Source organism: Asticcacaulis sp. AC402 (assembly GCF_000495835.1).
Classification (GTDB): Bacteria; Pseudomonadota; Alphaproteobacteria; order Caulobacterales; family Caulobacteraceae; genus Asticcacaulis.
This window is the reverse complement of the sequence record NZ_AWGC01000045.1, coordinates 1-47658: the sequence shown is the minus strand read 5'-3', so window position 1 is coordinate 47658 and position 47658 is coordinate 1. Positions and strand designations below refer to the sequence as shown.

Annotated in this window: 37 protein-coding genes and 1 pseudogene; 14 read left to right on the top strand and 24 right to left on the bottom strand. The window is 60.4% G+C overall.

Translation table 11 applies throughout. The features are described 5' to 3' along the window. Positions 1-41 precede the first annotated feature (41 nt). Genes ABAC402_RS38015 through ABAC402_RS38005 form a run of 3 tightly spaced genes read left to right on the top strand, consistent with a single transcriptional unit; the run spans position 42 to position 3306 of the window. Entirely contained in the window at positions 42-1361 is a 1320-nt protein-coding gene (locus ABAC402_RS38015) for a DUF58 domain-containing protein (RefSeq protein ID WP_023451181.1), read from the top strand. Positions 1362-1376: 15 nt separating this feature from the next. Further along, positions 1377-2396, top strand: a complete 1020-nt coding sequence (locus tag ABAC402_RS38010; protein WP_023451180.1) for a stage II sporulation protein M — start codon at positions 1377-1379, stop codon at positions 2394-2396. Continuing rightward, positions 2389-3306, top strand: a complete 918-nt coding sequence (locus ABAC402_RS38005) for an RDD family protein (RefSeq protein ID WP_023451179.1) — start codon at positions 2389-2391, stop codon at positions 3304-3306. Before ABAC402_RS38010 ends, ABAC402_RS38005 begins: the two co-directional genes overlap by 8 nt. A gap of 355 nt (positions 3307-3661) precedes the next feature. Here ABAC402_RS38005 and ABAC402_RS38000 read toward each other — a convergent pair whose 3' ends face one another. From ABAC402_RS38000 to ABAC402_RS40390, 3 genes are read right to left on the bottom strand one after another with little or no spacing between them, the layout of a single operon-like run. Continuing rightward, positions 3662-4417 carry a hypothetical protein gene (locus ABAC402_RS38000; protein ID WP_023451178.1) on the bottom strand — a complete coding sequence of 252 codons (756 nt, stop codon included), beginning with the start codon at positions 4415-4417 and terminating at the stop codon, positions 3662-3664. A gap of 3 nt (positions 4418-4420) precedes the next feature. Further along, positions 4421-5215: a hypothetical protein gene (locus ABAC402_RS39555; protein WP_023451177.1), complete on the bottom strand. Its 795-nt coding sequence runs from the start codon at positions 5213-5215 to the stop codon at positions 4421-4423. Then, the gene (locus ABAC402_RS40390) at positions 5205-5375 is read right to left on the bottom strand and encodes a hypothetical protein (RefSeq protein ID WP_155847492.1); all 171 of its coding nucleotides are present in this window, start codon (positions 5373-5375) and stop codon (positions 5205-5207) included. The genes ABAC402_RS39555 and ABAC402_RS40390 overlap by 11 nt, the downstream gene beginning before the upstream one ends. 11 nt (positions 5376-5386) lie before the next feature. Between ABAC402_RS40390 and ABAC402_RS37990 the strand changes: the two genes are divergently transcribed. Beyond that, a complete protein-coding gene (locus ABAC402_RS37990) occupies positions 5387-6709 on the top strand; it encodes a UDP-glucose/GDP-mannose dehydrogenase family protein (RefSeq protein WP_023451175.1) in 1323 nt (440 codons plus the stop codon). A gap of 181 nt (positions 6710-6890) precedes the next feature. Continuing rightward, positions 6891-8468: a PAS domain-containing hybrid sensor histidine kinase/response regulator gene (locus tag ABAC402_RS37985; protein ID WP_023451174.1), complete on the top strand. Its 1578-nt coding sequence runs from the start codon at positions 6891-6893 to the stop codon at positions 8466-8468. A 126-nt stretch (positions 8469-8594) separates the two neighbouring features. Here the strand turns inward: ABAC402_RS37985 and ABAC402_RS37980 are convergent, their stop codons facing one another. The 4 genes from ABAC402_RS37980 to ABAC402_RS37965 all read right to left on the bottom strand — a co-directional run bounded on the left by ABAC402_RS37980 (position 8595) and on the right by ABAC402_RS37965 (position 14065). Continuing rightward, entirely contained in the window at positions 8595-9662 is a 1068-nt protein-coding gene (locus ABAC402_RS37980) for a LacI family DNA-binding transcriptional regulator (RefSeq protein ID WP_023451173.1), read from the bottom strand. Between the two features lie 9 nt (positions 9663-9671). Then, positions 9672-11234, bottom strand: coding sequence for a tryptophan halogenase family protein (locus ABAC402_RS37975; RefSeq protein WP_023451172.1), 1563 nt, complete (start codon positions 11232-11234; stop codon positions 9672-9674). Positions 11235-11407: 173 nt separating this feature from the next. Further along, positions 11408-12340, bottom strand: coding sequence for a glycoside hydrolase family 16 protein (locus ABAC402_RS37970; protein ID WP_023451171.1), 933 nt, complete (start codon positions 12338-12340; stop codon positions 11408-11410). Positions 12341-12463: 123 nt separating this feature from the next. Next, entirely contained in the window at positions 12464-14065 is a 1602-nt protein-coding gene (locus tag ABAC402_RS37965) for a sodium/solute symporter (protein WP_023451170.1), read from the bottom strand. A gap of 120 nt (positions 14066-14185) precedes the next feature. Here ABAC402_RS37965 and ABAC402_RS37960 point away from each other — a divergent pair, with 120 nt between their 5' ends. Further along, positions 14186-15937 carry a DUF885 family protein gene (locus ABAC402_RS37960; RefSeq protein ID WP_023451169.1) on the top strand — a complete coding sequence of 584 codons (1752 nt, stop codon included), beginning with the start codon at positions 14186-14188 and terminating at the stop codon, positions 15935-15937. Positions 15938-16082: 145 nt separating this feature from the next. Here ABAC402_RS37960 and ABAC402_RS37955 read toward each other — a convergent pair whose 3' ends face one another. The 7 genes from ABAC402_RS37955 to ABAC402_RS37925 all read right to left on the bottom strand — a co-directional run bounded on the left by ABAC402_RS37955 (position 16083) and on the right by ABAC402_RS37925 (position 26947). Beyond that, positions 16083-17498 (bottom strand): amino acid permease, encoded by a 1416-nt coding sequence (locus ABAC402_RS37955; RefSeq protein WP_023451168.1) that lies wholly within the window; start codon positions 17496-17498, stop codon positions 16083-16085. Positions 17499-17760: 262 nt separating this feature from the next. Continuing rightward, positions 17761-18519, bottom strand: a complete 759-nt coding sequence (locus tag ABAC402_RS37950; protein WP_023451167.1) for an MBL fold metallo-hydrolase — start codon at positions 18517-18519, stop codon at positions 17761-17763. Then, positions 18516-19460 (bottom strand): NAD(P)-dependent oxidoreductase, encoded by a 945-nt coding sequence (locus ABAC402_RS37945; RefSeq protein ID WP_023451166.1) that lies wholly within the window; start codon positions 19458-19460, stop codon positions 18516-18518. Before ABAC402_RS37945 ends, ABAC402_RS37950 begins: the two co-directional genes overlap by 4 nt. Positions 19461-19608: 148 nt before the next feature. Then, positions 19609-21000, bottom strand: a complete 1392-nt coding sequence (locus ABAC402_RS37940; protein WP_023451165.1) for an efflux transporter outer membrane subunit — start codon at positions 20998-21000, stop codon at positions 19609-19611. A gap of 89 nt (positions 21001-21089) precedes the next feature. Continuing rightward, the gene (locus ABAC402_RS37935) at positions 21090-24230 is read right to left on the bottom strand and encodes an efflux RND transporter permease subunit (RefSeq protein WP_023451164.1); all 3141 of its coding nucleotides are present in this window, start codon (positions 24228-24230) and stop codon (positions 21090-21092) included. 1 nt (position 24231) lies between these two features. Continuing rightward, positions 24232-25383, bottom strand: coding sequence for an efflux RND transporter periplasmic adaptor subunit (locus tag ABAC402_RS37930; RefSeq protein ID WP_023451163.1), 1152 nt, complete (start codon positions 25381-25383; stop codon positions 24232-24234). Positions 25384-25807: 424 nt separating this feature from the next. Continuing rightward, positions 25808-26947 (bottom strand): glycosyltransferase, encoded by a 1140-nt coding sequence (locus ABAC402_RS37925; protein WP_023451162.1) that lies wholly within the window; start codon positions 26945-26947, stop codon positions 25808-25810. A 44-nt stretch (positions 26948-26991) separates the two neighbouring features. Between ABAC402_RS37925 and ABAC402_RS39550 the strand changes: the two genes are divergently transcribed. Together ABAC402_RS39550 and galE are read left to right on the top strand one after the other, a co-directional pair. After that, positions 26992-28260, top strand: a complete 1269-nt coding sequence (locus tag ABAC402_RS39550) for a glycosyltransferase family 2 protein (RefSeq protein WP_023451161.1) — start codon at positions 26992-26994, stop codon at positions 28258-28260. Between the two features lie 104 nt (positions 28261-28364). After that, positions 28365-29345, top strand: a complete 981-nt coding sequence (galE, locus tag ABAC402_RS37920) for a UDP-glucose 4-epimerase GalE (protein WP_023451160.1) — start codon at positions 28365-28367, stop codon at positions 29343-29345. On the opposite strand, the gene ABAC402_RS37915 is transcribed toward galE, so the two are convergent. The 5 genes from ABAC402_RS37915 to ABAC402_RS37900 all read right to left on the bottom strand — a co-directional run bounded on the left by ABAC402_RS37915 (position 29342) and on the right by ABAC402_RS37900 (position 35937). Continuing rightward, the gene (locus ABAC402_RS37915) at positions 29342-30514 is read right to left on the bottom strand and encodes a DUF563 domain-containing protein (RefSeq protein ID WP_023451159.1); all 1173 of its coding nucleotides are present in this window, start codon (positions 30512-30514) and stop codon (positions 29342-29344) included. The two genes, galE and ABAC402_RS37915, sit on opposite strands and share 4 nt — an antisense overlap. A 31-nt stretch (positions 30515-30545) precedes the next feature. Further along, entirely contained in the window at positions 30546-31292 is a 747-nt protein-coding gene (locus ABAC402_RS37910; RefSeq protein ID WP_023451158.1) for an ABC transporter ATP-binding protein, read from the bottom strand. 20 nt (positions 31293-31312) lie between these two features. After that, positions 31313-32089 carry an ABC transporter permease gene (locus ABAC402_RS37905; RefSeq protein ID WP_023451157.1) on the bottom strand — a complete coding sequence of 259 codons (777 nt, stop codon included), beginning with the start codon at positions 32087-32089 and terminating at the stop codon, positions 31313-31315. A 192-nt stretch (positions 32090-32281) separates the two neighbouring features. Beyond that, positions 32282-33814 (bottom strand): glycosyltransferase, encoded by a 1533-nt coding sequence (locus ABAC402_RS0120970; RefSeq protein WP_023451156.1) that lies wholly within the window; start codon positions 33812-33814, stop codon positions 32282-32284. A 2-nt stretch (positions 33815-33816) separates the two neighbouring features. Continuing rightward, positions 33817-35937: a hypothetical protein gene (locus tag ABAC402_RS37900; protein WP_023451155.1), complete on the bottom strand. Its 2121-nt coding sequence runs from the start codon at positions 35935-35937 to the stop codon at positions 33817-33819. A gap of 317 nt (positions 35938-36254) precedes the next feature. Between ABAC402_RS37900 and ABAC402_RS37895 the strand changes: the two genes are divergently transcribed. Continuing rightward, the gene (locus ABAC402_RS37895; RefSeq protein ID WP_155847491.1) at positions 36255-36995 is read left to right on the top strand and encodes a hypothetical protein; all 741 of its coding nucleotides are present in this window, start codon (positions 36255-36257) and stop codon (positions 36993-36995) included. 22 nt (positions 36996-37017) lie between these two features. Here the strand turns inward: ABAC402_RS37895 and ABAC402_RS37890 are convergent, their stop codons facing one another. The 4 genes from ABAC402_RS37890 to ABAC402_RS37875 all read right to left on the bottom strand — a co-directional run bounded on the left by ABAC402_RS37890 (position 37018) and on the right by ABAC402_RS37875 (position 41328). Further along, positions 37018-37839, bottom strand: a complete 822-nt coding sequence (locus ABAC402_RS37890; protein ID WP_023451153.1) for a hypothetical protein — start codon at positions 37837-37839, stop codon at positions 37018-37020. Between the two features lie 215 nt (positions 37840-38054). Then, positions 38055-38414: a hypothetical protein gene (locus ABAC402_RS37885; protein WP_023451151.1), complete on the bottom strand. Its 360-nt coding sequence runs from the start codon at positions 38412-38414 to the stop codon at positions 38055-38057. A gap of 221 nt (positions 38415-38635) precedes the next feature. Further along, positions 38636-39790, bottom strand: coding sequence for a polysaccharide pyruvyl transferase family protein (locus ABAC402_RS37880; protein ID WP_023451150.1), 1155 nt, complete (start codon positions 39788-39790; stop codon positions 38636-38638). 101 nt (positions 39791-39891) lie between these two features. Further along, the gene (locus ABAC402_RS37875; protein ID WP_023451149.1) at positions 39892-41328 is read right to left on the bottom strand and encodes a polysaccharide pyruvyl transferase family protein; all 1437 of its coding nucleotides are present in this window, start codon (positions 41326-41328) and stop codon (positions 39892-39894) included. A gap of 192 nt (positions 41329-41520) precedes the next feature. Here ABAC402_RS37875 and ABAC402_RS37870 point away from each other — a divergent pair, with 192 nt between their 5' ends. The 4 genes from ABAC402_RS37870 to ABAC402_RS40385 all read left to right on the top strand — a co-directional run bounded on the left by ABAC402_RS37870 (position 41521) and on the right by ABAC402_RS40385 (position 46656). Next, positions 41521-42675, top strand: a complete 1155-nt coding sequence (locus ABAC402_RS37870; protein WP_023451148.1) for a polysaccharide pyruvyl transferase family protein — start codon at positions 41521-41523, stop codon at positions 42673-42675. Between the two features lie 70 nt (positions 42676-42745). Continuing rightward, entirely contained in the window at positions 42746-44500 is a 1755-nt protein-coding gene (locus ABAC402_RS37865) for a glycosyltransferase family 2 protein (protein ID WP_023451147.1), read from the top strand. Further along, on the top strand, positions 44497-45747 hold the full coding sequence (locus ABAC402_RS37860; protein WP_162148549.1) for a glycosyltransferase: 1251 nt from the start codon (positions 44497-44499) through the stop codon (positions 45745-45747). Before ABAC402_RS37865 ends, ABAC402_RS37860 begins: the two co-directional genes overlap by 4 nt. Before the next feature lie 393 nt (positions 45748-46140). After that, on the top strand, positions 46141-46656 hold the full coding sequence (locus ABAC402_RS40385; protein ID WP_155847490.1) for a hypothetical protein: 516 nt from the start codon (positions 46141-46143) through the stop codon (positions 46654-46656). A 66-nt stretch (positions 46657-46722) separates the two neighbouring features. Here the strand turns inward: ABAC402_RS40385 and ABAC402_RS39935 are convergent. Beyond that, positions 46723-46812 (bottom strand): annotated as a pseudogene (locus tag ABAC402_RS39935) (transposase domain-containing protein); the annotation flags it as partial. Between the two features lie 92 nt (positions 46813-46904). Here ABAC402_RS39935 and ABAC402_RS37855 point away from each other — a divergent pair. Further along, complete coding sequence (locus ABAC402_RS37855; protein ID WP_023451144.1) at positions 46905-47633, top strand: transposase; 729 nt, start codon at positions 46905-46907, stop codon at positions 47631-47633. Positions 47634-47658: the final 25 nt, after the last annotated feature.

Sequence of the window (47658 nt, the reverse complement as noted above, 5' to 3'; positions counted from 1 at the left end):
CCGCCACTTTTCCGTTAAAAATTGCGACAGAAAAGGAACCCATGAGCATCTACCCCACACCTCGACTGCTGGCACTACTGGCCCTGGGCGTCCCTGCCGCCATAGGGATTGGCCTGTACGCGCCTCAGGTCTGGGCATGGGTTCCACTGGTCATGGTACTTTTGTTCGCCTTGGCCGTGCTCGATGGTTTTTTCGCTCCGGTCGGCCAGGCCCTGAGTTTTGACCTGGTCCTGCCCAGGACACTGGGCGTAGGTCGCGAACAGGCCGTACCGTTCGTCGCCAGATTTTCCGCCTGGCGACTGCCGGCACGGATGGAACTGCGCCTGGGTCTGAACCGCCTGCTGGCGGCCTCGGCCTACGACCGCAAGCTGGAAAAGGGTGAGGATCTGGGTTTCCACGGCAAGCTGCACCTGATCGCCGCGGCACGCGGGCCGGGCCAGATCGACGCCGCCTACCTGCGTTGGACCGGTTTCCTTGGTTTGGTCTATGTCCAGAAGAAGATCGCTCTGGACGCCCCGGTGACCATCACCCCGGATCTGAAAGGCGTGGAGCAGGACGCTTCAGACCTTTTCTCGCTCGACAGTATCTACGGCGTCCGTGTCCAGAACCAACTTCATAATGGCTCGGAATACCATGCCTTGCGTGAGTACGACGCTTCCCAGGATCCGCGCCGCATCGACTGGCGCTCGTCGGCGAAACACGTCAAGCTGCTGTCGCGTGAGTTCCAGGCCGAGCGCAATCACCACATTGTCCTGGCCTACGATACCGGCCGGCTGATGGGTGAGCCCCTGGCTGGTGTCAAGCGCCTGGACCGCGCCATCTATGCCGGCCTGCTGCTGGGCTATTGCGCGCTCAAGATCGGCGACAACATCCGTACCTTCGCCTTTGCCTCAAAGCCCTATCACGCGGCGCCGATGATGTCGGGCACCCAGGCGTTCGAGGCGTTGAAGCACCAGCTGTCCGGCCTCGACGATTCCGAAGAGGAATCCAACCATACCCTGGCCCTGGCCGATCTCAACGCCAAGGTCGGCCGGCGCTCGCTGATCATCCTGTTCACCGACTTTATCGACGAGGTCTCGGCCGAGCTGATGCTGGAAAGCCTGAACCGGCTCAGCAAGAAGCACCTGGTGCTGTTCGTCGCCTTCCGCGATGAGGTGGTCGACAACCTGATCGATACAGTGCCGGCCCAGCCGGAAGACGTTACCCGCGCCGTCTTCGCCCGACGTCTGGCGGTCCAGCGCGAGCGCGTCTTCACCATTCTGCGCCGGCAGGGCATCGAGGTGCTGGAAGCGGCGACCGAAAACCTGGCCACCGCCATTGTCACCAAATACCTGGCGCTGAAACGCGCCGACCGGTTGTAGGGGAGGGAGTTCCACATGGCCGACGATCCCGTTCAACCGCAGTCCCGTCCGGCGCTGCAACTGAAAAGCCAGAAGTTCCGGGAGGCGCGCCAGGGCGACTGGCGGCTGCTCAACGCGCAACTCGACAAGGCCGAGCGCGACGGCTTGGGCAGCTTTTCCGTCGACGAACTGCTGAACCTGCCGGTGCTGTATCGTTCGGCCATGTCGTCCTTGTCGATGGCACAGTCGATTTCGCTGGACCGCAACCTGATCACCTATCTCCAGTCCCTGTGCGCCCGCGCCTATGTCTACGTCTATGGACCTCAGACCCGCTTGAAGGAGGTTCTGTCGAGTTTTTTCGTCCGCGCCTGGCCGCGCGGCTTCCGGTCGCTGGGGCTGGAACTGGCCCTGGCCTGCGTTCTGTTCTTCGGTGGCGCCCTTCTGGGCTGGCTGCTGTGCGCCCAGGACGCCACATGGTACCATTTCTTCCTGCCCGGTGAGGGGCGGTCGATCGGGAGCTCCGTCGAGGAGCTGAGAAAAACCCTTGGCGGCAATACCGAGAACGATCCATTGTCGCCGTTCGCTGTTTTCCTGATGGGACATAATACTCAGGTGGCCATCATGGCTTTTGCCTTCGGCATCATGTTCGGCCTGCCCACCTTCGCCCTGCTGATTTATAACGGCATCCCTCTGGGCGCCATGCTGTGGCTGTTCGCTTCCAAGGGACTGGGCGTAGAGTTTGCCGGCTGGCTCAGCATTCACGGCACCACCGAGTTGTTTGCCATCGTCATCGCTGGGGCATGCGGTCTGCATATCGGCCGGCGGCTGATCTTCCCGGGCGACGTGCCGCGCAAAGAGTCGCTGATGGTGGCGGGGCGGCTGACCGGTACAGTGATGATCGGGGTTGCGGCCATGCTGACCGTGGCCGGCTGCCTGGAGGGTTTCGGCCGCCAGATGATCACGGACACCTGGGCCCGCTTTGCCATCGGTGGGGCCATGCTGACCCTCTGGCTGATCTATTTCCTGTTGGTCGGGCGGGAGCGCAAACATGGCTAAGCCGGCCAAACGCGACCTGCTAAGCGATGCGCCCTACGGCGAACACGGCCGCATCGCGACCCAGATATCGACACCCGAAGGCGTGGTCCTGCCGTTTCTTAACGCCTCCTTCGGCGAGCGCATCGGTGCGTTGCTGATCGACTTTCTGATCATGGCGCTGATCCCGCTCGTACTGTTCATCGTCTGGCTCATCCTGCCGATGGAAGCGTTCGAGAAGGACCACAAGGCCGCCTATTCGATCCTGCAAGTCCTGGGCCTGGCGGTGTGGTTCTTTGTCCGCTCGGGATACTTCATCTTTTTCGAGATGGGGCCCAAGGCGGCGACGCCGGGCAAGCGCGCGCTGCGTTTGCGTGTCGTGGCCCATGACGGCGGCCGCCTGACCCCGGCAGCGGTTTTCACGCGCAACGCCCTGCGCGAGGTCGAGTTGTATATTCCGATCGGTCTGATTCTTCAGGGCGCGGGCAATTCTCTGCTCAGCATGATGGCCTTCCTCTGGGCTCTGGCTCTGATCCTGCTGCCGTTATTCAACAAGCAGCATGCCCGTCTCGGTGACTTCCTGGCCGGAACGCGCGTCATCCATATGCCCAAGGCGTCGCTCAGTTACGACCTGGCCGATCTGGAGGGCGACCGCGCGATTGGCTTGACCTTTACGCCGGAACAACTGGCCTATGGCGAGATGGAACTGCAGGTGCTGGAGCAGGTGTTGCGTGAGCGCAAGCCGGCGGTTATGCGGGCGGTGGCCGACAAGATCAAGGTGCGGATAAACTGGCAGGCGCCCAGGAACCCGGCGGACATGCCGACCGACGAAGCCTTCCTGCGGGCCTATTACGGCGCGCTGCGGGCGTGGCTGGAAGGCAAGATGCTGATGGGCAAGCGCCGCAAGGACAAGCACGCTGCGGCGCTGACCTGACCTGTGGACGGCGCCAACCAGAAAGCCGCCGCGCAGAAGCATTGTTCGAAAGTAATGCCAGCCAGCGATGACCTTGACTCATCGCGGACTGGCAAGCGCGACTGCGCGCCCGAGCTTATGCGAGGAGCCATGCGGCGCTTGAGCTGAAAAAATGCGAATACCAAGCGTCATTCTTTATGAGGCTTGGTATGAGTAGGTATGCAGACTATACAGATTTCTTATATTTGATACAGGCCTTTGCCTAAATTAAACTGTGTAATTTGTGGACCCGCTTAACTATAGAGGCGTACGCGCGGCATCTAAAGGATAAAATTCTCGATCTATACGATCGACACTGCAAATTCAGACCGCGTAGTCAATCGAATACCTTGGCCACTGTCTGGGGCGGCGGGGAATCGTCGCGGGCGCAGGCATAAAGGCTGAGCGAAAGCGCTGTCTGAAGCAACTGCACCACCGCCAGTGCCGCCTGCAACAGGATCGACGCGGCCACGAAGGACATGCCCGATGAAAAGCGGGTATTGGCCTGACCAATGGCCCATTGGGCGGCGAGGGCAAAGCCGGTCACCAACGCAATGTTAACGGCCAGGATGAGAAACCGCCCACGGCACAACGTCCAACCGGTCCGGATGGCGCCGATCAGCGACTGTCGCTCCAGCACCAGGGGCGGCAGGACGAAGGCCGCAACAAAGGATGCCAACATGCCCGGCACAACCCAGGCATACTGGCCGAGATAGACCGCCACCGACAGGACCAGGTAGACTGGCAGGCTGCGCAGCCACAGCCATGGCGCCTCGCGAAGCATCTGGGCGAAGGGCAGGTTATTGCCCTTCAGCTTTTCGTGGATTAGCCGGCCGGCGGTGCACAGGGCGGCGGCGCGCAGCAGAAAATACCAGGCGATGAATGCGTAGTAGCGGGCATAGGCCAGGGTCTGCGAGCCCTCGTAGGACTGGCCGGCATCGATCAGGGGCGCATAGAGGGCAAAATAGCCCGCCACGTAAGGGACAAGGAAGAAGAGCCCCAACGCTGCCAGCGGTCGGCCCCAGTCCTGGTTCAGGGTATCGAGGGTCCTGTCAAGCACGCGCAGGGGCGATGGGGCGAGGACGACCCTCATCGCCTACTCAAAAACCGAGGCGGCCTGGCTGGGGTTCTGCTTGCCGGGGACTTCACGCAGGCAGACATAGAGGCCGGCGATAAAGATATTGCCCAGCATGTCGAGGCTGGCTTCGAATATCATGTTGACGATCTGCAAAACCGTCATGTTGTCGCTGGAGGTCAGGGCCTCCGTGCCGCCCGTGCTGAGCAAGGCTACCGCGCCGGCACCGCCGATCACGCCGCCGACTATACCCAGACCCAGAAACAGGACAAGGAAGATGGCAAACAGCATCCAACGATTATTGCGCGTCAACTCGAACGACCGGTGGACGGCGCCCATTATGCCGATCCCTCGTTCCCCGACATAGGCGGGCACGGCGACACAGGTTGCGAGGGCCCACATAATGCCCGGTACGATCAGGAGAAGAATGCCACCCATGACAATAAGCCCCACCAGAATGGAAATCAGAAGGATGGGGACGATGTTGCGCATCGCACTGCCGAAGGCGGCGCCAAGGTCCGCCTTCTTGCCGACTGCGCGCAGAATGGCGACCTCGGTCACCATGGACAGGTTGACCAGCTTGAGAAACCAAATGAGGATCGACCCGCCGGCCAGCCACCACCAGTCGGCGGTGGCGATCGAGGCGGCATTTTCGGTCCAGTCATAGATGCCAAATCCGGTCTGGAAAAACAGGCCGTAGCTGATCGCCAGGGCCGGCAGGATCACGCCGATCAGGCCCAGGCCGAGGAAAAGCCCAAGGTTCTTGCCCAACAGGTCGAAGAACCGTGCGAAAGGTGCGCTGAAGTCAAGATGCATGAAAGCCCCCGATGAAATCGCCGTGCTTCACGCTAGAACGGTCCGGCGGTTTTGCCAAGCGGCAATCGGCCACGGTGAAAACACCGCCGTCCAGGATTTTTTGCTTGCCTTTGCAATGGTTTTTGCCTTGGGTGGCGCCTTTAGGCAGGCGGGTGTTCAAGGTTCAGTTCGATGAAGATTACGATGATTGGTTCGGGGTATGTTGGCCTGGTTTCGGGTGTCTGCCTGGCGGAATACGGTCACGATATCGTGTGCATGGACAAGGACGTCGCCAAGATCGAGGGCCTGCGTGCCGGCAAGATGCCGATCTTCGAGCCCGGCCTGGAAGAGATGGTCCGTGATAACGTCAAGGCCGGCCGCCTGACCTTCTCGACGGACATGGCTGATTGCGTTCCCGACAGCGAGGTCGTGTTTATCGGTGTTGGTACGCCGACAAACAAGGAAACCGGGCATGCCGACCTGAAATACGTCTATGCTGTCGCCGAGGAAATTGCCCGTCACGTCAAGGACTTTACCGTCGTCGTTACCAAGTCGACCGTTCCGGTCGGCACCGGCGACGAGGTTGAGAGGATTATCGCCCGGACCAACCCAAAGGCCGACGTCGCTGTGGTGTCCAATCCGGAATTCCTGCGCGAAGGCGCAGCTATCAAGGATTTCATGATCCCCAACCGCATCGTTGTCGGGCTGGAGGATCAGCGCGCGCGACCGGTGATGACCGAGGTCTATCGCCCCTTGTTCATCAACCAGGCGCCGCTGATGATCACCACACGCCGAACCTCGGAGTTGATCAAGTACGCCGCCAATGCCTTCCTGGCGATGAAGATCACCTATATCAACGAAATGGCCGACCTGTGCGAGGCCGTCGGCGCCAATGTCCAGGAGGTGGCGCGTGGCATCGGGCTCGACAACCGCATCGGGACCAAGTTCCTGCACGCCGGTCCGGGCTATGGCGGATCATGCTTTCCCAAGGACACCCTGGCCCTGGTCAAGACCGCCCAGGATTACGACGCGCCCACGCAACTGGTCGAGGCCACTGTCGCGGTCAACGAAGCCCGCAAGGCCAAGATGGCAACAAAGGTAATCAAGGCCGCTGGCGGCTCGGTCGCCGGAAAAACCATCACCGTCCTTGGCCTGACCTTCAAGCCCGAAACCGACGACATGCGCGACTCACCGGCCATCGTCATCATCGAAGAGCTGGTCAAGGCCGGGGCGACGATCCGCGGCTACGACCCGGAAGGCATGGAGAATGCCCGTGCGGTCCTGCCCCCGATCACCTATTGTGACGGCCCCTACCAGGCAGCCGAAGGCGCTGATGCGGTGGTCATTGTTACGGAGTGGAACGAGTTCCGGGCACTGGATCTCAAGCGCATCAAGGTTGCGGTCAAAACGCCGTTGCTGGTGGATTTGCGCAATATCTATCGCAGGGATGAAGTCGCACGCCACGGCTTCCGCTATATCTGCGTCGGTCGTCCGGGCGAAGAAATTACCGCCTGAACCTTCGCGAACTGTGTCATTCAACTCCAAAAGGTTGAATTATTACAGTGCGTAACACGACGTATGGGCCTTATTCCATATGGCACTCTTATTTTTTTTCCGGGCATTTTGGCTCTGTCCCTCAGGGAATTGTGCACAATTAGTAACACTCCGCGCGGTAAGTGCGCGGGAAGCGACAGTTATGATTACGACGGATGATAACGATGCAACGTTGAGCAGCTATCTGGCCGCCATCGTCGAATCGTCCGATGACGCCATAATCGGCAAGACCCTGGACGGTGTCATTACCTCTTGGAACCCGGCGGCCAGGCGCATCTTCGGCTATACTCCGGAAGAGGCCATCGGCCAGCAAATCGGCCTGATCATTCCGCCCAACCGGATCGATGAACAATACGCCATCCTGGGCAAGATCAAGGCCAGCGAGAAGGTCGAGCAATTCGAGACCCTGCGCCGGGCCAAGAACGGCGACCTGATCGAACTGTCGGTTACCGTTTCGCCGCTCCAGGACCGCCATGGAAGGGTGATGGGAGCAACCAAGGTAGCGCGCCCGATCACCGAGACCAAACGCATCGAAGGTGCCCTGCGCGAAAGCAGCCGGCGCAAGGATGAGTTCCTGGCCAACATGTCGCACGAACTGCGCACGCCAATAAATGCCGTCATCGGCCTGGCCCATATCCTCGGCATGTCCGGGAACCTGAACTCCAAGGAGCAGCAGTGTGTCTCGATGCTCAAGCAAAGCGGTGACAACCTGCTGAGTCTGATCAACAATCTGCTCGACTTTTCACGGCTGGAGGCCGATGCGCTCGAACTCGACGTCGTCGCGTTCGATGCGGCCGATGTCGTGGAGACTTCGGCGATGCTGATGCGGGTCAAGGCCCAGGACAAGGGCTTGCCGATCAAGGTCACCTACGACCGTAACCTCAAGGACCGCTACCTGGGCGATCCGGCGCGGCTGCAGCAGATCCTGACCAATCTGCTGGCCAATGCCGTCAAGTTTACTGACGAAGGTCAGATCGATATCGCCGTCCGTATCAAGACTGAGCGGCTGAACGATACGGTTCTGGCGTTCGACGTGACAGACACCGGCATCGGCATCGCTGAGGACAAGGCGGGATTGATCGTCGACAACTTCACCCAGGCTGACGTTTCGATGACGCGCAAATACGGTGGCGCGGGCCTGGGCCTGTCAATCTGTCGCGCGCTTGCCCGCGCCATGGAGGGTGCCATTTCGGTGGTCAGCCGCCCGGGTATTGGCTCGACCTTTACGGTTGAGCTGACCTTCAAGAATCCGGCGCGCCAGTCGCTGTTGACGCAGCGGAGCGAAGTTCTGGAACGCGAGCACCGTAATGTGCTGGTGGTCGAAGACTATGAACCCAACACCCTGGTGGCGACGACGATGATCGAGCACCTGGGCTACAGTTTCGACGTCGCCCAGAACGGCATCGAGGCGCTACGCAAGGCTGAGCGCGGCACGTTCGACGTCATCCTGATGGATATCCAGATGCCGGGCATGGATGGATTTGAAAGTACGCGGCTGATCCGCGACCACGAGGCCGAGCAGCACAAGTCTCCGACTCCTATCGTCGCCATGACCGCCCATGTTCTCGACAAGGACAAGAACCTGTGCATTGCGGCGGGGATGAACGGCTTTATCCCCAAGCCGTTCGATCCCGGCCTGCTCCGTGATATCTTGTTGCGCTACGCCGGCCGCGAAGGCCAGCGCGGGATGTGTTGTGATGGAATCAAGTCACCGATCTAAGCTTTTGTTTTGTAGAGCAATTTATCCGAAAGGTTGCCGCACACTTTGTCGGATTGCGCTCTGGAGACACGTAGCCAGTCTCATCTTCCGACGCATGCCTTGACGTCTGTGCTCTTGACGTCTTCCTTACCGTCCGACGGCGCCAGCCATCATCTTGGCATCCCGCAACGGCGCCGTCGAGGAACGCAGCACGATATCATGCTGCAGGATCTGCTGAGGGGCCGGTGATGGCCATTCGCCAGTGCCCGACAATCGTGTAAACAACAAATCCCCGGCCGCTGCGCCCAACCGAGCGACAGGCTGGCGTACCGTTGTCAAAGACGGCCAGAGCATCTCCGCCGTCGGAATATCGTCGAAACCGACGACGCTGAGGTCATCCGGCAGCTTGATGTTGAACTCGTGCGCAACCTTTATCACCGCCGCCGCCATCTCGTCATTGGAAGCAAAGACGGCGGTCGGACGATCCGGCCTGTTCAGCAGGCGGTGGGCGCAGGGAATGGCCGCGAAGTAACGGAAGTCGCCGTTTTCGACCAGGGTGGGATCGACCTCCACCCCGGCCTCCTTCAGCGCCTGCTCAAAACCGGCATACCGCATCTGGCTGGCGGCGTGATTGGGCAGGCCGCGAACAAAGCCGATGCGGCGATGGCCAAAACTGATCAGGTGCTGGGTCAATTGATAGGCAGCGCGCTTTTCGTCAATCCGCACCGACGGCACAGTGTGCGACTCGTACAACGGCGTCACGCGGACATAGGGAATACCGGCATCGCGGAGCACACCCAGGACAATATCGTTGTCGGTCAGCGGCGCGGTCAAAACTGCCCCGTCCAGCTTCAAGCGCCTGACCAGATCGCGAGCCCGGCGCTCGACGTCGGGGCTTTGGTAGTCCAGTTCCTCAATGACCAAATGATAGCCGAAATAGCGGCAGCGCGACAGCAGGCCCAGTTGAATGTCCGAGGTATAGGCGCCGCCGGGGTCGCCATACAACTGGGCGACGACGTAGGAGCGCTCCGGATTGAGCGTGCGCATGCCACGCGCCGAGGCATTGGCTTCGAAGCCCAGGTCGGCGACGGCGCGGCGTACCCGGCCGCGCATCTCGGCCGAGACGTGCTTTTCGTTGTTGATAACGCGCGACACGGTCTTGATGGAAACCCCGGCCTTTTCGGCAACGTCGATGATGGTCGGTCTGCGGTCCAAAAATCTTCTCTAGCGTTTAACGGACATGAAACGTTGGGCGGGTGGTTCGGCGTAGCCGTGGTTGTAGACCTGGTCGATCAGCGCCCGGTGCGTCGGCAGGTCGCGCGCTGCCTGGTCGCCAATCAGCGCGACCTTGTCGAAAATGGCCCTGGCCTCGGCACCCTTGGGGTGGCTGTCACGCTGGGCCGACAGGTTGGTCTTAAAGCCCATACCGTACAGAATGTACTGATAGTTGAAGAAGGCGAAGGTATCGATGTCGTCCAAAACGTCGAAGCGCGATGGCATGCGATATTTCCACATTTCAAGAAGTTCGTTCAACTCGTCGGGAATGGTTGCGGGGTCGCAGTTCTCACGCCAGAAGGATTCGGGTCGCTTGCTGACGCAGTAATGAAGCTTCAGGAAATTGACGAGCTTCTCGTTGCGCAGGGTCATCAGACGGTTGAAAATCGCCGCATTGGCGTCAATCGGACCAGCGTGCGGGAAGTAATCGGTCAGCATGCCGATAGCGACTTCGATCAGCATGATGCCGGTGGCTTCCAGCGGCTCGAAGAAACCGCCCGACAGGCCGATGGCGACGCAGTTCTTGATCCATTGCTGTTCGCGGTAGCCGGTGTCGAACTTGATGACGCGGGTCGAGAATTCGGTGGCGGTGGGGCCGACATGGGCGCGCAGGACCTCTTCCGCACGGTCGTCACGGGTGTGGTCCGAACTATAGACATAGCCAACGCCGCGGCGGACATCGAGCCCGATATCCCAGGTCCAGCCGGCTTCATGGCCGGTCGAAACGGTGTAGCTTTCGATGGGCGCGTCCGGCGTGGCATAGGGCACCTGGCAGGCGATGGCGCGGTCGGTCAGCAGGTGTTTGCGCACCGACCTGTACGGTGAACCCAGGGCCTTGCCGATCAGCACGGCAGCGAAACCGGTGCAGTCGATATAGAGGTCGGCGCTCAGTTCGCCATGGCTGTCCGAGGTTACTCCGGCGATGCTGCCGTCTGTCGCCAAACGCACATCGGTAATGCGGCCTTGCAGGTGAGTGACGCCCATCGATACAGAATGGCGTGATAGCAGCTTGGCAAACTTGCCGGCATCGAAATGGTAGGCGTAGTTTAGCGCGCCGCCGAAGCGGTTTTCATAGAGACGCTTCGGCGCCCGGCGGTTCTCGGCAACCTTTTTCTGCAGCGCAACGGCTTGGGCGAATGGCACGCGCGTGGCTTGGTCCTGGAGCAGCCAGTACGGCAGGAGGCCGGCGCCTTCGACCGGATAGGGCGCATCGAAGGGGTGAAAATACCAGTCACCGGTCTTCTCCCAGTCGGCAAAGCGAATGCCCTGCTTGAAGGTGGCCGTGGCTTCGCGCAGGAAGGTCTCCTCGTCCAGGCCCAGGGTCTGGAGCGTGGTGCGGATGGTAGCGAAACTGCCTTCGCCGACACCGATGGTGCCGATTTCGGGTGACTCGATCAGGGTGATTTCGGGCGAGTTCGGCTTGCCGTGGCCCAGGACGCGCGCCAGGTAGGCCGCGGTCAGCCATCCGGCGGTGCCGCCGCCCGCAATCAAGACTTTGCGCGGTGTGGTCATGAGATGTCACATCGGTCTTTATGTTGCCGTTGTCACACGCTGTAACACGGTCAAGACAGCAGGGCAAGCCAGAGCAGGACAGATACGACAGTGGCAAATCAGCGTAAAATGTTGAATTATTGGGGATTTATTGCAAGTGGCTAGCGCCTTGTGTCCTGTTGTCAGAAGTCTTGTCAGGGCTTCTGATAGACACGGACATAGTCGATCTGCATGGAATAGGGGAAGGCGGCATCGTCGACACCGCTGACGCCGCCGAAATCGCCGCCGACAGCCACGTTCAGGATCAGGAACTGAGGCCGGAAGAAAGGCCATTCGTTGTAGTTGCCGGAGCCGTCGTTGCGGTAGCTGAAATAGTTGCGGCCGTCGAAACCCATGGTGATCCTGTCGGCGGTCCAGGTCAGTTGATAGGTGTGCCAGGCTGAACAGGCGTCGGCGACATTGGAGATGACGCTCTTCTGGTTGTTCAGGACGTGGTAATAGGCCTTGGTATGGACGCTCTGATAGATCTTGCCGGCGTTCCAGCCAACATACTCCATAATGTCGATCTCGCCGTCATCCGGCCAGTTGGTGTAGGGCGCAGCAGGCAGTTGCCAGATGGCTGGCCAGCCGCCGCGGGCGCACGGCACCAGGGCGCGGACCTCGACATAGCCGTAGGTATAGGTTTTTTTCGACACAATGCGGGCAGAGCTGTACTGCTGCCCGCCATAGTCCGGCAGGGTGGTCAGAGCTTCCTTGCGCGCCTCGATCAGCAGCTTGCCGCCTTCAACACGAGCGTTTTCCAGGCGGTTAGCCGAATAGTATTGCTTCTCGTTATTGTACCAGCCCGCTGAATTGCGAAAAGTGTCGTAGCCCCAGAGCGTCGGATCGGGAAGGCCGTCGGTGCTGAACTCATCCGACCAGGCCAGAACATAGCCGGAGGGCAGTCCTCCGGCTTCGTCTATGGCGGTAACGCCAGGGCCCGACGCCGTGCTGCTGGACGTTGATGAGGATGACGACGATCCGCCACCGCTGGAGTTGCCGCCTCCACCTCCGCCGCAGGCCGCCAGGGTGGCTGCGGACAGCGCGACAAGGACGGACAGAAATTTTGAAAATGAGACAGGGTTCACGAGTCTTGCTCCGGCAAAAACAGGGATCGGTTTTTTGTTTGGCAAGGCGCCGGTTTCCGGTCGTTGTTCCGACTTTAGGGGTTTTGTGACGGATTGACTACAGAAAAAGAAGGCAGAGGCGGGTCAACGGAACCAGATGACGATCGCCGCCGTCACGGTCAGCAGGCCGATCGAAAGGTAGCGGTAGTTCTTGAACCACTTGACGGTTTTCAGGTGCTCGGTCTCGGCCTGCCAGACGGCTTTCGAGAACATCAGCGGCCCGATCTTCACGGGGTCAGGGGCGGGGGCGAAGCGGCTGGCGATCACGATGGCGGCCATGGCAACAATGAATATGACCATGGCGGCGTCGAGATAGTGGATGGGAATAACGTGGAAGGCCACCGAGTCGACGAACATGATCAGGCTGGCGGTCGTGCCGGCAATCAGGCCCGCCCCGGCACCGGCCTTGTTGGCGCGGCGCAGGAAGAGGCCAGCGATGAACACGGCGGCGATCGGCGGCACGAAGTAGCACAGCAGCGATTGCAGGTACTGCCACAGGGTATCCTTGAACAGGATGATCTGCGGCGCCCAGACGATCGACACTGCCATGATCACAACGGTGACGATCTGGCCGGTTTGCACCAGGCCCTTTTCGGTCAGGCCAGGCCGGAAACGGCGGATGAAGTCCATAGTGATCAGGGTCGAGGTCGAGTTGTAGATCCCGGCCAGGCCCGAGACAATCGAGATCAGGCAGGCGGCGATGATCAGGCCGCGCAGGCCGTCGGGCAGGACGTCGAACACGATGTGCGAAAACACCTGGTCCGATTGCGGCAGGCCCGGCGCCAGCAGCAGCATGGCTGCCCCGGGCAGGCAGACCAGGAAGAGGCTGGTCAGTTTCAGCGCCGCACCCAGCAGCGACCCCAGCCGGCCATCGTCGAGCGACCGGGCAGCCAGCACGCGCTGGACCATCATCTGTGACGTGCACCAGAAGTAGAAACCGATCAGCGGAATGCCGGTCAGCAGCCCCGACCACGGTACTGCCGGATCGTCGAGCGGGCGGATCAGCGACAGTTTCTCGGGCGGCACTTCGGTCATCATTCGATTCCAGCCTTCCAGTGGGGAACCGCCGACCGCCGAGAAAGTAAACCAGGCCAGCGCGGCAACCGTGAAGACCATCACCAGGCCCTGGACCGACTCAAAGCTCATCACCGCGCGCAAACCCCCGGCGATCAGGAACCCGCCGGCCAGCAAGGCCAGCAGGCTGCAGACCTGCCAAAGCGGCCAGTCTGGCACCATGATCTGGAAGAGAATGGCGCCGGCGAACAGTCCGCCGGCGGCGTCCAGAAAAATGCCGAGCAGACAGGCCAGGCCAGAGACATAGGTGCGCACGAACTTGCCGTAGCGCAACTCCAGGAACTCAGGCACAGTAAAGACCTGAGACTTGATATAGGTCGGCAGGACGAAGGCGCAGAAGATGGTCAGCACCACCGCTGCCATCCATTCGTAGTTGAAAACGCTGATGCCATGGGCATAGGCCGTGCCCGTCAGGCCGACCAGGGTGGTGGCTGATATCGTGGAAGCGTACAACGACAGGCCAACCTTCGGCCAGCTTGCTGACTGCCCGCCCAGGAAGTGCTCGCGCGCCTTTAGTGCGCGGTGGCGGTCGATAAGCCCATAGATAATGATGCCGACGATATAGAGGCCGAAGACGGCGAGGTCGAGCAGGCTCAGGGTACGCGCCGGCATCTGTAAATGTCCCCGGTAGTATTATGGTTTTGGCGAACTAGATCACAGATTCGGAAATTTGAAAGCGCTTTCCTCCTTGCGGGTTAAGCTGCTAGCTTGCAGCTAGCTGAGGAGGTGACATTGCGACATCTGGCCTGGAGCCTGGCGGCGGTCTGCCTGGTCATTTCGTCGCCCGCCTGGGCTGGCGAAGCGGACGACCGCTTTACGGCGCTTTACAGTGGTGAGTGGGCGTGGCGGCATAGCCTGCTGACCAGCAGCGAGGGTGCCGCCAGCAACAAAATCGCTGCGCATCTGCCCGACATCAGCGCCCAGGCCCAGAGCGAGCGCCTGACCTATTGGCGGGCCATAAGTGCGCAACTGGCAGCGATAGACCCGGCAGGACTGACGCCGGACAATCAAGTCAATTACGCCGTCTACAAGGCCCAGATTGATGCACTGGTCGCTACCCAGGCCTTCCGCGACTATGAGATGCCGGTCAATTCCGACAGCGCCTTCTGGAGCGATCTGGTCTATACGACCGATTTCGACTTCCGCACTGAGCAGGATTACCGAAACTATATCAGTCAGTTGTCGGAGATGCCGCGTTATTTCGACCAGGCGACCGCCAACATGAAGAGCGGCCTGAAGCGCGGATTTACGCCGCCGAATGTCACTTTGACCGGACGTGACCAGTCGGTTGTCTCGATCATCACTGTCGCCAGCCCCGAGGACAGCGTTTACTACAGGCCGTTCCTGACCATGCCGGCCAATATGCCGCCCACGCTCCAGGCCGAACTGCGAGCCCGGGGTGTAAAGGCCATCGAGGCGGCCGTCATTCCAGCCCACCGCAAGTTGTTGAAGTTCCTGCAGACCGAATACTTCCCCCACGCGCGCACCACCTTAGGCGCCAGCGAACTGCCGGACGGCGAAGCTTATTACCGTTCCAAGATCCGCGAATATACCACGCTCGACCTGACGCCGGACCAGATCCACCAGACCGGCCTGAAGGAAGTCGCCAAGATCCGCGCCGAGATGATGGCCACTATGCGGGAGGCTGACTTCGAAGGTGACCTGCCGGCCTTCCTGGCCTGGCTACGCAGCGATCCGAAATTCTACGCCGAAACGCCGCAGGCTTTGCTCGACCGGGCGGCTTGGATTTCCAAGACGGTGGACGGCAAGATCGGCAACTGGATCGGCCGACTGCCGCGACAAAGGTTTGGCGTCATCCCCGTGCCGCCGGATATCGCCCCTTATTACACCACGGGCCGGGGTGGACCTGGCGTCTACCTCGTCAACACCTACGACCTGAAATCACGACCATTGTTCCAGTTGACCGCCCTGACTCTGCACGAAAGTGCGCCGGGCCATGCCTTCCAGATGCCGCTGGCGCTGGAAAACAAGGCGCTGCCGGAATTCCGCCAAAAGACCTATATCTCGGCCTATGGCGAGGGCTGGGCGCTTTATGCCGAACGGTTGGGGGTCGAGATGGGGGTCTATGACACGCCCTATGACCACTTCGGCATGCTGAGCTACCAGATGTGGCGGGCGTCGCGCCTGGTGGTCGACACCGGCATTCACGCAAAGGGCTGGACGCGCGAACAGGCGCAGGCCTTCCTGCGTGACAATACCGCCCTGTCGGAGCATGAGGTCACGACCGAGATCGATCGTTACATCTCCTGGCCGGGGCAGGCGCTGAGCTACTATATCGGCCAGATGGCGATTCAGGAGGCGCGTCGTAAGGCGGAGACTGCGCTGGGGCCGAAGTTCAATGTCCGCGCCTTCCATGACCAGGTGCTGGAACTGGGTAGCGTGCCCCTGCCGGTAATGAGCGCCCACATTGACCACTTTATTGCCAACGGTGGTGTGGGGCCTTATCCGGACGAAGAGAAGTGATCAGCCTCGCCGCGAGGTATGGCGAAAGTGCAGGATTTGAATTGCGCTGCCGACAATTCGGCAAGTGGCTACAAACGGCGATCGTTTGATCTTGATTACCTGCATGTCAGACCAACTCGCGGGACGACCTATATCGGTACAACTGTCAAGCCGGCGTCTCATGACGCAAGCGACTATGCCAGAATCCATAGCTGAAATAGACCACCAGCCCAATCGCCGCCCAGACGACAAAGGCCTTCATGGTAAAGGTCGTCAGACTGGTGAACAGGAAGCAACAGCCAAGAATCGCCAGGGGGCCGACCAGCCAGTAGAGCGGCGTCTTGAAGGCGCGTTTCAGGTCCGGGCGCTTGATGCGCAGAATGATCATGGCCAGCGACACGGCAATAAAGGCCGCCAGCGTCCCGGTATTGGCCATCTCGGTGATCTGTTTCAGCGGTACCAGGCCGGCAAAGACGGCGATGAAAGCGCCGGTCAGCAGGGTCATGACGACAGGAACGCCGCGCTTATCCAACCGACTGAGCCGCGCCGGAATCAGGCCGTCGCGGGCCATGACGAACAGGATGCGACTCTGGCCGTACATAAAGACGAGCAGGACAGACGGCAGGGCGAGGATCGCAGCACCGCCGACCAGGGAGGCCAGCAAAGGGTGGTCCATAAGGCGCAGAATATAGGGCAGGGGCTCGCCGCCGCTCTTGGCGACTTCGGTAAAGGGCAGGACGCCGACCACGCAGGCGGCGACCAACATGTAAAACAGGGTGCAGATAACCATCGAACCAACAATGCCAATGGTGAGGTCACGGCCGGGGTTCTTGGTCTCTTCGGCCGAGGTCGACACGGCGTCGAAGCCATAGAAGGCAAAGAACATGATGGCGGCGGCTGCCATGACCCCGACCTTTTCACCACCGACCTCGCGCGATAAAAAGCCGAACGGCATAAAGGGATGGTAGTTGCCGGTGTCGATGGCAGGCGCCGCGACGATGATAAAGGCGCCGAGTGCGAGCAGCTTGATGGCGACCAGGACCATGTTGACGACAGCGCTTTCGCGCGCCCCCAGGACCAGCAATCCGGTGACCAGCAGGACAATCACGACCGCCAGAATGTTGACGACTCCGCCCTCCATGGGACCGGCGAGCAAGGTGGCCGGCAATTTAATATGCAGGGCGCCTTCGAGGAAGCCGTTGACGTGGGCGGCCCAACCGACGGCGACGGCGGAACAGCCGAGGCCGTACTCCAGGATCAGGGCCCAGCCGATCATCCAGCCGAACATCTCACCCAGAACCGAATAGGTATAGGTATAGGCGCTACCGGCGGCCGGAATCAGGGTGGCGACCTCGGCATAGGCCAGTGCTGCCAGGGCGCAGACCGCGCCGGCAATGGCGAAGGACAAGATCACGCCGGGGCCGGCCAGGGCGGCGCCAAGACCGGTGAGGGTGAAGATGCCCATGCCAATGATGGCACCAATACCTAGGGCGATCAGGTGTGGCCAACTCAGGGTCTTGGGCAGCGCGTTTTCGAGGTTATGTGTATGCGCGTCGAGCGGCTTGAGACGAAACAGGCTCATGACCTTCCCCGGGGTTTATCAACTCAGCAGAGTGAGGATAGTTTCTTTTGTCTGTCAATGACTGTTCCAAGGTCGGTTGGGACCTGGACCCGGCGGATTCACCCTGTGCCTTATGCATTTTGCCTCTGGACCGGGATGTGTTTTGATGGACTCAAGATCCCGCTCTAAGTTTTTGTTTTGTCGCGCAATTGTTCCGAAAAGTGGTGTCTACCTTATCGGATCGCGCTAAAGAAGCAGGTTCTCAACAGCTTGTTCAAACCCTTTAGCAATCTGATTCCACGCGTTGCAAGGGAACGGGATCATGACAAAACACGATCTCATGGTCGTTCAATTCGCGCAACCTGGCCAGCGAGGCCTGCATCGCAGCCTCGTTGTGATAGACCAGACGGGCCGGTCCTGATGGTGGTCGATCTTCGACAACAGCCTGTGTCAACCATTGAGCGTCGGCGGCATAGACCAGCTTGTGTTCCGGCCAGATCAGACCTGTATGGCCAATGGCATGGCCGGGCAGGTCCAGCGCGATCAGGGAACCGTCGCCGAAGATATCGCGATCCACGACCTCCAGCGGCCTCAGGCGCTGGCTGAAGTCCTCTGGCAAAAGTTCAGTGAAGACTCCGTGACGGACCCGATGCCAGCGGGATTGGGACTGCAATTGCGGCCAACCGGCAGCGATAAACCGCGCCTTTGGGAAACGCTTCAGGCCGCTGATATGGTCGGCGTGGAAATGGGTGATGAAGACGGTGCGGACATCCTCGGCCGAGAAGCCCAGCCGCGCCAGCACCGTTTCCGGCTGGTCGGCCAACCGGGGCCGGATGGCGGCAGCGTAGAGCCTAAGCGGCAGGCTGCGGCGCCCGGACGTGACTTCGGGACCATAACCCGTATCGATCAGAACCGGACCGTGCTTCGGATGGACCCAGACGCCAAAACGGACGCCAAGTGTCACGCCGTCCCAGCGCCCGTTTTTCAGGACCAGGCGTTCAGGGACGGTGACAGTGGCGCTATTGGCGAAGACCGGCTTCATGAGAACGTCCTCCCCAAACCGTCGACGAATGAAATTTGCGGAGCATAGCCCAGGTCCCGCCTGGCCGCGCTCAGGTCCAGGGTCTGGCTGTAGGCCATGACGCCAACGCTGTAGGCGGTGAAGATCGGCTCGGGCTGGCCGGGTGTCAGCCGTGCCACAAGTTCGGCGCTCCGGGCGGCCAACAGGGCCAGTCCAACGGGAATACCGGTAAACCGCGGCGTGATACCGGCATGCCGGCAGGCGCTTTCAATGATGGATTTTATGGAAAGCGGTTCGCCGCTCGAAATATTGTAGGTTCCGGTAGCGCGGCTCATCAAAGCGCAGGTGATACCGCCCACGACGTCGTCGACATGTGTCAGATCGGTTACCGCTTCGCCATGGCGCAGCAAGGGCAGGGCGCCGTCTTTGGCAGCGCGGATCAGGCGCGGCAGCAGGCTGGTATCGCCGCGGCCATACAGCCCGCGTGGCCGCAGGATCACGGTATTAGGGCGGACGCGGACCAGGGCCTCGGCCTGCTGCTTGGACTCAGCATAGGCATTGACCGGCGGCGGCAGGGCATCGTTTTCTTTCTGCTCAAACTGGTCGCGAAAACGAAACGCCACCGAGGGTGAACTGACGAAAACAAAGCGCCCGGCGCCCAGCTTTTCGGCCAGGTCGAGCGCGTTGCATGTGCCAGAGACGTTGGCGGCCTGGAAGCTTGATCGCGGCCCCCAGTTCGATGACAAGGCGGCGGCGTGGACAAAAGCGTCGGCCGCCGGCAGGGCTGGATTGATGCCGGACGCAGCGAGGTTGAAACTGTGAAAGGCTATGCCGTCGAGACGAAGCGCGGCGCCCTTGGCGGTGTCGCGGCCGAGCCCGATAACCTCATGTCCGAGGCGGTGGAGGTGGCGGCAGAGATGACCGCCCAAAAAACCGGTCGCGCCGGAAACGATAATTCTCACGACGGCACGGATCGCGCAGAGATAGCGAAGACAGGTGAGGCAGGCATGATCCGACCCTTGTAAACGGCGCAAAGCCGGCACGCTCACCACACGCGCCAACAGATGAATGCGGCGAAAGTCCTAACCAGCCCCGGTTAAGATCTCACTATCACGGCTGGGCAGGCTTTTTGAAGGCAGATAACAGCATACTGCGTTTTTTCAGGGAAGCATCGTTCCCCAGGGCGCGATAGAGGGCGACCAGATTGGCCGCGCGGACATACTGCAGGCCGATTAGTGACCGTTGCGAAACATACAGGGTTCGCCGGGCGTCGAGCAGAGTCAGGTAGCTGTCGCTGCCGGCTGCGTAGCGCGCGCTCGAGAGGTCGAAGGTACGCTGGGCCGCCGCCGTCGCCGCCGACTGCGCCTCGAGGCGTTCATCGATGCGGGCGCGCACGGCCAGCGCCTGGTTGACGTCGTTGAACGCTGACTGGATGGCACGCTCGTACTGGGCGACCGCGACCTCCTGCCGTGCCGTGGCGCCGCGCAGAGCGTTGATCGGCCCGCCGCCAGCGAAGACCGGCATGGAGATGCCGACGCCGTAGGACCATTTGCCGTTGCCCGCATCGAAAAGTGAGCCCAGGTCATTGCTGGCAAAGCCGGTCGATCCGGTCAGGGAGATCGACGGGAACATGGCGGCACGCGCCGCGCCGATATCGGCATTGGCGGCCCGAAGATTGTGTTCGGCAGCCATGATGTCGGGCCGGGCCAGCAGAACTTCCGATGGCAGGCCTACCGGAACCTCGGCGAGAGCGTTGTCGGGCAGGCCTCGCGGGAGCAGGCGGTCGGGAACGGCCTCGCCGGCCAGCAAGGTCAGGACGGAAGTGCCTTGGGCGACGGCGGTTTCCAGTGCAGCGACTTCGGCGCGGGCCTGCTCCAGCTGGGTCTTCTGCTGGCTGAGATCCAGGTCACCGATGACGCCGATGCGGGCGCGGCTCTCGGCAATGCGGTAATCTTCCTGTCGGCTGGCATAGGTCTCGCGGCTGAGGCGCAGGGCGTCCTTGTCGGCGGCCAGGGTCAGCCAGGCGTCGGCGACCGAGGCGATAAGCGAAATTTCGACGGCATCGCGATTGGCTTCGCTGGCGAAGAAGTCCTGAAGGGCGGCGTTCTTCAGGCTGCGGATGCGGCCAAAGAGGTCCAGTTCCCAGGCAAGGCCAAGATTGGCGTTATACGACTCGCGATCGCCTTCGACATCGGTGTGCGACCGGGTGCCGGAACCGAACGCATCGGCCGACGGCAGCAGGTTCGCGCGTTCGATCCCGTAGACGGCGCGGGCCTGCTGGACATTGAGCGCGGCAATGCGCAGGTCGCGGTTGTTCTCCAGTGCCAGGTCGATCGTCTTCTTGAGTTGCGGATCCAGAAACAGGTCGCGCCAGGTAACCTGGGCATTCGATGCCTGAGGTGCCGGCGCCGACCATTGGGTGGCGACCGGCAGGGGAGGCTGTTCGTACTTCGGCGCAAGGGTGCAGGCGGAGAGCGCAATCGCCGGAAGCAGCAGCGCCAATAGGCCCCTCACCCGATCGCGTTCACTTCGTTCCGCTCTCGTCCTCTCCCCGTAAACGGGGAGAGGTAATTTTTTGTCGATCACCTTCTTCACGCTTTGCCCCCCTTGGCGGCGACATCTTGTGGCAGGTTGTCGTGCTTGAACAGCTTCTGTACCAGCATGAAGAACATCGGCACGAAGAAGATGGCAAGGAAAGTCGCTGTCAGAACCCCGCCGATCAGACCCGTCCCGATGGCGCGCTGGGCCCCCGAACCGGCCCCCGTCGCCAATGCCAGGGGTAACACCCCGAACGTAAAGGCGAACGACGTCATCAGGATCGGGCGCAATCGAATCCGGGCAGCTTCCAACGTCGCATCGAGCAGGGTCATGCCCTTTTCCTGCTGCAATAATCTGGCATATTCGACGATCAGGATGGCGTTCTTCGACGACAGGCCGATCGTGGTCAGCAGCCCGACCTGGAAGTAGATGTCGTTGTCCAGCCCGCGCAGCCAAGTGGCCAGCAAGGCGCCCAGGATGCTCAACGGAATGACCAGGACGACGGCGAACGGAATCGTCCAGCTTTCGTACAGCGCTGCCAGCAACAGAAAGACCACCAGAATCGACAACGCGTAAAGCGCAGGCGCCTGGGCGCCTGACTCGCGTTCCTGCAAAGAGATGCCGGTCCATTCGATCGCCGTGCCCTGGGGCAGGTCGCGCGCCAGTTCCTCGACGGCCTGCATGGCGGCGCCTGACGACTGGCCTTCCGCCGGCATGCCCTGGACGCCGGTCGAGGGCGAACCCTGATAGCGTTCCAGCGACGGCGTGCCGGTAGTCCAGCGCGAGGACCCGAAGGCCGAGAAACCCACCATGGCGCCATCACGGTTGCGGACATACCAGCGGTTCAGGTCATCCGGCCGCATGCGGAAGGGACTATCGGCCTGGACATAGACACGTTTGACCCGGCCGCGGTCGATGAAGTCATTGACGTAGGATCCACCCCAGGCCGAGCTTAGCATCGCATTGATGTCGGAGACGTTGACCCCCATGGCGCCGGCGGCGGTCTTGTCGATGTCTATCTTGAGCTGGGGAGTGAAATCCTGACCACCGGATCGCACCGAGCCGAAGCGCGGATCGTCGCCGGCGCGGCGGATGAAGTCGTTGCGCGCCTCCAGCAGGGCCTGGGGCCCGACGCCGCCGACATCCTTGACGACGAAGGAGAAACCCGACGCATCCCCTAGGCTGCGCACCACCGGCGGCTGTGTTGGAATGATGCGGGCGCTGCGGTATTCCGGTTTGGAAAACTCCTGTCGGGCGCGCTCGATGACGGCGGGCACGCGCATATCTTCCCCTTTGCGTTCCTCGAACGACTTCATGCGAATATTGACCTGGCCCTGGTTCTGGCCATTGGTGCGGGAAAAGACATAGCGCGCCGTCGGGTCCTTGATGAGATAGGCGGCGACCTTGTCGACCACACCCTGGGTCACCTTGGTCGTGGTCCCGGGCGGCATCTGGACGATGGTCTGCATGAAGCCCTGGTCTTCTTCCGGCAGAAAGGACGTCGGCAGGATCTTGAACATCAGACCGCAGGCGACGATTACGGTGACATAGATGGCCAGGTAGCGCGCAGGCTTTGCAATCATGGCCCCGACGCCAGCGCGGTAGCCGCGGCTGGCACGGTCGAAGTTGCGATTGAAGCCGCTAAAGAAGCGGTCGAACAGGTTCTGGCGCTGGCTGCGCTTCTCGTGGTCGACGGGCTTGAGCAGTGTCGCGCACAGGGGCGGCGTCAGCACCAGGGCGACCAGCACGGAGAGGGCCATGGCCGACACGATGGTGATCGAGAACTGGCGATAGATGATGCCCTGGGTGCCGCCGAAAAAGGCCATGGGAACGAACATGGCGGCCAGGACCAGACCGATACCGATCAAGGCACCGGTGATCTCGTTCATCGACTTGCGCGTCGCCTCTTTGGGCGACAGCCCCTCTTCATGCATTACGCGCTCGACGTTTTCAACCACGACGATGGCGTCATCGACAAGCAGGCCAATGGCCAGGACGAGGCCGAACATGGTCAGAAGGTTGATCGAGAAGCCGAAAGCTGCGAGAACGCCCATGGTGCCCAGCAGCACGATCGGCACGGCAATCGTCGGGATCAGGGTGGCGCGCCAGCTCTGCAGGAACAGGTACATCACGACGAAGACCAGGACGATGGCCTCGATCAGGGTTTTGATAACCTCCTTGATCGACAGCTTGATGAAGTCCGTCGAGTCATTGGGGATGGCGTATTCGATATTGGACGGGAAGCTTTCGGACAATTCCTCCATCCTGGCCTTGACGAGTTCCGCTGTCTTTAACGCGTTGGCACCCGTGGCCAGACTGATGGCGATGCCGGTAGCCGGTTTGCCGTTCAGGTTGCTGAAGGATTCGTAATTCTGCTGCCCAAGTTCGACGCGGGCGACGTCGCGCAGATAGACCGTCGCGCCCGAACTATCGCTCTTGACGATGATACTGGCGAACTCGCCGGCTGTGGTCAGGCGCGACTGCGAGGTGATGGTGGCGTTCAGTGCGACGTCGTCGGTCGCGGGTTGCGCCGCCAGTTGGCCGGCCGAGACCTGAGCGTTCTGGGCGCGAATGGCCGTTATTACATCGGCCGGGGTCAGGTTGACACTGGCCAGCTTGTCCGGATCCAGCCAGATGCGCATGGCGTATCCGGAGCCGAAGACATTGGTTTCGCCAACGCCGTCAACCCGCGCCAGTGTGTCCTGGACGTTCGACACCAGGTAGTCGCCAAGGTCGGCATTCGTGAGCGTGCCGTCAGTCGAATACAGCGAGAACACCAGAAGAATATTGTTCGACGCCTTGTTCACCCGAACGCCCTGGGCCTGAACGTCCTGGGGCAAGCGGTTGATGACCGACTGGATCTGGTTCTGCACCTGGACCTGGGCGACGTCGATATCGGTGCCGGCCTCAAAGACCAGGGTGACGTTGGCCCCGCCATTGTCTGACGACTGGGCTGTCATGTATTTCAGCCTGTCGAGTCCGGTCATTCCCTGTTCGATGATCTGGGTGACCGAGTCTTCGACTGTTTTTGCCGAGGCACCGGGATAGTTGGCCTGGACCCGAACCTGGGGCAGGGCGATGTCGGGATATTGCTCGACCGGGAGGCGCAGGATGCTCAGGGCACCGGCCAGCATGATGACGATGGCGATGACCCAGGCGAAGATCGGCCGGTCGATGAAAAAACGCGACAACATCTTACTTTTCGGCTCCGCTTCCAGCCTTGACCGGTTCCGGCTTGACGGGGGCGCCGTCCTTCAGGTTCTGGCCGCCGTCGACAATGACCTTGTCGCCGGGTTTGAGCCCCGAGGTGACGCGCCATTCCTTGCCGATCATCTCGGCCAGAGCGACGGGCTGTTTTTTAGCCTTGCCATCGGCGCCGACCAACAGGACGCTGGCGCTGCCGCGCGGATCCAGCGCCACGGCGTTCTGCGGCACCAGGACGGCATCGGGCACTGTACCGGTGACCAGGCGCGTGCGGACGAACATGCCAGGCAGCAACAGACCGTCGGGATTGGCGAAGACGGCGCGAAGGGTGACCGCGCCGGTGGCCGGATTGACCGAGACATCGGAGAACTGAAGCTTGCCGGTAATCGGATAGGTCGAACCATCATCAAGCAGCAACTGGACATCGGCCTGGTCGATGGCGCCGACCTTACCGCCGGCTATGGCCTTTTTCAGCTTCAGTACCTCAGTCGAGGACTGGGTGATGTCGACATAGACCCTGGACGTGTCCTGAATGGTGGCGAGCGGCGTCGCCTGGCTGGCAGTGACCAGAGCGCCGGGCGTCACCGACGACTTGCCGATGCGGCCTGAAATCGGGGCACCGACCTTGGTGTAGGTGAGGTTGATGCCGGCGCTTTGCAGGGCGGCGCGTTGCTGCGCCACGCTGGCCTCGGCCTGTTTCACGGCCGTGATGGTATCGTCATGCTCCTGCTGGCTGATCGCCTTGATGGTGACCAACTGGGCGGCACGGTCAGCCCGGCCGCGGGCAGCTTCCAGGGTGGCTTCGGCCTGTTGCAGATTAGCCTGGGCCGAGCCGTAGGCGGCCTGGTAGGTGGCCGGATCTATCAGGTAGAGCGACTGGCCCGCCGACACGATGGCGCCTTCGGTGAACTGGCGCGCCTTGACGATGCCGCTGACCTGGGGGCGGACGTCGGAGACCAGCCATGCCGAGGTCCGGCCGGCCAGGTCCTGGGTCAGGCTGATCGGGCGTTGTTCGACGATCATGAAACCGACACTGGCCGGCCCGCGCGCCCCCTTGGTGTCATCAGCCTTCTTGCCACACGCCGTCAGGCACAAAGCACTCAGGGCAATCAGGGGTAACAGGCGGGATACAGTTTTGTACATCGGGGCCTCAAATGAGTCTTCGGGCTAAACGCTGCGCTGCGAAAAATCCGGCGGCATTTGCGGCAAAAACAAGCAAATAGACCCTTAGAGGACAAAGACCGAGTCCGAAACCAGCGAACTGGCAAATATTTGGAAGGTGTTGTTTCCGGCGCCCGCGGCGCAGCCGGTCTTTGGGCGAGAGCGAGATGAGTTTAGATGGGATCAAAACTCATCTCGCTCTAAGTTTATGTTTTGTCGCGCAGTTTTTCCGAAAAGTGGTCTCCACTTTAGCGGATTGCGCTTTAGAGGTTTTGAACCGCGAATGAACACGAACAAACGCGAATTTAAGGGCGTGTTTCGATCATCGCTTTGGTGGAACCGTCTTGCAGCGTTTTTGCGCCCCTCTTGTTTGCGTTCATTCGTGTTCATTCGCGGTTCCAAACCCTTACACGCTGAGCCAACCGTCACGTAATTTCGTAGCGTCGTTACGAGCTTGATTGCCAAGCCGATACCGCAGGTTGGTATCATCGATCAGGTTGCGGAGAGCGTCCGCCGCAGCGTCGATGTCGGGATCGGCCCACTGTGCCTTCGGGCCGTTATAGCCGGAGGCCGCCGGAACCAGGCGATACGGCACCAGCACCGAATTATCCGGCGTCATGAATTCGAGATTGCCCGACCAGCCGGTGGCCAGAACCGCTTTGCCGGCGGCCATGGCTTCGGCCAGCGGCAGGCCATAACCTTCGCCGCGATGGAGCGAAATCAGGATATCGCAGTCGGCGATCAGTTGAGCCGTCGCATCGCTATCCAGGGTCTGCGCCATAAAGACGATATCGCCGCGGCCACCGGCCAGCGCCTGAAGGGCCTGGAACTGAGGATGGATTTCCGCGCGGCTCAAGGTCTTGATGATCAGCCGGGCATCACCGGGTGTGGGGATGGCCCTCATCCAGGCCTGGATGGCACCTGCCGGGTTCTTGCGGGCGAAGCTGCTGCGCGGGTCGAACAGGGTCAGGGCGGTGACCGCGCCGGCGGTACGTTCGGCAACCGCCGGCACGCGAACGGGTGTCGGTACGACCTTCAGCTTGGCGGCCTCGTTGGGAGGCAAAATGGCAGCAACCGCTTCACGCGCAAAACCGCTTGGCACCCAGATTTCGTGGAACCAGGCTGCCGTTTGGGCCCAAGCCTCAGGGGCGCGGCTTGATTCCCACGCCCAGTAACCGATGCGGTATCGGTCCTGCCAGCCGTCATGTGTGAACAGGGCGATTCGGGCTTCCGGCGGGTTGGCATGGACAAGCCAGACCGGGGCATCGGAGGGCAAGGGGGACGGCCCGCGCGTCAGCAGGCCGCGATCGAACGGACGCAGGTCCTCGCGGAAGACGGTGATGCCCCTGGCTTCCAGGCCATTGGCCACCAGGGCGCCGGCGCGGCCTATGCCGAGGGCCTCTTGGAAAAACCCGGAGATCAGAACTTTGTCGAGCGGAGGCCGTCGGCGCGAATCGGCCACGTGCCAGGCGCTTGACCGGGCGGCGTAACGCAGGCCGAACGCCGTGCGGTGCAGGCCGGCCAGTACGCGTTTCAGAATCGCCATAGAAATAGTCTCGCCAAGCCGTGCACCTTCGCTACTATAGAACAATGACGTCAGACGCAATTTTCGACCTGTTGGCCCTGAACGATGGGCGCAGCCTGGTAATGGCTGGCCAGTATCGGTTGCGTGCGGCGGGCGGATCGGCTGAAGTCGAAATCACCGATATCGCGACCGGCGAACGCAGTGTCGTTTACGCCCATGACGGCCGCGACCTCCATATCACCGTGCCGCCGGGGACGTACCGGATGTGCTTGCGCAGTTCGGCAACGAAGGTCGCCCTGACGCGGCTGGGACTGTTGGAGCGGATCGGAGCCTATGCGGCCAAGACAGTTAGTTTGATCCAAAGCGGCCGGCTGACGAATGTGGTTGTGGCACGGCTGAACCGTCGTGCGGAAGGCGGCATCACCGGCATGGCGGTGGGGAACGTGGCGGGGCAATCCCAGTTGCCGCCCCGGCCCGCGCCGGACCTTGCGCCACCCGATAGGGCCCTGGCGTCGGCTGCAGTATCCATAGTCATCCCGACCAAGATACGGGCGGAGATGTTACGCGCCTGTGTCGACTCCCTGGCGCTGAACCGGACGGTCGCTGCCGAGATCATCATTGTCGACAATGGCGCCGACGGCGACGCCATGATTGCCCTGCTGACCGAACTGTCGGTTCGGCCGGATGTGCGCCTGATCCGCGACGACGGCGATTTCAACTTCTCGCGCCTGTGCAATGCCGGCGCCGCCCTGGCGCGCCATCCGCTGCTGCTGTTTCTCAATGACGACATCGAAGCCCTGGACGGTGACTGGCTGGCGGCCCTGCGCAGCTATGCTGCGCGGTCGGACGTTGGCGCGGTCGGGGCACGGCTGCTCTATGCCGACCGCACCTTGCAGCATGCCGGGGTGGCGTCTAACCTGGTGCCCGGGCCTGGTCATCCCTGGCGCGGTGCGTCGCCCGAGGTCTGGCAAGGCCATCCTTTCCTGGCGCAACCCGGCGAGGTCGATGCTGTGACCGGCGCTTGCCTGATGATCCGCAAGACGATTTTCGATGCCGTCGGCGGCTTTGATGAAGAAGCCTTCGCCGTGACCCTGAACGATGTCGACCTGTGTCTGCGCGTGCGCGAACAGGGCTTAAAAATCATCTACGCGCCGCAAGCAACCCTGCTGCACAAGGAAGGCCAGAGCCGCCGCCGCGACGATGACCCTGCGGAACGCCAGCGCCGCCAGGCCGAGCTTCGTGCCTACGTTTCTCGCCACCCGGAGGCAGCACGCACCTCGGTGTTTTATCCGTCAATCTTGCGACGTGACACTGACCAGGCCCTGCCGGTTTAAAATTACGGCCTTTGTCATGCTTTAGGTTTTGACAGCGGCGGGGGCGCTGGGGCAGAACTCTGTTCGCATTGGCGAAGGCCGAACTTGTTTCAGGGGCAGAATTTATGACGAAAGCCATTCTGGTCGCGGGCGGCGCCGGTTACATCGGATCCCAGACCTGCAAGGTACTGCATCAGGCGGGGTATCTGCCGGTAACACTCGACAACCTGGCCACCGGCTATGCCCAGGCCGTCAAGTGGGGGCCGCTCGTCCAGGCGAGCTTACGCGACCGCGCCGTCATTCTCGATACCATTAAGCAGTACGACATCCAGGCGGCGATCCACTTTGCCGCCTACAGCCTGGTCGGCGAAAGCACACGTAACCCGGCCAAATACTATGACAACAATGTCTCAGCGGCGACCGACTTCGCTGGGACCCTGGTCGAGGGCGGCGTCAAGTCGATGGTGTTTTCGTCAACGGCGGCGACCTATGGCATGCCGCAGACCCGGCTGATCGCCGAAGACCACCCGAAGAACCCGATCAACCCCTACGGCGCCAGCAAGCTGGCCTTCGAACAGGCCCTGCACTGGATGGGCCAGGCGCATGGGCTGAACACTATCGTCCTGCGCTATTTCAACGCTGCCGGTGCCGATCTCGACGGCGAGGTTGGCGAAAGCCATGAGCCTGAAACGCACCTGATCCCGTTGATCTGCAAGGCGGCGCTCGGCAAATCACCACCACTGACCGTGTTCGGGACCGACTACGACACCAAGGACGGTACCTGTATCCGCGACTATATTCACGTCATCGACCTGGCTACCGCCCACGTTGCGGCGATCGAGCGACTGATGGCCGGCGGCGGCAGCGATGCCTTCAATGTCGGCACCGGCGAGGGACTGACGGTGATGGAGGTGATCAAGGCGGCAGAAGAGGCGCTTGGCCGTCCGGTCCCCTACAGCCTCGGGCCGCGCCGTGACGGCGATCCGGAAATCCTGGTGGCAGACGTCAGCAAGATCAAGGCGACACTGGACTGGACGCCGAAGTACAGCGACCTGAAGACGCTGATCGAGTCTGCCGCCAACTGGCAGACCATCCGGCCGTATTAAGCTTCCAGGGCGTCAAGAAGTTGGTTGAAGCGCCCGAGATCGAGCGGCCATTCCGGATCGGCAGGCACATCGAGATAGGCAAGGTTGTGACCCAGCATCTGGCACAGGCCCAGGTGCCAGAGATTGTCGCGTTCGGGCAGGTTCAGTACGCCCAGGCGCGCACCCTTAGGCGCAAAGACAATGTTATGCAAAGCGCTGCCATCTTCACCGACCACAATCCGGGCCGTCTTCATTAGGCAAATCTGTTGGGCGACAGTCAGGGTTTCCGGCGCCACAATACGATAGCCGCGCCGCGCCGCCTCGGCTTCGATGGCGTAAATATTCACGACGCTGCGCCGTGAACTGTGGCCTAGCTGGCGACGGCTAAAGAAGATCTTCTCGCCGATCAGGTTGGGCGGTATTTCGACCGGCCTGCAAGCCGTCATCACCTGAGCAAGGGCAGCGCTCAGCGAGGTCGTCCCCAGCCGAAAACCGGATTTGGACGCCGACGGTATCAGAGCCTGTTCAACGCGGAACAGGCTGGCTGGATGGCGGCGGATTCGGGCTGGATCTATGTCGAACATGTCGAGGAAGTAGCTTGCCCACCCGGGCAGGACCTGGAACAGGATCGGTTCTGTGGTGTGTCCGGCCTGATTCAAGGTCCACAGACGCGGCACGACATCCAAGATCCAGTGGCCGTATATCTCCTGGCCCGGCGCCGACAGGACGATGGCGGACCCGGAAACTGTCTGGTTGCGCACTTTTTGCAGTAACTGGTCGAGATAGCCCGACGATTTGTCAAGAATATCAGCCAGGTTGTGCGTTCGGGCGTGCCAGTCGGCGAAATCGACGCCCCAGCAGATGGGTTCGCCCATCAGGGCTTCGCGGCGAGCAATGTCTATGGGCTGGGCGCAGGCTTCGAAAAAGCCGTAGTCCTCGAAGGTGAAGATGCCGTTGGCGAGATAGCCTGGCGTGCGCATGGCGTGGCGGTAGCTGGTTTCCAGGCGCGCATAGCCGTCGATCGGCAGTAAGGCACCGACATTGTCGGAAGGTGGCGGATTGTCAGCGACGCAGCGGAAGGATACGCGGCGATCGCGGTTCAGGAAATTCCGTCCCCCCAGCGACGCTTCGTCGTGGGCGCCGTCAGCGATGATCGATTCCAGGGTTGTAAAGCTGTAGCCGCTGGTCATGGACGGGCTTTCATGCGGCGGTTGACAACAGCTACTGCATCAGCGCCGACGGATCATAGCCGGCTACGGAGCCATAATAGGCCTGTCTCCCCTGATCCAGCACCAGCAGCTTGTTGCAAACCTTGGTCACAAGGCCGTGGCTGTGGGTGGCCAGGACCATGGCGCGCGAATTTTCCAGCAGGCTGTTCATCCGGTCGGCCGCCTTGTCGTGGAAGGCAGCGTCGCCGGCGCCGATCCATTCGTCCAGCAGCAGCACGTCAGGTTTCAGGGTCGTCGCCACGCTGAACACCAGTCGGGTGCGCATACCGGCGCTGTAGGTCTGGACCGGCAGATCGATGAAGGCGCCCAGTTCCGAAAACTCGATGATCTCCTCCATGTTCTTTTCGATTTCCTTGCGGCCGATACCGCGCATCCGTCCCATGTTGAAAATGTTCTCACGGCCGGTGTGGGCCGCGTCAAGCCCCAGGCCGATATCGATCATGCACGAAATGTCGCCCTTGACGTTCACCGTACCGCGATCGGGCTCATAAATTCCGGCAATGACTTTCAGCAGGGTCGACTTGCCGGCGCCATTGTGACCCATGACGCCGAGGCGGTCGCCTTCGCCCAGGGTGAAGCTGATATTGTGCAGGGCCTGGACATGGATAATGTCCTGGCCGTTCTTCAGCAGTTTGCCGCCGATGACCAGATTGGCCAGGGTATTGCGCAGCGAATTGGCGCGGATGGAATAGATCGGATAGCTAAGCTCGACGCCGCTGACTTCGACAATATCGGACATGGTCGATCCTTGACTTTACTCTAAACCCAGAAGGGGATACGGCGGCGGAACAGGCTGAACACGATCAGCCAGACGATGATCCCACTGACCATGGAACCCAGGGCCAGATACCACATGTGCGGCGAAGCCGTCTCACCCAGCAACGGGGCGCGCATGATTTCCAGCAAGCCGTAATAGGGGTTAACCTGCGTCAGGATGCTGCTGCCACGCAGGGAGTCGGGCCGCCAAAAGATCGGCGTGAGGAAAAACAGAAGCTGGTTGACATAGGGCAGCATGAAACGCAGGTCACGGAAACGCGACGCGACGATGCCGAAGACGGAGCCCCAGGTCAGGCCGGTCATAATCACGACCGGAAAGCCCAGGATTACGCTCCAGTGCGGAACTACGGCTGCGCCGATCATCACCATAACCACATAGAAGACCACAACGTTGTTCAGGAAAAGAAAGACTTCCTTCGCCATCGTCTCGAGCATGTAATAAGTGAACGGATAGGCATGGTTCTTGATGTCGCCGCCGTGTCGAAGGAAAATTTCGGTGCCGTCGATCAGGATGAAGCTGACCAGTCCGAAGCACAGTATACCGCCCATGATATAGGGCAGGACTTCCTTCAGGTCCTGACCCATCATCTCGCCGAACACCAGCGCCAGACAGATCGAGGTCACAACCATTCCTCCAGAGATCCAAAACGGCCCCATGAAGGTCCGGCGGTATCTGGCGGTGAGTTCGTGATAGGCTTGATAGAACCAGACCCGGTAGAGGCCAAGTCCCTTACGCAGGTCGGTAAAAGTCTTGTTCATTCGTATGTCTAACCACTTGCTGCGTGACGGGCCGCAAAAATTGCACGGCCTGTGCCCGCCGAAACGCTGCGGGACGTGAACTGCTTCTACAGCAAAAAGCCACCGGCGCAAGCCACGGCCCAAGCTGCGGTTTCATTAGTTTCAGGTTTTCTTCGCAGTTGCAATATGAAAACCCGAAGCAAAGCTGGCGGGTTACTCCGCCGGTACGGCATCCGTTTCAGCGGCCGCCACAGAGGCCCCGATATGCTTGAAGACGTTCAGATATTCCCGGGCCATGTCGTCGGCGGTGAGGACGGCAGGGATGCCGTTGACCAGGGCGCTGTGCACGCTTGCCGAGGCGCCTTTCTCGATCACCGCCATCAGATCGGCGGGATCGTTGAAGGCGAAATGCAGGCCGCTGACATTGTTGATGACCTTCTCGGCCATGCCGCCGATGCCGGTGCAGATCAGCGGGCGCTTGACGGCATAGGCTTCCTGGATGACGACGGGGGAGTTTTCCCACCAACGACTGGGCATCAGGATGTAGTCGCAGTTCTCCATCAGGCTGTTGACGGAACTGTTGTTGTAGGCGCCGAGATACGACAGGAAGTCATAGGCTTCGAGCGCGTCTTCGAACTTTTTCACGAAGCTGTCCGACTGGCCGATCAGGTTGCCATGAATCAATATGCGGATCCCGGCCGCCAGATCGGGCTTTTTCGAGATCAGTTCGCAGGCCTGGAGGATGATGTCGACGCCCTTGAACGGGTTAATCTGGCCAAAGAAGCCGAACTTCCAGATGTGGTTTTCGGCGTGGCTTGCGAGGTGGGGGGGATGCAGGTGCATCAGCCCGTTCTCGATGACGTTCATGCGGTCGCGCTCAAGCCCCCACGCGACGAAACGGTCGGCCAGGAAGTGACTGGGAGAGACGAAGGCGTCTGCCAAAGTCAGGCTGTCGAGGAAGTTCTGCTTGCGGAGGGCGAACTGCTGCGAGCTGTACTCGGGGAAGCAGGCGCCGCAGGCATTAGGCGAACTGGCGCTGCACAGGATCTGGGCTGGCCGGGTGATCATCTGGCCGTGATTATGGCAGATGGACAGGAATTCGTGGATGGTAAAGACGACGCTGGCTTCCTGGGCTGCCTCTTTGAAGGCCGCCAGACCCATATTGAAAAAGTGGTGGAAGTTGAGCAGGTCGATGTCCAGCTCACGGATCAGGGTCATCAGTTGAATGCCGACTTCGCCCGACGCCAGATGATAGAAGTGGTCGTAGATGTGGGGATCGTAATACAGGGCATATTCGTTGGGCCCTAATTCGATCTTGCCGCGCTGGCTTTGCTGGCAGGCCCCGATGAAAACAGCGTCATATCCCAGGCGGCGCAGGCCATGAAAAAGGGTGTAGGCGGCAATTTCAGCCCCGCCCTTGCTGATCGAGGGATGGCTGTGGCTGACGACAGCAATACGTTGCGAGGCCTTTGGTTTAGGTCTGGGCTCGGTGGCCGGGGCATCCGGTGCAGTCATAACTGGACCGCTGTGGACGGTGACCGGCGAAGCTGGTCCCGTCTGCACTGGCTCAATCTGCACTGGCTCAATCTGCACTGGCTCAATCTGCACTGGCTCAATCTGCGCTGTCTCAATCTGAACTGGGGCAGTCTGTACGGAAATCGGCAGGTTGGTGACGGCCGGTTTGGCGACGGCCGAATTCGGGACGGTCTGGCTGGTGAATTTGGCGGTGGACTTGGGCTTTTTCACGATTAGCTCTCGAACCGGCTGTTGATGGCATGCAGAAGTGGGGAGGGTGACGGGAAGAACAAAGCGCTGGCGGCGCCGGGAACGCGCCTGGCCAGGGTCAGTAGTTTGCTGGCCGGAGGCAGGCTTTCCAGTCCCCCCGCCGGGGTATCGGTCCGGTCGAGATAGGCCTTAATGCCGACGACATTCCACGCAAAACAGCTAAAGCTCGCCTCGCCCGCCGCTGTCGGTTGGACGGGGTTGCCAACGTCGAAAAAGGTCAGGCCCTCGCGCGCCTGACTGACGGCACGCCACCCGGCGGCCGACAGATGGGTGCCGCTGGCGACATAGGCGAAGGTCTTGGCCTGAACGTGCTTTTCGAGCACGGCCGGGACAGCGTAGGACGCCAGCCGAACATCCTCGACAAAAACCAGGCTGACCGGATGATCGGTGCAGCGCTTTAGTTCGTTAAAGTGGAAGACCGCCGTTGCCCGAAATTCGTCCGAACTGGCGAGGATAACGATGCCGGTGTCGTTCGGCAGACTGTTCACGTGCTCGCGAATGCCGGCAAACATCAGGAAGATATCCGACTGGCTTCGCGGGGTGGCGAAGACGACGGCGTGGGCCGCCGTCTGGGCCTGAAGCACCGTGATGGTGCGCGCCCTCTGCTTATCAAGCCGGCGCAGGGCCTTGGCCATGCGCGGGAAAAACGGTTCGGCCATGATGGTCGGATAGATGGTCTGCAGCCGGGTAGCGCCACCAGAATGGCTGATCTTGCGGACCTGCTTGGGGCTAATCTGGAAGTTCAGCGCCGTTCGGTCGTTGTAGACGATCTTCAGACGCAGGTCGTTGATATCGGTATCTTCGATATCGCCCTCGAAAAAGGCCGAGAACCCGGCCCGTTGCAGGACATCATCGCCATTGGGCAGGACACTCGACAGGTCGGGGCGCGGCTTGAAGGTAATAACCGCCGGATCGCACGACATGACTGTCTGCCCGGCGCGTAAATGCAGAGTGTCGAGCTTCTTGGTCGGGCTGACCGCCCAGCCGGTGACGAAACAGCCGAATTTCGCAATGACCTGAACGTCTTCGACTGCCATGCGCTCGGGGCTGTAGTCTTCCGGTAAAATGTCCCAGGATTGCGAGTTGGCGACGAGGTGCTGTAGCCCCAGGTTGTGTTTCGACTTGGCGCTTTGCCAGTGGGGCCGGGCGTAAGAGATCAGGGTTGTCTTGGGAACGATATTGATAGGGTTGACGGCGCGCAGGTGGCGGCCGGTGCCGATCTGGATAAAAAATATCGGCGCTGTATCGGTCGAGGGCTGCCAGTCGGTCTGCAGCACGCCAACGAAACCCGCGGCTTCGGGAGGCAGGTCAGGACGGGTAAACAGGGTGTAGGCAAGACCTGCGGCGTATTTGGCGTCGTCCTGAATGATGACCGGGCGGTCAACCAAGTCGTCACGCTGCATCCAGCCAATGACCCAGATCAGGTTGTTTTCGTCGCGCGCAATGGCCTCAATGAAACCGACGCACGAATCGGCACGCACGGGGATACCGTACAGGCTATGAGCCTCGCCCTCGAGGGCTGAGAGCCGGCCCATCAGGGCCAGATCGGCGCCGGTTTCCGGTTCCTCCTGAAAGGTTTCGGGCGTTTCGGCAGGTTGGGTGGAATTGGTGAATTTGAGCGTAAAGCCGGAGTTTTCCGGACGGACGGCAAAGACGACCTCCGGATTGATTTCCTGATAACTGCGCGCCTTGGCAAGGGTCTCGCCCTCGAAAGCGTAGCCGGGCAGACCGGAACATTTGAAGGCATTGAGGACATCAGGACGTGGCAGGCTCGTCTCGCAGGTCCCAAGCAACATCGAGTCGGCCCAGAATTCCAGGACGACCGGCGCGTCGGAGTCATTGAGGTTCAGTGCCCAGCCATTGATCGTACTGTTGAGGTCGAAGTAATCGACGCGGCCTTCATACCGCACAATGTCAGGTTTGGGCGTTTCGACCTCGGGCTCGATTGGGGCGTCGACCTGGCTCTCAACGGGAGCCTCGACCAGCGGCGTTTCCACCTTCGGCGTCAGGATGCCGGCAATGGAGTTGTTTTCATAAAAGATCTCTGGCTCGTACTCGTTTTCCGGCGTCGCAGGAGAATTCATGTCCAACTCGTGTCAAATGTCATTTGGATCAAAATGCGTAAACGGCGCCGCCCCCCGGCTGGCTGATCGCCTAGCAAACTTCGGTTTATAATAGACAATTTTCTTTGCCACAAGGCAAGGACCATCGTTATTGTGCCGTGCAGCATGGGTTATTCGCAGACTCGCCAGCCTTTTACCGACCTTTGGTCCGAAAAATGCGGCCGATCCAGACTCTCAGAGCACCAGAAACAGGATTGCCATACGCAGGAGCCTCTGGCACTGAGCGGGAGCCGCATGCAGGGCGCCGCCTTCGCGGCCGCGCGGCAGGGACAGGTATCATGCTATCTCGCATCAAGGGGTTCTTGCTTGGGCGCAACACCATGCATTTCACCTTTGCCATCTTGGTCATCATCTACGGAATTTGTTTCGAAATCCCCGGTTGGGAGAGCCAGTATCTGTTCCATACACTGCGCGATCCGCCACCCCTGTTCTGGTGGCCGGTGCGAACCCAGGTGGTGATGTTCGGGCTGATCGGCTTCAATCTGTTTCTCTTTGTGTTGAGCCGCACCCAGTGGCGCGAACGTTTGCGCTATTGGGCCGAGGGTCTGCTGGCGATCGGGCTCGTGGCCATGGTTGCGGCGATTGCCATAAACACGACCTCGGGGGTCGCCATCTACACGGACCGGGCCGAGAGCACGCTTTTGACCTTTAAGGGGTATGAAAACGAAAGCCTCCGCTATCGTGATGTTCGCTTCGTCACGCTGGGCTGCAAGATCGTCAATACGCGTGGCGCCGAAGCGACCAGGGTCTTCTACGCCCTTCACGGCGAACATGGTGCCGTCGTCAATCTCGAACAGGGGTTGGACAAGCGAACGCCGGACGCCAACTGGCTGAGGGCTGTCCATGCGGCCGATGCGGCTATTCCCGGCACCACGATTCGCCGCGAACTGACGCCGCTGCCCGATTCCGCCGGGCAATACAAGCGCTGTATCGACCGCTTCCGCCAAGACCAAGCCGAAGGCGACAAGGCCCTGGTCACCGAGATTTTTGAACGTCCGGAGGTAATCGGCCTGTTGTAGAGCAGGCCGATCCTTCCGGGCGTCAGGCCGCGGACACCACGAACAGGCGGGCCGCACGGCCGCCCTCGCACACGAATTCCGTGCGCAGGTCGAGGAAGATCAGCATGTCCAGGCTGCACTTGTTGGCCGGCAGTTCGGCCAGGTTCTCGGAACCGCGGGCGTAGTCGGCCTGGTTCGAGCCTTCAGCCACCCGGACAATACCAGAGGCCGAGGAGATGGCGACGAAGGGCACCTCCAACTCCGCCAGCAGTTCACCGCGCTTGGCGGCCAGTTCGCTGAGGTTTATGGTCCGCGTCGTTACCTTGGTGGCACGGGTGCTATAGATCGAAAACAGCCGTTCGGCCTCGGCCTCGGCCGGGATTATCTCGGTCTTGCCCCGGCGCAGCGAACGGGTGAAGAAACCGACGCTGGCCACATATTTCAGGAAGTCGGCATCGGCCTTGGACAGCCAGCCGGTAGACAGCATCCAGTCGATCGAGGCCGGCGAGTGACCGGCGGCGGGCGCGTCGGCAGAACCGGACGGCGCGGAGGCGCCATAGGCCGCGACCGCGTCGACGACGACGGAATTGCCCTGTTTCAGGAACAGATCGCTGTTTTCGAGGCTGACAATTACGCTGGGCAGGGCATCGCGATTGGGCAGGCTGATGTCGAAGTTGAAGCCGACGAAGCCTTCGTCCATGCCGGCATCGGCCAGGTCCTGACGGAACAGGCCGACCTCACCGGCGCCGACGCACTGGCCGGCGACAAAGGCCAGCACGCGCTTGCCCTTAAGGCTGCCCTGTTCGCTGTAAATCCATCCCCCGATCTTGTCGGGGTGAACATTGTCGATTGCGCCTCTGATCATTGCGGTCTTTTTTCTCGGAAATAGCAGGGTGGAAGATGCAAGCTCACTGATGGGGCGCCATACAATCCAAATTGGCGGCGAGATCAACAAAAATGATGTCGCGCTACGCAAAGGAGAAACGAACTATGACCGTTCCGACGCGGCCCCGACCTAACTATAAGCGCAGCCAGTGGAATTTGACAATGCCTGCGCGAAGAGACCGCAGCGAAGACGGTTCAGAAGGTGCGTCTTTGACCGGGAAGGGCCGTGCCGGCAGCCGGCAGGGCGGTTATCGTCGAGAGCGTGCCAACGACGGAGTCCGGCTGTTTCAGGAACAGATCGCTGTTTTCCAGGCTGACAACCACGCTGGGTAACCTGTCCCGGCTGGGGAGGCTGATGTCGAAATGAAAACCGACAAAGCCTTCATCGAGGCCGGCATCGGCCAAATCCTGGCGAAAAAGGCCGATTTCACCCGAACCGATACATTGATTGCCGACAAAGGCCAGAACGCGTCGGCCGCGAAGACTACCGATTTCGCTGTAGATCCAGCCCCCGATCTTGTCGGGGTGAATGCTGTCAATAGCGCCTCTTATCATGGGAAGAAACTCAAAGAGTGGGTTGAAAATGCGAAGTTAGCGGTGACGTCCCAATTCAATCCATTTTCGCAGTCAAATCAACGAAAATGATGCCGCAATGCACAATGGTGTTGCCAAGTGTTGCCGCGGTGACGCAGCCCGAAACCACCAGGAATTGATGCCCCGGAAACAACAACGGCCGCGTCGGAAAAACGCGGCCGTTTCGCAGAAAAATCCTTTGGTCAGGCGCTGGCGATCTTGAGCAGGAAGGGCTTGGCCTGGAGGCCGTTGTTCTCGAGGAAGGTGACATAGTTGCGGGCGCGTTCGGCGCGGAACGTATCATAGGCCTCGCCGTCGAACCGGATCAGCTTTTTGAGGCTGGTGCGGGTAATCGGTTCCTTTTCCAGCTCAGCCAGGGTCAAAACGGGTACACCTGTCTGGCGGCACATTTCCTCGGTGCGCGAATCGATGGCGACGACGCAACCCATTTTTTCGGCCTGGATGGCCAGTTGGGTGCCGTGGTAGCGCGGCCCGATCGTCAGATCATAGCGCGTCAGCGAATCCATCCATGCCGGCACGTCGTAGAAGGAGCGGGCATAGGTGCGACACCAGGCTTTGAACTCGTCCAGGGTATAGTGCGGCACCGTGTGGACGCGGATACGGTCCAGGATGACCGGATCGACCTCTTCGAACAGGGCGCGCGAGATCTTGATCATGTCGCTCATTGACTGGACGACGTACTGCCCAATGGCGGCTGAATCCATCATCAGTGAGATGAGCTGCTGCTCGACCAGGCGAACCTTGCCCCACGACTGGTGGCCGGCACAAACCGACAGGGAGCGTGGAATCTTGATCTTCTTCCAGGCGCTTTCGATAGCCTTGCCCAGCTTGACATTGGGGGAGATGAAATGGGTCGGGCAGCCGCCGACGACCGTATCCTCGAAGCCGAAGCGAGCGAGTTGGCGCGAGGTAAAGGGGCCACGGGTATAGATATTGGAGGTCGAACCGAAGCGGCGGGCGTTGATGGCTTTCACCCAGTTGACCGTGCCTTCGGTCGGCGTGACGTCGTGCTCCATGCTGTCGGCCTGGGCGCCCAGACCGATCGACAGGATCGGCACTTCGATCTTTTCGAAGCTTTCGGCCAGGCCACCGAGATCTGTGTGCTTGCCGAACTGGTTGGCGCTGGGGATGACAACGGCATCGTAGGTATTCAGCTTCTCGGCCTTGGCGTGCCACGGCTCGTAGACGATCCGGGCATCGATCTGGTTGGCAATGGCATAGACAAACGCCAGATTGCCATTGTTATGGCCGATCCCCGCGTAGAGTTTATCGAACTTCTTATTTGAATAGAGACCGAGGTCCTTTGATTCCCAAAGCAGAGCAATCTTCTTTTTCATAAATCATCCTGAAAGTTTTCGCCGGTGAGCAGATAATCGGGCGCTGTCGTGGGGAAAAGCCTGCCGCCAGGCCATTTTGAGCATGGGCGGCAAAGCCTGGTTTAAAGCCTATGGGGGACACCGTTTTTTGTCAAATACTTGCGCATGGTGTCGTATTTTTCCGTGAAGCTCGCGGCAAAGCGGCTCCAGGCCTCACGCTTGTAGAAATCACGCCACGAGGCGTTCTTCAATTCGCTTTCGGGGATCAGCGGAATGTTGAGCGTTTGCGCCAGCTCGGCGCTGCGCTCGTCGTAATCAACCAGCATGGCAGGTATGCCGTTGGCCAGGGCCGGCAGGATGCCGTGGACGCGGTAACCGATGGCGAAGTCCTGGGTGACAATAAAGTCGTCATACTGCGCCACGGTGGTGTTGAAGAACATCCGCGTGCGATAAATGTCTTCCATCTGGAAAATAGTGGATTCCTGGAACCAGTCTTCTTCGAAGAGGGTTTCACGTGCCTGGAGTTCGCGGTCGCGGTCGCGGAAGAAGTAGGCCTTCTCCTCGCGCTCTCCGTGCAGGGTGACCGTCATCTGGCTTTCCTGGTCAAGGCGCAGCATAAAGGCGCGTTGCAGTCCGAGATAGGTTTCCAGGTCGCGGCAGTAGTTGCCGCCGGTTTCACGGCGCAGGCTGAAGGCGATGCGACGGATATCGGCCTGGTGTTTCAGGTCCAGAGTCAGATTGCGGTCGCGGCGGCGAAACAGCGACGGGCAGCCGACGACCTCGACGTTCTTAATGCCGTTGTGCGCCAGGACCTCGGCCGAATAGATGCCGCGCACACCGATCGAGCCGCATTTGTCAGCAATGGCGGCCCACACGCGCTGGCCTTCCGGCGGCAGGTTGATCGGGCGACGGGTTTCGGCCTGGGCGCCGACGCCGATGGCGAAGACAGGGATATCCAGGCGTTCGATCAGGTCGCCTGCCCGTGCCCAGTCCATGTATTCGTGAATGAAGTTCGAGCCACGCAGGAAGGCGAAGTCGAACTCGGTATTGTAGCGATCGACGTCGTGATCGTTGAAATCGACGATATTGGCGACCTCGATCTCATCGAAATCAAGCAATTTCAGCGTCGAATCGTAGACCATCAGGTCGCCGATATTGGAATAGGTGTCGATGATCTGGGACACCGGCCAGTCGTGCATACGCACCTTGTCGTGATCGTAACGGTGTCCGGCCGGAATCAACACCAGGGCCCGTGCCTTGCGTTTGCGGGGCAGGGGGCGCGAGGCCGAATGACCGATAGGCTCACCCGTCGCGGCCATGACCAGCCGCAGGCGGGGACGGTCGAAGCCCTCGCCAAGGCGGTAGGGCAGCTGTATGTCGATCGAGAGGACGCCGCCAACCTCCTGGACGGCGTGGGCGTGGGCCAGCGGAAACAGGCGCGCCCACGGGGCCTCATCAACAAACAGATCGACTCCGCCTTCCAGAACAGCAGAGTCGGCGCGCAATCCGGTCAAGACGACCTTTTCGACGGTCAACTGGTCGATCCAGAATTCAGACATGCGTCAAAGGCCCGAGTAATATGACTTGCGAGCGGACTGCGCCGCCGGTTCAGGTCCGATATATCAGAGCGCGTAATATGACAAGTCCGTTCGCGCATGCACAATCCTGCGCCGATTTCCCCTAGACTCGCAGGGGTGGCTTTTATATGGTGCCCGGCATCGTTTAAGCAGGCTATCGCTAAGGAGCTGATTTTGAGGAAGAAAATTGCGTTTCTGTGGAAAATTGAAGATCTGGGGCTCTATTCCAACCAGCCATTTGACTTCCTTAACACCGCTATCGGTCACAACAACGGCAACCTGGCCTTCGTTTATGCCATCTCGCATCAGATCGATGCCGACTTCCACTGGACGTCGTGGGCAACCAAGGCCGAAGACCTGAACAAGTACGACGCCATCGTCATTCCCTGCGCCAACCAGTTCGGCAAGCACACCGACCTGACCGGCGCCGCCGCCATCATCGAAGCCGTCGACAAGCCGGTTATCGCCATAGGTCTGGGCGCCCAGGCCGACAACATGGAGGCCGAGGTCAACCCCAAGGAGGGCACAGTGGCCTGGGTCCGGGCCCTGACCAAGAAGCGCTTCGGTTCGACGTCCAACATCTATACCCGCGGCCCCTTCACGTCACAGCAGCTGGCGCGTTTCGGCGTCGACGACACCATAGTCGGCGGCTGCCCGACCCACTTCATTTCGAAAGACGTCAACCTGGGCAAAACCATCCAGGCCGACTGGGATTCCATCCCGGTACCGCGTTCGGTTTCGGTTTGCGGTGGCCACCAGTCGTGGACCGACATCCGTCCGATCGAGCAGCAACTGATCGCCCTGATGATGGATCCGACAGCGTTTGGTCAGTACGTCGTCCAGTCGATGACAGAGATGATCAAGATTTCGCGTGGCCTGTTCGACGACATGGATCAGAGCACGCTGGACAAGATCCGCCAGCACACCGTGCCGCACTACACGATGGACGAGTTCAAGTCCTGGTGTCGCACCTACGCCCGGTCGTTCTACGATATCCCGGCATGGATGGACTCGTTGACCCGCTACGACCTGACCATAGGGCCGCGCTATCACGGTACCCAGTTGGCGATCCAGGCCGGCAAGATGGGCTGCGTCGTCGCCATTGACTCGCGCACCGAGGAAATGTGCCGCCAGACCGGCGTACCCGTTTTGACCAAGGGCGAACTGGCCGACAAGCACCTGACGCGCAGCAATCTGAAGAAGCTGATTAAGTTCGACGGCGACGCCTATGACGCCGACCGCCGTGAACGGGCGCAAAACTACGTCACCTTCCTGCGCAACAACGGCCTGGAGCCGGTCGAACACGTGCGAAAGATTGCCGCAGAGTAAGGCATAAAGCGCCCCGGACGTTTTCGTTCGGGGCGTCCTCACTGCCGGATTGGCGGTCGCGAGCAGGGACATGATTTCAGACTACAATCTAGAAAAAATCTACACCGTTTTTGACGAGGAGGCCTATGTCTTCGTCACCGGCTGGACAACGTTGGACGAGTTGCCCTTTTCCGTCCTGCGCTTCACGGAAACCGGCGCGACCTTAAAGCTGGACGGTATCGCCTACCACGACCGCGAGGACGTCGTCGATTATCTGCTGGGCTTCGGCCTGTCGCCGGACGCACGCGGTTTTGTCGCCCGCTGCAGCATCACGTTCGGCGACGACCTGCGTCCGACCTCGGGCTTCAGCCGCGGCCGTGTCGCGATTGACGGCAGTGACAGCACCTTCGAGGTCGAGGTCCAAAAACTGGACCGAAAGAAGGTCAATGAGCTCCCGTTTCACCGTTTGGTGGCCGAACAGATCGGCAGCCTGATGGCGACCTCCCCACTGGAACAGTTCCTGCTCAAGGCCATGGCCGGTGGCGAACTGCACAGCGGTCCTGCCTCCATCCACCTCGATGCCGTCGGCCTTTTCGACGGCGTTATGACGATTATCGACGGCTGGTGTCCCGACGTCAGCCTGCAGAAGCTGTCCCTGTGCAATCTCGACGATTTCAGTCTCCATGAGTTGACGGTCTATGCCAAGCCCCGGCCGGACGTCTCGACCCACCTGAAGGCGCTGGGACTGTCGCTCAAGACCAATACCCATGGCTTTATCGCCTGGACGCGTCTTAACGAGATGAGCGGCAACTACGTTGTCATCGCAGATGGTCCCGATGGCGTGTTCGCCACGCCGCTGAACCTGGAAGGGCGCGGCAATACCAGTGCGCTGGGCCTGGACCTGGCCGGCCACGTCGTGCGCCAGATCTGCGAAGAGCGTCCGGACGACCTCGCCTGGTTCTTCGATGCCACCGACTCGCCGTTGCGTCAGCGCAAGGATATCCAGCAGGCCATCGAAAAGGCCGTCATCTACGACCTGGTGCCGGCGACCGAAAAGACAGAAGTGTCGATTGTCGTGCCATTCTACGGTACGGATTTCTTCCTGCTCGACATCGTCGAAATGCAGCAGCGCTCGCCGCAGAACTTCCAGTGGGTGGTTGTGTGCGACGACCGTTCGCTGTTTTCGTCGATGAAGAGGTTCCTGACCCATCATGCCCGCAAGCTGACCAAGCCTGTCAAGCTGGTCCAGACCATGGGCGAGTCCGGTTTCGCCACGGCCAGCAATGTCGGCGCCCACTATGGCGATGGCAACAAGATCCTGTTCATGAACTCGGATGCCTACGTCCGGGACTACGCAACGCTCGTGCGCGGCGTCGAGGTGTTGCGCGAAAAACCCGGTTCGGTGATAGGTTTCACGCTGCTGTTCGAAGACAACACCATCCAGCATCTGGGCATACAGTTCCTCAAGAGCGACAGCTATGCCGGCCTGGTTCTGGCCGACCATATCCGCAAGGGCCTGCACTACCGCCATGACGGCATCAAGGTGCGGCCGGTGACAGCGGTGACCGGGGCGATGATGCTGGTGGACAAGCAGGCGGGTACCGGCATCGAATATTTCGACTCCTCGTTCATCAACGGCGACTTCGAAGACGTCGACCTGTGCCTGCAGCGGCTGAAGGACGGCCATGAGGTCCTGCTGGTCGACGGACCGGGCGTCTACCACCTGGAGCGCCAGTCGATCGGCCTGATGGGCGGTGGCGCGCGCGCCTTCTTTACCCTTAAGAACAGCAAGCTGTTTTCCCACCGATGGGAAGACTTCCTGGCCAGCCGCGGAGACCTGCTGTGAGACTCATCGTTGTCGCCCATTCCCACCCTGATATCACCAAGGGGGGGGCCGAGAACGCAGCCATGGCGCACTTTCAAGCCTTGAAGGCGCAGGGGCATGACTGCCTGTTCGTCGCCCTGACTCCGCATGGCAATATCGGTCATGACGGCCGTTTTGGTGCCTTCCGCGGCCGTGAGGATGAACTGCTGTGGGTGGGGGCTGAGTTCGACGACTTCCGCCTGACCGCGCGCAACTTCCACCAGGTGATGAAGGACATGGACGAGATGATCGGGGATTTCAAACCCGACCTGATCCACTTCCACCACTATTTCGGCATTGGCCTGGACGTGATCCAGGAGATCAAGCAAACCAAGGGCGTCAAGGTTTTCCTGACTCTGCACGAATATGGCGGCATCTGCCACCACTACGGCCAGATGATCAAGACCAGCAACGAGCTGTGCCACGCGTCGTCGCCGTCGGAATGCGCCAAGTGCTTCCCGGGTACCCCCTCGGGCTTCTTCTTCTTGCGCCGCGAACGCATTCTGCGGGCATTGAATTCGCTGGACGGCATCATCTCGCCCAGCGCCTTCCTGGCCAAGCGCTACACTGAGTTCGGCGTCGATGCCCACCGCCTGCACGTGGTCGAGAACCTGGTATCGATGCGCTATGCCGGCGAGAGCGTCGAAGGGAAGCCCCTGGTTGCGGCCTATAGCGAAGAGCGGCCGCTCGTGCTGGGCTATTTCGGCCAGTTCACCCCGTTCAAGGGTGTGGACGTGGTGCTGAGGGCCATGAAACTGTTGCCCGAAACAACGCTGGAGAAAATTCGGGTGGTGTTGTACGGCACGGCCCACGGCCAGGCCAATCTGGATTATTTCGCGTCTCAGTCCGAGACGATTAAAGACCTGTTCCCGACGGTGACCTTAAACGGCGGTTACAAGAGCGAGGACGTGGTCGGTCTGATGCGCGACTGCGACTGGATCGTCATGCCATCGGTATGGTGGGAAAATGCCCCGGTTGTGCTGCAGGAGGCGCGCCTGTCGGGCGTGCCGGCTCTGGTGTCGAACGTCGGCGGCATGGCAGAAAAGGTCGAGAAGGGTGTCCACGGCGAGCATTTCGTTGTCGCCAATCCGGGCAGCCTGGCTTCGCGCCTGACGGGGATCATCACGGGCGATATCCAGGTGACGGTGCCGCAGTTCGACCTCGAAGCCTATAACGGTGGCATCATGGACAAGTTGACAGAGCTATATGGCGCGACAGCCAGCCGTTAGCCGTCACCACTCAGGCCTGAAGGCAGAGGCGCGAACGATCGCGCGAGACAGTCTGGCCTGAATTTAGTATTCTAAATCATGGCACCGTAATGCCGGGAACGCGGCTGGGTCGCGGGCAGCGATCGGTTCCGCCGGCAGATCGAAGCCGCGCTTGGACGTCGGGTCGAGCGGCCGGTGAGGGGAAGGCCGCGCAAGAAACAGGAGGAAGAGGTCAAGGTGGATCATCAGGCGCCGCTGTTGTAAGGTCCGTAATTGTCTCTAACCCCTTTATTCCTCCCTTGGTGCTGTGGCGTATGGTATTTGCGCGGCGCTTTGGCTGGGCTCAAATGCTCCTGCTGTAGCTAAGATTAATAACGGCAACTTTCAGTGCTTTATGGGAAATTGTGCGGGACCATGAAAATAGTAGCCATAAAAATCGCAGCTCTAACGCTTATGGCGTTTTTACAACAGGGTTGTGTTGCAAACTCTTCGCGGCAACCGGGGTGGAATCTGCCAGAAAATCACCAGATTGAAATTTTATCGATTTCGTACGCTGGCCAAGGCATAGGGGACGTAAACGTTGCCGTACAAAATAATTCTATTAACCATTATTGCGTGACATCAGAAGTATATCGTGGAGGGCCCTCGAGACTCATTGTGTCTGACCTAATAACTGCTGAAGGGAATGTAATCGAATATGAAAATGTGGATGCTTTTTTCAAGGAAGATGAAACTATTCAACGGTGGGCACCAAACTCGGTTACGGAGATAACCCTAAAGTATGCAGGGCAATATCAAGGATTAGCTCCCGTAGGGGTTCCACTTAAATTTAGAGTCGTAATCCCTGCGCAAATTTGCTCAAATGATGAGGTGTTGCATTTTTCACCTAATATTGTTTTGGTTTCAGAATTTGTAGACGTAAAATTTTGATCAATTTTAAAATTTTGATCAATTTTATAATGTTGCATTTATGGCGTCAGCGTCCAGCTTTGGCCGTTAGGCTTTGTAATTCCATGGCATGAGCGCGTCGATGTCGCTGTTTGGCCATCCGTTAGCGATACGTGTGAGTGTCTGAGTTAGCCAAGAGGCTGCCACCAAAAAGGGGTCAGACTCATTTATTGACATTTGAGCTTGGTGGCCTAAGCTGGGGCAAACCACTTTGCCATGGAGATTATATCATGCCGCGTGCGCCGCGCCTGACGCTTGCCGGGGAGGCTCACCATGTGATCCAGCGCGGCAACAACAAACAGGCCATATTCTTCTGTGACGCGGACCGGCAAATGTTTCTGGCCGACCTCAGGGATGGGCTAGCCCGTTATGGTTGTGCTCTGCACGCCTATGTCCTGATGACCAACCATATTCACCTGCTTCTCACGCCGGGGCAGGACGACGCTGTCGGTCAGCTTATGCAGTCGTTGGGGCGTCGCTACGTTGGTTACATCAATCGCAGCTACGGCCGGACCGGCACGCTGTGGGAAGGCCGGTTCAAATCGACAATCGTCGATGCTGAAGACTACGTCATGGCCTGCTATCACTATATCGAAGCCAATCCGGTGCGCGCGCACATGGTGGCGCAAGCAACCGACTATCCCTGGTCAAGTTTTGGCGCGAATGGGCATGGATTGGCAAATTCGCTGATCACTCCGCATCAGGTCTATTCCGAGCTTGGCGCGACGCAAGATGCGCGTCAGGCGCGGTACAGGGCGCTATTTGACGAGGGGCTAGGCGAGGAGATAATCACGCTTCTGCGCGATTCCGCCCAACGCGGCTGGGTCGCGGGCAGCGATCGGTTCCGCCGGCAGATCGAAGCCGCGCTTGGACGTCGGGTCGAGCGGCCGGTGAGGGGAAGGCCGCGCAAGAAACAGGAGGAAGAGGTCAAGGTGGATCATCAGGCGCGGCTGTTGTAAGGTCCGTAATTGACTCTGACCCACT

Coding starts and splice junctions, on each gene's coding strand:
- ABAC402_RS38015 (WP_023451181.1), top strand. CDS start 42: ATGAGCATCTACCCCACACCTCGACTGCTGGCACTACTGGCCCTGGGC.
- ABAC402_RS38010 (WP_023451180.1), top strand. CDS start 1,377: ATGGCCGACGATCCCGTTCAACCGCAGTCCCGTCCGGCGCTGCAACTG.
- ABAC402_RS38005 (WP_023451179.1), top strand. CDS start 2,389: ATGGCTAAGCCGGCCAAACGCGACCTGCTAAGCGATGCGCCCTACGGC.
- ABAC402_RS38000 (WP_023451178.1), bottom strand. CDS start 4,417: ATGAGGGTCGTCCTCGCCCCATCGCCCCTGCGCGTGCTTGACAGGACC.
- ABAC402_RS39555 (WP_023451177.1), bottom strand. CDS start 5,215: ATGCATCTTGACTTCAGCGCACCTTTCGCACGGTTCTTCGACCTGTTG.
- ABAC402_RS37990 (WP_023451175.1), top strand. CDS start 5,387: ATGAAGATTACGATGATTGGTTCGGGGTATGTTGGCCTGGTTTCGGGT.
- ABAC402_RS37985 (WP_023451174.1), top strand. CDS start 6,891: ATGATTACGACGGATGATAACGATGCAACGTTGAGCAGCTATCTGGCC.
- ABAC402_RS37975 (WP_023451172.1), bottom strand. CDS start 11,234: ATGACCACACCGCGCAAAGTCTTGATTGCGGGCGGCGGCACCGCCGGA.
- ABAC402_RS37965 (WP_023451170.1), bottom strand. CDS start 14,065: ATGCCGGCGCGTACCCTGAGCCTGCTCGACCTCGCCGTCTTCGGCCTC.
- ABAC402_RS37955 (WP_023451168.1), bottom strand. CDS start 17,498: ATGAGCCTGTTTCGTCTCAAGCCGCTCGACGCGCATACACATAACCTC.
- ABAC402_RS37950 (WP_023451167.1), bottom strand. CDS start 18,519: ATGAAGCCGGTCTTCGCCAATAGCGCCACTGTCACCGTCCCTGAACGC.
- ABAC402_RS37935 (WP_023451164.1), bottom strand. CDS start 24,230: ATGTTGTCGCGTTTTTTCATCGACCGGCCGATCTTCGCCTGGGTCATC.
- ABAC402_RS37930 (WP_023451163.1), bottom strand. CDS start 25,383: ATGTACAAAACTGTATCCCGCCTGTTACCCCTGATTGCCCTGAGTGCT.
- ABAC402_RS37925 (WP_023451162.1), bottom strand. CDS start 26,947: ATGGCGATTCTGAAACGCGTACTGGCCGGCCTGCACCGCACGGCGTTC.
- ABAC402_RS39550 (WP_023451161.1), top strand. CDS start 26,992: ATGACGTCAGACGCAATTTTCGACCTGTTGGCCCTGAACGATGGGCGC.
- galE (WP_023451160.1), top strand. CDS start 28,365: ATGACGAAAGCCATTCTGGTCGCGGGCGGCGCCGGTTACATCGGATCC.
- ABAC402_RS37915 (WP_023451159.1), bottom strand. CDS start 30,514: ATGACCAGCGGCTACAGCTTTACAACCCTGGAATCGATCATCGCTGAC.
- ABAC402_RS37910 (WP_023451158.1), bottom strand. CDS start 31,292: ATGTCCGATATTGTCGAAGTCAGCGGCGTCGAGCTTAGCTATCCGATC.
- ABAC402_RS37905 (WP_023451157.1), bottom strand. CDS start 32,089: ATGAACAAGACTTTTACCGACCTGCGTAAGGGACTTGGCCTCTACCGG.
- ABAC402_RS37900 (WP_023451155.1), bottom strand. CDS start 35,937: ATGAATTCTCCTGCGACGCCGGAAAACGAGTACGAGCCAGAGATCTTT.
- ABAC402_RS37895 (WP_155847491.1), top strand. CDS start 36,255: ATGCTATCTCGCATCAAGGGGTTCTTGCTTGGGCGCAACACCATGCAT.
- ABAC402_RS37890 (WP_023451153.1), bottom strand. CDS start 37,839: ATGATCAGAGGCGCAATCGACAATGTTCACCCCGACAAGATCGGGGGA.
- ABAC402_RS37885 (WP_023451151.1), bottom strand. CDS start 38,414: ATGATAAGAGGCGCTATTGACAGCATTCACCCCGACAAGATCGGGGGC.
- ABAC402_RS37880 (WP_023451150.1), bottom strand. CDS start 39,790: ATGAAAAAGAAGATTGCTCTGCTTTGGGAATCAAAGGACCTCGGTCTC.
- ABAC402_RS37875 (WP_023451149.1), bottom strand. CDS start 41,328: ATGTCTGAATTCTGGATCGACCAGTTGACCGTCGAAAAGGTCGTCTTG.
- ABAC402_RS37865 (WP_023451147.1), top strand. CDS start 42,746: ATGATTTCAGACTACAATCTAGAAAAAATCTACACCGTTTTTGACGAG.
- ABAC402_RS40385 (WP_155847490.1), top strand. CDS start 46,141: ATGAAAATAGTAGCCATAAAAATCGCAGCTCTAACGCTTATGGCGTTT.
- ABAC402_RS37855 (WP_023451144.1), top strand. CDS start 46,905: ATGCCGCGTGCGCCGCGCCTGACGCTTGCCGGGGAGGCTCACCATGTG.